Origin of the sequence: Bowmanella yangjiangensis (genome assembly GCF_018531185.1) — a bacterium.
GTDB classification, from domain to species: domain Bacteria; phylum Pseudomonadota; class Gammaproteobacteria; order Enterobacterales; family Alteromonadaceae; genus Bowmanella; species Bowmanella yangjiangensis.
Genome location: NZ_JAHDJU010000001.1, coordinates 1495727 through 1553397, shown reverse-complemented (window position 1 = coordinate 1553397; position 57671 = coordinate 1495727). Strand labels below are relative to the sequence as shown.

Here is a 57671-nt window from a genome sequence, read left to right as displayed (position 1 = left end):
TTCGGTTCTGGCTAAAGCTCGGGTCAGCATCTTTGTCGTTTCAACCTTCGAAACTGATTACTTTTTGGTAAAACAGCCGGATCTCGAGCGGGCGATTCAGGCGTTACAACAAGATGGCTATAAGGTCGACTAAGATGTGGAATCCCTGCAACTTAGTTAGCTCCAGCGCCCCCGAGAGTTCGCGCTTGCAATTGCCTGTATTGGCTCCCGTTAGCGGCAAAGTCGGCTTGCTCGACGATGTGCCAAGCCCAGCCTATGCCAATGGGCTTTTTGGTGTTGGGGTCGCCATAGATATGGCCGGCCATCGCCTGCAAGCCCCTTTCGACGGTATTTTGCAAGACCATACCGCCAGCGGCGAACAATTGCGCCTGCGTAGCCGCCAGGGACTAGAGATGCTCATCCAATTAGGGATAGACAGCCACAAGCTTATGGGCGAAGGATTCAGGGCTAAGCTGCGCAGTGGTCAGGCTTTTACGCAGGGTCAGGCACTGATGGACTTTGATCTGAATTTACTCAAGCGACGCTTTGGTATCGCTCATTGTCTGGTGCTGATTTCACAAACCAGCAAACTCATCGGCATCCAGGCTCACTGCCACAGTATGTTGGCGGGGCAAGAGCCTTGCATGACACTGCATTTTCGCTAGCGCTGGCGGGCGTTAAGGCTAATTCCAAATCGCATGGATTTGACAGTATTTGGTATAGCCAGACAGGGGCAGAAGGTTCAATCGCGCATCACTTTAGGCTAAGCTTGCAGCCCCTTAGTTTCGAACAAGACTCATCCCATGACCACCATGTACGGCATTAAAAACTGCGACACTATCAAAAAAGCCAGAACCTGGCTGGAGCAGCACAACATCCCTTATGAATTTCACGATTACCGCGTTCAGGGGCTGGATGGCGAATGGCTGCGCAAGGTGGCCGAAGTTGTGGGATGGCAAACCTTGCTCAACACTCGTGGCACCACCTACCGTCAACTCAATGAAACTCAGAAGGCCGATATGGACGCAGACAAAGCCATTGCGCTGATGTGTGAGTACCCAGCCATGATCAAACGGCCATTACTGCAACACAACCAAGACTACCAAGTCGGTTTTAAAGCCGATGATTACGCGAGCCTGTTCAATGCAAAATGATGTACTGGCGCTAACCAAAGCGCTGATAGAAAAAGACTCCATTACCCCGGAAGACGCCGGTTGCCAAACATTAATGGCGGAGTTTCTGCGTCCGTTGGGTTTTGATATCGAAATGATGCATTTCGAAGACACCCTGAATATGTGGGCACGCAAGGGTAAACAAGGCCCGCTGTTTTGTTTTGCCGGTCATACCGATGTGGTACCACCCGGGCCATTGGATAAGTGGCAGTTCCCGCCTTTTAAACCGACGGAGAAGGACGGTTACTTGTACGGCCGAGGTGCCGCCGATATGAAAGGCAGCCTGGCAGCCATGTTAGTTGCCACCAGACGCTTTGTGGAAAAACACCCTGAACATCTGGGCAGCATCGCTTTTTTAATTACTAGCGATGAGGAAGGTCCATTTATTAACGGTACCACAAGGGTCATTGACACGCTCGAAGCCCGCAATGAGAAGATTACCTGGTGCCTTGTGGGTGAGCCCTCCAGCACACACCAGGTAGGCGATATCGTCAAAAACGGCCGCCGTGGATCGTTAACCGGTCACCTGCAGGTAAAAGGCATTCAAGGACATGTGGCCTACCCACATCTGGCACGTAACCCAGTGCATCAAGCGGCACCGGCGCTGGCCGAATTGGCTGGCATCGAATGGGACAAGGGCAATGCGTCGTTCCCCCCCACCAGTTTCCAGATATCCAATATTCAGGCCGGCACTGGCGCAGGTAACGTGATCCCCGGCGAACTCGCTGTTCAGTTTAACTTCCGTTTCAGCACCGAAGTAACCGATCAGCAGTTGATTGAACGTACTCGTGCGATTTTGGACAAACATGCACTGGAGTACGATCTGGAATGGACCTTTAACGGCCAACCCTTTCTAACTGACAGCGGCAAGCTGGTAGACGCTACCCGGGAGGCAATTCGCAAAGGTTGCGGACTGGAAACCGAGTTATCCACCGCTGGCGGTACCTCGGACGGACGTTTTATCGCCCCGACCGGCGCGCAGGTCATCGAACTTGGACCGGTCAACGCCACCATTCATAAGGTCAATGAGTGCGTGAAAATTGAGGATCTGTATAAACTGGCTGACACATACGAAGCGTTACTAGAAGGCTTGCTATGCTAAGCGCCTTGCAGCTAACCGGTCGGGATCGCAGCCACCTGATTGAGTGGCGCCCCGGCCATTGGCTGCAACCGCAAGTTGCCGAGGCCATGGAACATATGACTCAGGCTGCTAATAATGAGGGTATCGACTTACAGCCGGTCAGCAGCTTTCGTGATTGTGCCCGCCAGTTGGCTATTTGGAATGCCAAATGGCTAGGGCAACGACCGATTCTGGATATTCACAGCAGGCCGATGGATATCAATCAGCTCTCAGATCAACAAAAACTCTTTGCTATTTTGACCTGGTCGGCCCTGCCTGGGGCCAGCCGTCATCATTGGGGCACGGATTTAGATGTGTATGATGCGGATGCGGTAAATAACTGGCCTGGAAAATTTCAGTTAATCCCGCAAGAATATGCCCAAGGCGGCCCTTGCCATAAGTTAGCCTGCTGGCTGGATAAAAACGCCCAGCGTTTGGGATTTTTCCAACCATATCAGCAATACACCGGTGGCATCGCCACCGAACCTTGGCATTTGAGCCATCGTCGTTGTGCCGACCAGATGCAGTCTCAGCTATGCCTGACGACATTACAGCAATGCATTGAAGAATTGGATATTCTGGGCAAAGAAGTCATTTTGGCTAATCTGCCAGACATCTACTACCGCTTCATCCAATTAAACACAGAGGCAAATTAACCATGAGTTGGACAGTCGCTCTGATTATCCTGTTGGTACTTGGTGTTATCGTCAGTAACTTACTGCTGCTCAAGCAAAGTGCCAATCACAAACTTCCCAGCCTCAAGGATAAACAACCGCAAGACAAAACGGAAAACCAAAAGGGATCAGCCTGGGATGAGGATGACGACTAAGTCATCCTGTCGCGCTAACCTCGATAGCGAACAGCAGTGCCGCTGATACTGACCATAAGCATACTGCCTTTGCTGCCCACCACCTGGTAGTCTAAATCTACCGCCAGGACGGCATTTGCACCTAGTGATCGGGCTTCTGCTTCCAACTCAGCAAAAGCAATTTTGCGGGCCTTGGTGAGCTCATCTTCATATGAACCACTGCGCCCACCAACAATATCGCGAATTGAGGCAAATAGATCAGAGAACAAGTTGGCCCCCATCACGGCTTCGCCGACAACAACACCTAGATAGGCCTCAACTTCCTTTCCCTCTAAATGGTGCGTGGTCGTAATTATCATGCTTTAAGCTCCTCTAACAATTGACTAATCGCTTGGCATTCCTCGGCTGCCTGTTCTGGCTTATAAGGTATAGCAGGATGCCTCCCCCACACGGGAGCAGGCCAGGCAATATCATGACGAAATCGGGCAATATGATGCACATGCAGTTGCTCGACCACATTTCCCAGTGCAGCCAGATTCATTTTATCGGGCTGATACCGTTTCTGCATGGCCCGGGTCAGACAGGCTGACTCAACCCAAAATTGTTGTTGCTGAGCAATAGACAGATCCAGAATTTCCCTTGCCCCTTGGATTTTGGGAACCAGTATCGCCCAGGGATATTGGCTATCGTTCATCAACAAAACCAGACTTAAGGGGAGCTCGGTAACCAGCAGGCAATCCTGCTGCAGGCGGTGATCAAGTTGAAACATGCTAATTAAATGAGTAGCCTTAAACAGAATGCCTTCAAAGATACCCAATTGTGCTGCACCTGACCAACTCAATTTACACCGCTTGCCAACGACCAGGATTTCTTCTGCTGCTTGCCTTGTTACTCTCCTTCGACGCACAGGCCAGCAGTTTGAGAGTGGTTACCGAGATATCGCCTCCAGCACAAACCTGGGAAGAAGATCGGGTAGGCGGCATAGTGACCGAACGGGTACGTAAGGTGGTAAATGGTGCAGGATTCCAGGCCGAGATTCAGGCCTACCCTTGGGCCAGAGCCTATGAACAGGCATTGGCAGGACCATCCACATTAATTTATGCGATGGCGAAAACGCCCGAACGGGAAGCTCAGTTTAAATGGATAGGCCCAGTCGGCCGTTATCGTCTTGGCTTTCTTAAGCTCAAACGCAACCAAGATATCACCATCACACAGTTAGAACAGGGGCGGCGCTACATCACCGCGGTACAGCGTCAGGATGTGGCGGTAGATGTGCTGATGCAAAGCGGCTTCGAACAAGGCAAGCAACTATTTCTCACCGCCGACATCCAGCAATCCTGGGAGTTGCTGCGTAAAGGCAAAGTCGATCTGATTATTGAAGACCCGGATGTTATCGACGAGATGCTGCACAATCTAAATCTAACCCAACAAGACGTGGAGTTCGTTTACATGATCCCTGAGTTGGATCAGCTTACCTATCTGGCTGCCAGTTTGGATACAAATGACAGCCTGGTAGAGAAGCTCAGACTGTCACTTTATCGACAGGATTTTTCCCTCAACGACTTGTAAGTCAGATGCTGGTTGGCACCACAGTTAACAGCGCACGTTGCCCCAAGGCCACCTTAGCATTGGGAAAAACTATGGCCTCCCCTTCCTGCTCGGCAAAATACTGAGCACCGGTTTCTTCCGCTAACAAATAACCTTTGGGAAAATCAGTAAAGTTGGGCGCATCATCGGCAAAATTCAACCGGAAGTCTTCCTGTGTGCGATTAATAATCTGATTGATTTTATATACCAGCACTGCATCAGGATTATACTCGGGCAGTGACAACGCCTCCTGGCTTATCAATGCCAGCAAGGTATCTCTGGCCTGTTGAAAACGCTGCATGTCATTTTGCCCAAATGGCGCCACTTTACCCAATTCTACGGTAAAGGCATCAGCACCAAACTCGTTGGAGGAAAAATAACTAAAGGTGGTGGTCGGGCTATTGGATAACAAGAACGTATTTACCCCGCAGGCAAACAAGAACTGTAATTGCGATTTCTTCCAAGGCTGACCATGACGAAAGGGATAAACGGCAAATTTTTCATTCTTCGAACCGCGGATAGCGGTATGTAAATCGTAATGGCAGCGGTAGGTCTGGCCCAATTTCTCACCTTGTCGATAGAAATGCCCAACAGCCAATTCCAGTGCTTTAGCTCGCACACGTTCCTGATTAACAAGGCCAGGCCCTGACGAGTGAGCGCCGCTGAACAAGCGGTTCATGTTCTCTTCGACAAAACGCTCACCTAAGTCCATTGCAGGTAGGTTACCGAACAAAAACAACACCCGGTGAGAAGCGGTCAGTGTTTCCGTTAGCAAAGCTTGAACCAGCTCGTCACATATCTCAATGGGCGCCGTTTCATTGCCGTGCACGCCGCTGGACAACACGATGTCTTTGCCTTTGGGAGATACGGGCGTAAAGCTAATAATACCTGGCGCACTGATTTCCACTTGGGTGCCATTGTCTAAAGTGAATGCAAAAGGCGCAGTAAAAAGCGCGGGAGATTGGCGGCTAAGAGAGAGAAATTGACCGTGCGAACGCAACAACTCGATAGACATAGGGTTCCTGGCTAATGAATTTGGTCGCTTATAGTACCAGAATCACTTAGTCGGGTGCAGAGGATCAGCTAACCCTGTCACGATAAGCCAGCGAGTCTCCGACTATCAAATCACTGTGAATAAATTCCACCAGGCGCTCAAAAGGTACCGCTTTGGAAAATAAAAAGCCCTGTCCTTTGCTAATCCCAATTTCGCGCAATGCGTGCAGTTGTTCAACCGATTCGATCCCTTCGGCGATGACCTGGCAGCCGAGGGCCCCGGCAATAAGCTGAGAAGCCTGAATAATGGCTTTATTCACCGGATTTCGGTCCAGTCCCATCACAAAGGTCTTATCAATTTTAATGGTATCCAGCTCGATATCTCGGATATAGGCCAGATTTGAGTAGCCTTTGCCAAAATCATCCACAGCGATGGACAATCCCAGGGCTTTTATCTGTGATAACTGTCGCTTCACCAATAACGAATTGGATAGTGCCACATCTTCGGTTAATTCCAGCTCAAGACGAGACAGATCGACTGCGTACTTATCGGCCAGACGTTTTACCTTACTGACAAACTGAGAGTCATATAACTGTGTGGGAGATATATTTACTGAGACTTGGATATTAAGACCAAGGCTCTCTAAACAAAGCGCTGTTTCAAACGCCTTCTCCAGCACCCAGTAGCCTACTTCATTCATCATGTTGTAAGACTCGGCGGCTTCAATAAAACTGCCAGGCACTATAATGCCATCTAGTGGGTGATTCCAACGCAGCAAACATTCCGCTCCCACCACCTTGAAGGTACCCAGATCCACCTTGGGCTGGAAATACAGCTCCAGCTCTTCATTAGCAAAGGCCCGTTTAAGATCGGCTTTCAGTGCCAGGGAACGCCCCGTTTCAGGTTTCTCCTGCAAACGGGTGATCTGGAAGTTATCGTACTTGTTTTGCTTAGCTTGCTTTAGCGCCATTTCAGCGCCGGAAAACAGCCGGGAAGCATCCTCATTACCTGGCAAATTCGCCACGGCACCGACATTAAAATCAGCCACAAAGGCATTATCGTCAAATACGATAGGCGCTTTGAAGTGCTCAATTAAATGGCTGTAAAAGCCCCTCAACTGCGCATCGCTGTGGGTACCTGGGATCATCAGGCCGAAAATATCACCGCTAACCCTGCCCAGTAAGCAACGAGGACCAAACAAGGCATTAATACGCCGCGCCAACTCCTCAAGAATTAAATCGCCGACTTTATAGCCAAAACTACTGCTGACATCGGAGAAACGCACCACATCAATAAATAACAGAGACAACTGAGCATCGGCCTCAACAGCCTGTTCAATGCGATGAAAAAACGCATAGCGATTGGGAATAGTTGCCAGGGACTGGTATGAAACACTCATTGAGTACTGCTTCACCTCTGAATTACCGACAGCCGTTATCCACAAGACACCGGCCTGGTGCAGTACGCACCACCATTTTCATGCCGCCTCATGCAGCCAAAAACGTCAGGAAGCGAGGCAATCTGCCAGACGCTTCCTTAGTCAACCTTACGCAGCACAAGCACTCATCCAGTGTAGAGCTTACCCTGCTGGTTGTTCGGGCTAGTCTACCTTGCAGGAAGACAAGCGCCAAATTTTTTCCACATAGTCTCTAATAGAGCGATCTGAGGTAAATTTACCCATTCTGGCAGTATTCAATATTGCCATGCGTGCCCAGCGAATTTTGTCCCTATAGGCCCCATCTGCTCTCTTTTGTGCATCAGAATAAGCTTCAAAATCGGCCAGAACCATATATGGATCACCACCGTCCAATAGGCTCTGTTTAACACTGACTAGCTCGCCGGGTTTACCTGGAGTGAAATAATCGGTTTCCAGCCAATCCAATACGGCTTTAATTTCCCGGTTGGTATCGTAGTAGTCATAGGGGCTGTACCCCGCCTTTTGCATCTTGTGTACCTGCTCAACTGTCAGGCCAAAAATAAAGATATTGTCTTCACCAACTTCCTCGGCAATCTCAATATTGGCACCATCAAGCGTTCCGACCGTCACTGCACCGTTTAACGCCAATTTCATATTGCCGGTACCGGAAGCCTCTTTGCCTGCGGTTGAAATCTGCTCGGAAATATCCGCAGCCGGAATCATCTTCTCCGCTAAGCTGACTCGGTAATTAGGCAAAAATACCACCTTCAGTTTGTGGTTTACCCGCTTATCGTTATTGATTTTGTCTGCCACTTTGTTGATGGCATAAATGATGTCTTTGGCCAACTTATAGCCCGGAGCGGCCTTAGCCCCAAATAAAAATGCGCGTGGATGCATATCATAGTCGGGGTTTTCAAGCAGACGCCGGTACAAGGCCAAAATATGCAGCAGGTTAAGATGCTGGCGCTTGTATTCATGCAGACGTTTAATTTGCACATCAAAGATCATATTGGCATCCAACTCAACCCCCGTCAGACGCTTTACCTCCTCGGCAAGCAGCAGTTTGTTTGCATGCTTAATCTGCATAAACTGCTGCTGAAAGGCTTTATCATCAGCAAAACTTGCCAAACCTTGCAATTGATCAAGCTTAAGTGGCCATTCGTCACCCAGTTTACTGCTGATCAACTCAGACAATTTGGGGTTACAGGCTTTTAGCCATCGTCTCGGCGTAATTCCGTTGGTTACGTTGGTTAGCTTACCAGGCCAAAGCTGGTCAAACTCGGGGAATAATTGCTCCTTGACCAACTTAGAATGAATGGCCGCGACACCGTTTACCGCGAATGAACCTATCACCGACAAGTTGCCCATGCGGATCATCTTTTCGCTGCCTTCTTCGATGATGGACAGCTTACGCTTGACCACATCGTTACCCGGCCAGGTCTTATCCACCAGCGCCATAAATCTATGGTTGATCTCGTAGATAATCTCCAGATGACGTGGCAGAATTTTTTCCAGCATACGGGCTGGCCAACGCTCTAACGCTTCAGGTAACAAGGTATGGTTAGTGTATGCAAAGGAATGGGTACAAATTTCCCAGGCTTTATCCCAGTTCATTTGCGCCCTATCCACCAGGATTCGCATCAGCTCGGCAATGGCTATTGCCGGATGGGTGTCGTTTAACTGAATAACCACCTGCTCGGCGAAACGACTCCAGTCATCACCATGGGCCCGCTTGTAACGGCGGATGATGTCTTTCAGTGAACAGGCACAGAAAAAGTACTGCTGAATTAAACGCAGCTCTTTGCCAGCTTCAGTTTCATCATTGGGGTACAAGACCTTGGAGATAGTTTCGGCCTGCACGTTTTCGCGCTGTGCATCCAGATAACCACCGGCATTAAACACATCCCAGTTAAAGTAGCCGGATGCCCGGCTTTCCCATAACCTCAGAACGTTAACGGTTTTACCGCCATAGCCAACCACTGGAATATCCCAGGGAACACCACGAACAATAGAGCCAGGGTGCCACTCTTTGTGGATCTGGCCGTTGTCACCGTATTTGGTTTCCACATAACCATACAAGGAAACCTCCTGAATTGACTCAGGGCGACATATTTCCCAGGGATTACCGTAATCACGCCAGCTATCTGGCCGTTCAATTTGCGCGCCGGATTGAATCTCCTGACGAAACAAGCCATGCTCATAGTGCAGACCATAGCCAATAGCCGGCAGTTGTAAGGTGGCCAGCGAATCAATAAAACAAGCAGCCAATCGTCCCAGGCCGCCATTGCCCAGGGCCATGTCCGGCTCTTCTTCCATCACATCGTTAATATCTACACCTAACTCAACCAAGGCCTGACGGGTTGCATCAAACAATCCGAGATTTTGCAGATTGTTAGACATTAAGCGGCCCATTAAAAACTCGGCTGAGAAATAGTGCACCGCACGAGTGTCGTTCATATAGTGGGTTTTTTGCGTGATGCGCAAACGCTCCATCACCTGTTCCTGGACAGCAGCACAGGTAGCCTTCCACCAAGCGTGATTATTCGCTTTGTTCTCATCGGTTCCCAGGGAACAATGCAAATGACGGATAATGGCTTGCTTAATGTCGTTCTTATCCAATTCCGTTATTGCTTTTGCCTGCTGTGGATGTAATGCCGAGTTGCCCGTCGTGTTCATTGCTATCCCCTTTGGAATACACCACCTGCCAAGGCGAAAAGGCAGGTCTGTTTAGCTATTCTTATTGGTCAAATACCGAGTGCTCATTCCCGGCTACCAGGCTGCACATGGATATCAAGCAGAAACATTAGTCTAGCCAATGCAGCCGGATTGTTTTGTAATTTAATTACAAATACGCTTTGAGTGTAATGTTTTTGAACGGAATTGAAATGGCAATTTTGTTGCGACCAGGTTAACAAAAAAAGCAATGCCCGGATAAACCGGGCATCACATACATTACGTTAACATTCAACCAGGAATGCTGGATCAATTTTTTAACTTTCCGCGTCAAACACCTGATTTACCAGAGTTTGGGCTTCTTCAATCAGCAACTGCAAATGTGAATCGCCTTTAAAACTCTCCGCATATATCTTATAAACCGATTCAGTGCCGGACGGACGGGCTGCAAACCAGCCGTTTTGGGTCGCCACTTTCAGTCCACCAATGGCCGCATCATTGCCTGGCGCTCGGGTCAGGATCTGCTCTATGGTTTCACCTGCGAGTTGCTTTGACGTCACAACCTCAGGTGTCATGCTGGACAGACGTTTTTTCTGCGTGGCATTGGCCGCTACGTCAATACGCTTATAGCTAGGCGCACCAAACTTATCAGTCAGCCCTTGATAGCCCTGGCCTGGATCTTTTCCGGTCACAGCCAGAATCTCTGCCGCCAGTAAGCACAAGATGATACCGTCTTTATCGGTGGCCCAGCTGGTACCGTCCCGACGTAGGAAAATCCCGCCTGCGCTTTCTTCACCAGCGAAGCCCATGCTGCCATCCAGCATATAAGGCACAAACCACTTAAAGCCCACCGGCATCTCAGCCAAAGGACGATTCAAGGCCCCGGCCACCCTGTCAATCATGCTGGATGACACTAAGGTCTTGCCTATTTTGAGCTTATCACTCCACTGCGGACGATGGCGATACAGGTAATCAATCGCTACCGCCAGGTAGTGATTAGGATTCATCAGGCCGGAGGATTTACACACGATACCGTGACGGTCGAAGTCTGCATCGTTACCAAAGGCCAAATCGAACTGGTCTTTCATACTGATAAGACCGGCCATGGCATAAGGAGAGGAACAATCCATACGGATCTTGCCATCCTTATCCAAATGCATAAACGAAAAGGCGGGGTCGACTCGGCGGTTAACCACCTGAATATCCAGCTTATAACGCTCGGCAATGCGATCCCAATAGGCCAAACCTGCTCCACCAAGGGGATCCGTGCCTAACTTTAGGCCCGCCGAAGCTATTGCTTGCATATCCACAACCTGATCAAGCTGCAGAACGTAATCCTCGGCAAAATCACGTTCATGCACATAGCCACTGCGTAGCGCCTGATTGAAATCCAGGCGTTTTACCCCCTGCAGATCTTTAGCGATGAGATCGTTTGCACGAGTTTGAATCTGATCAGTAACCTGATTATCTGCCGGACCACCATGGGGCGGGTTGTATTTGAAGCCCCCATCCTGAGGCGGGTTATGTGACGGCGTGATAACAATACCGTCAGCAAAACCGCTGGTTCGGCCACGGTTGTAATTCAAAATGGCGAGAGAAACCGCTGGTGTTGGGGTATAGCCACGGCCAGCTTCTACCACTAACTGTACCTGGTTAGCGCTGAGCACTTCCACCGCAGTAATAAAAGCTGGCTCAGATAGCGCGTGGGTATCCATGCCCACAAACAGTGGCCCATCAATATTATTCGCCAAACGGTATTCAGCCAGTGCCTGACAGATAGCCGCTATATGCGCATCGTTAAAGGTGCAATTCAACGAACTGCCACGATGCCCGGAGGTGCCGAACATGACAGCATGTTCCGGAGCAGATTTGTCGGGCCTGTTAGTGTAATAAGCCGCAACCAACCGGGGAATGTTATCCAGTTGTTCTTCAGTGGCGGGGTGTCCTGCCAGAGGGTGGAGTGCCATCGGTTTTCCTTACTTCAGCGCTTTAAAATTACAGTTTACTCTGCGTCACCTTGAAACTCAGGGTCAAGGAAACGCGCGAGTCGATTTGCGTCCTGCGTGCTATATCCCAGTAACTTAGCCACTTCCAAAATCATCGTCAGCTTTTTACGGGTATTGTTGTTAGTCACCACCCAATAGCAGCTACCTGGCAACATTTTGGGGTTGGTACTGCTGCCTGCGGCCAACAATTCTTCTTTGCTGATGGCAAAATATGTGCGGTTGCGGCCTTTAAGTTCCAGCACCTTAGCAAATTCTTTGCCCTGAAAACGTGCCAGTGCCGCCAATACTTCAATAAAGCGCTCAACTACACTGCCCATCTCAGCGACACCAGACTGTTCAAGAAAATCAAACAGTGCCCCTTCCTGAACCGGCAACGCCGACTTTGCAACAGGTGCCACCTTAACAGGTGCAATAACCGCAGGTTCCTCTTTGACGGCAGCTACCTGGGCTGTGGAAGGCTTTACAGCGCCGTCACTAAACAACAAGCGGCGCAGGATTTGCGAGGCACTTTCACCAATATGCTGGGTTTGTGCGGCAATATAACGATACAGCTCTTCATCAATTTCTATATTTTTCATTTTTTCTACTGCTGATTATTCACCTGGCGCTCATTATACTTGGCCTGGCTTTCGGGTACAGTCTCGCGCTACATAGTCTGTTTATGTTATAACGGCGCGCTTTATATTTTCGTGCAATCCAATCCCATGACCTTGAACTATCAAATCAGTGGCCAGGGCAGCCCGGTAGTATTGCTACACGGTTTGTTTGGCAGCCTGGAAAATCTGGGCGGAATCAAACGTGAGCTGGAAAACCAGTTTCAAATCATTGCCATCGACTTACCTGATCATGGGCGCTCTCCACATAGCCAAGCATTCAGCTATGCGCATTACAGCGAGCAAGTATTGCAGCTGTTAAATAGTCTGGATTTAACCAATGTCACCCTGCTTGGACATTCCATGGGCGGCAAGGTCGCAATGAGCCTGGCAATGCATGCACCTAAACAGGTTGCCCAACTGATAGTCGCAGATATTGCCCCGGTTGCCTATCATGACAGACACAGCGGTATTTTTGCCGGGCTGAATCAGGTAGATTTGCCCACCCTGCAAGACAGACGGCAGGCAGATGCACAAATGGCCGTGCATATAAAAGAGCCCGGGGTCAGACAGTTTTTGCTGAAAAGTCTGGCTCAGGAGCAAGGAAAATGGCATTGGCGCTTTAATCTAGACTTACTACAGCGGGATTACAGCAAGATTACCGATTGGCCATTTAGTGGTCTTCGCTACGACGGACCAACGCTTTTTATTAAAGGTGGTCAATCAGACTATCTCCAGGCTGCGTATAAGGATACAATCGCCGCGCAGTTTCCGCGTAGTCAGGGGCGCATTATTGCCGATGCTGGTCATTGGTTACATGCAGAAAAGCCCGCCGCTTTTTGCAAGATTGTTCGCGATTTCATTCGCGTAAATGAGACTAATTAGCATATAGAACGGTGTTGTGCTATAGTCCGCGCCGTTTTCATGAGGTATCAAAGCCATGTTGAGCCAGTATTATGAGCAGATTGAAACCATTGTCCTCAACCTGACCTTGGTTGCCCTGTTCCTGCTGATGGGCTTTGCAGTGCACGATGTGCTGAAAAAAAACGACGTACCTATGGTAGGTCGGGCCGTGGTTTATCTGGTGCTGTTTCTTGGCGCCGCAGGCTTCCTGGCAAAGGGGCTGATTCAAGTATTTTGGCAATCATCCGGCGTGGGCGGCTAACCACGTCAAACAGAGGTATCAAGACATATGGCAAGTGTTGGACTATTTTTCGGTAGCGACACAGGCAACACCGAACATGTTGCCAAGATGATTCAAAAAGAGCTGGGCAAGAACTTAATCGAAGTCCACGATATCGCCAAAAGCAGCAAAGAGGATATTGCTAACTTTGATCTGCTAATGTTCGGTATCCCGACTTGGTACTACGGTGAGGCCCAATGTGATTGGGATGACTTCTTCCCTGAATTGGAAGAAATTGATTTCACCGACAAGCTGGTGGCCATTTTTGGCTGTGGCGATCAGGAAGACTATGCCGAGTATTTCCTGGATGCCATGGGCATGATCCGCGATATCGTTGAAGCTCGCGGTGCCATCATCATCGGACATTGGCCTACCGAAGGCTATCATTTTGAAGCCAGCAAAGGCATGGCCGATGACACCCATTTTGTGGGTCTGGGTATTGACGAAGATCGTCAACCAGAACTGACCGAGCAGCGGGTGAAAGCCTGGTGCAAACAGATCCATGAAGAAATGTGCCTGGCTGAACTTGAGTAAGCCAAACAAGAAAGGAGCCTGAGGCTCCTTTTTTTGTCGCCATAAATCTGTAACAAAGCACCGCTAAGCTGCGCATCCCAAGGCATTCCCCGCACCACCTCTGGTGCCAGTTTCATGGCTTGCAGGATGAACAAGGCAGAATCATTCCCCACATTTCCTTCAGTGAAGGTCACGACTTTCAGTGCCGATAATCCCAAACTTCGTCAGAGGCGTTTGGTAGAAAAACTTTATCATCAGTACTGGTCAGAACTATGCGCAAGATTGCGCCATTTGTATGGTGAAGGCCCCCCGGATCCACAGGATATTGCTCAAGAGGCGTTCACCCGATTATCGCAAATGGACAGTCTCAACCATGTACTTAATCCCAGGGCATTTTTATATAAAGTGGCGTTCAATATTGGCCATAAGTCTGTTGGTCATATCATCAAAACCCGCGAATTCCTTGCCGAACAACTGGAAGATGACAACGTATTGCTAAACGACTTATGTCCGGAACAATTGCTTGCACAGGCGCAACAAATGGATGCATTGCAACGGGCCGTAGCAGAGCTAAATGACAAACAACGAGAAATCTTGCTGCGCTGTCGAATCAAGGGCCAAACCTACGCACAAATTGCTGAACAAACCGGCTGGAGCCTGGCGGATATCAGCCGTCAATTGACCAGCGCTCTCGCCCAGTTAGCCGCCAGTCAACCACAGGATAGAGATTGATGACAGCACATGACAATCAGGTGGCCATTGAGGCTGAGGCGCGGGCCTGGCTGATAAAACTCTTTAATGACAGCCCTGACGAGCAATTAAAAGCCGAATTCAGCCACTGGCTGAATCGTTCTGACAAACACCGACAGGCATTTATCAGAAGTGAAAAGCTATGGCGTCAGTTGGGCCTGCTGGACAACCTGGCCGAACTTAGCGACATGCTGCCGCCGCAGCCGATGAAGCGCAGCAAACCCAGAACCAATGTATCGGCTTGGTTGGGTATGGCTGCTGCCGCTATCTTGCTGGTCACAGGAATAAACTGGCAGCATAAAACGCTGCCGGTCAGTCAGCAGGTCGTTCAGCAGTTCCAGACTCCTGAACATACCAATACCGCAATCACCCTGCCCGACGGCAGCCGCCTGGTGTCTGCGGGTCAGGCTCGCTTTAGCTTTGAACGTAAAGACAATGAACGATATTTGGCTATGCAATCGGGCACGCTGTACTTCGATATTGCTCATGACGTGGCGCATCCTTTTGTCATCAGCAGCGCAGGCTCCCGCATACAAGTTGTGGGTACCGAATTTGAAATCAGCCTACAGGAAGACCAAATGCGACTGTCTGTGCATGAAGGGCTAGTCCAGTTAAGCGCCCTCGACACCAGCCGTGCTGACCAAGTGGTCATGCTGGCAGCGGGGCAACAGCAACTGGCCAATACCGAAGGGCGCTTGCTGGGTGAGGTGCGCCAATTTGACAGTAAGAGTACTTTGGCCTGGTTACAAGGTCGGCTGAGTTATGACGGTACACCGCTCGCGCAGGTAATGGCACAGATAAATCGCTACCGTGCTACTCCCATTGAGATTGAAGATCCTGAACTGGCTGCCTTGCAGATCACCACCTCCTGCCGCCTGGACCAAATTGAGCAGATGTTATCTGGTTTACTCTTGGCTCACGACCTCAAGCTGGTTCAGCAATCTGGCCGCACACTAATCCAGCAGTCTGAATAAATCCTGTCCAGTTATATGAAGATTCCATGACATTTAGCCTTTTCCTGGAAAATATCCGCCGCGCCGGACTCCTTTGAGTGACATCAGACGTCACACAAACTAACCACTGGAGTATTTGCACATGAAAGCCATACCGGCGCCTGTTAAACATTCTCTTTGCCACCTGGCCGTTGTTTCCGCCCTGACTTTGGGTGTTGCCAGTGTCAGTTATGCACAAAGCGAAGCGACAACGCTCACCGGCCTGCCTTTAGGGCAAGCGCTCAACTCGCTGTCACAGCAATTGGGCTTAGTGATCATTGCGCCAACTCGGCTGGTACGGGACAAAACCGCCGCAACGGCCGACAGCACCCTGCCACCATTGGAGCAAGTGCGCCAAATGCTTAAAGGCAGTGGCCTGCAGGTACAACAAGACCATAACGGCACCTTAGTGATCAAAGCCGGTCAAACCAATGCTCAGGTGACTAATGAGCAACAGGTATCTTCCACTAAGAGCATGGATGAAATCGTGGTTACCGCCATGAAACGCGAAAGCACTCTGCAAGACGTGCCGGTAGCACTGTCGGTATTGGGTCAGCAGGCGATTCGTGACAAGGGTATCAGTGATTTCACCGATCTGGTGGACAGCCTGGCAGGCGTATCTATCAACTCGGCCTTTGGCGGCCCGGAAAACAGCTTTATCACCATTCGCGGTATCGGTGGCGCCGATGATTACAAACCCAACGGTAACCCTTCAGTGGCCTTGCATGTGGATGGCATCTACCAAACCTCCAATGCCTACCTGAGCATGCCATTATTTGATTTAGAGCGTATTGAGGTGGTTAAAGGCCCACAAGGCACCTTGTATGGCCGTAACACCACAGCAGGTGCCATCAACGCCATTACCCGCGGTGCCACAGATAGCCTCGAAGGATATGCTGAACTGGAGTACGGCTCATATGATCATATTTCAGGCACCTTTGCAGTAGGCGGTCCACTTTCCGATAAGCTGGGTGCCCGTGTAGCGGTAACCATGCGTCAGGGTGGCGGTTTTATGGACGGTGAAGGGGCTGGAAGCTTTGCCGGATATGTACCTGAAGGCTTTGAAGGCATCATCCCGCCAGTCAGCGATCCGGGCAAACGTGAAGGCTTTGGAGATGCCGACCTGTTTGCCATGCGTGGTACAGTGCAATATGCATTCAGCCCGCTCACTGAACTAACTTTGCGTTATTTTATGAGCGCCAATAACGGTGATACCCGCCAGTATGACCGTATCGCCTTCAGTGACGACAAACCGGCCCTGAACGCTGGTGAAGACAGCGATCCTTATCGTTTCTACGCGTCCGAGTATTACTCGCATCAAATCGATGTCAGCGGCTTTAACGGCGAGTTTTCTCACCAACTCCCCAATCAAATGAGCCTGGATGTGCTGGCTGGCTATCAAAAAAGCGAACGTAACGTGTCCGGTAATGGTGACGGTACGCCTTTCCCTAAGTTCCGCTACGACTTTGATGAAGAGCTGGAACAAAGCTCACTGGAAGTACGACTGTCCGATGTTAGCGGCGGTGAAGTGGATTGGTTGGTCGGCGCCTTTATTGTTAGCGACAGCGTCGATTTTATCAGCGACTGGACCAGCTATGCGGTGATGTCACAGTACAGCTCGCCCTATAACCAGCGCCGCAACAGCTCTGCCCTGTTTGGAAATCTGGACTGGTATCTGACCGATGACTTGAGCATTAATGCCGGTCTTCGCTACACCAGTGACCAAGTGAAGTTTCGAGGCAGTAACATCGACCACAATCCTTGGGGCGTGTCGGTGTATGAAGACTACTTCAAATCCCCGTCAAACTTCTCCTGGGACAGAGAGTTCACCGACAACAACCTGTCAGGCAAGCTCTCGGCCACTTACTATGTATCTGACCGTCTGAACGTTTTTGCCTCCGTGGGTACAGCCTATCGTGGCGGCGGTTTTGACGGTACGTCTATCTTTACTCTGGAAGAGACAGAACCTTTTGATTCAGAGGAAGTTCTGGCCTATGAAGCTGGTCTGCGCTACGTTCATGAAGAAGGCCTGAACCTGAGTCTGGACCTGTTCTCCTATGAGTTTGAAGAGCTGCAAGCCACGGCGCGCCTGGCTAACGACACCAACGGCCGCACCAACGTCGGTAAAGCTGAAGTCAAAGGAGGCGAAGCCGCCCTGTCTTTGCCGGTTTGGCAAGGAGACAATCAGTCATTCAGCCTGGATGCAGCGGTAACCTACCTGGACTCAGAGATCACCGAGTTCCACTCCAACCGGGTCAATGATGTGCAAAATACCCTGGGCGATCCCCTGCCCGGCTCTCCACGCTGGAGTGGCAATGCCGCTTTTGAGTATCTGCACTTGTTGTCAGACTCACAACTGCGTGCCCGCCTGGAGTACAGCTTCCATGATGAAGAGTCAAACCGCCTAAACGCTGGTGAAGGAAACCTGACCCCTGCGTATTCCCTACTGGGCTTGCGTCTGGAACTGGCCATGAATAGCGGCATGACCTTATATGCCTATGGCCGTAATATTCTGGATAAAGAGTATTTTCTGGAGCTGAATGCGGGTGCCAGATTAGTGGGAGAACCCGCTACTTATGGCGCCGGGATAAACTACAGCTTCTAACTTGGCCAGTTGAACTTTAGCCCTACTTGGGCTGAGAGAGACAACAAAGGGGCCCAAAGGCCCCTTTTTTACAACTTGAAGCGCGCGACGGCTTGGTTTAGCTGATGCATCAACTCGCCCACTTCGGCAATAGCGTCACTAGACTGGCGGGTAGATTGTCCACTTTGCTCGGTCAGCTCCACAATCTGTTGCAAGCTACTTGTCACCGCATCTAACAGTTCATCCTGATTTTCCGTGTCACTGACTATCTCGACATTCACCTTCGCCAGCTCTTCAATAATCTCTCGAATGACGCCTATTTCATCATTAACCTTTTCAATCAAACCGACACTTTCCTGAGCCTGGCTCTGCCCTGTTTCGATGGCCGCCACTGCTTGCCCCGCATCAGATTGTAAGCTTAGGATCATCTTTTCAATTTCTTCGGTGGATTGATGGGTACGATTGGCTAAGGTTCTAACCTCATCGGCCACCACCGCAAAGCCTCTTCCCTGCTCTCCAGCCCGGGCGGCTTCAATAGCTGCATTTAACGCCAGTAAATTGGTCTGGGCCGCGATGGTTTTAATCACATCCAAAATGCCGCCTATATTACGACTGTTGTTATCCAGCCGATCAATGATCTGTCCCGAATGCACGGCTTGTTCGGCCTGAGCCTGAATTTGCTGATGCGAGGCGCCAACCAATTCACTGGCTCTGGCCGTTTGCTCCAGCACCCGGTTCAGGCGCTCTTGGCTTTCCTGAATCTGGCCAAGATTGCTCTTGCTGGTTGCCCTAACCTGCTCAGTGTGGGTAGCAGTTTGTCTGATCTGGCGGGTTTGCTGCTCAACTTGCTGAAGGGTCTTTTGCGATAAGGTCTGGCTGCTGCGCGTCGCTTCATTCAACAGCCCCTCTTGACGAGTAATACGCTCTACCACCTGGTGCAGACTGGCGCTAAGCTGATTGACATCCCGCGCTAAGGCCGCAAACTCATCGTTGCCCGTAGTGTCGGCTTTGTGGGTTAAATCGCCCTGACTGATAATGCTCAGGCTAGCACGGATTTTTTCCAGCGGACGAGAGATACTGCGCGCCGCCATGGTACCTATAATCACCACCAACACCAGCGCTAAACCCAGAATCACCAGGGTTTTGACAATATTGCTCTGTACCACATCCAGTATGGCATTTTGCCCGTCCAGCGTGTCGCCATTGACCTTAGCGAATAACGTCGCCAGGTGCTGTCTGGCAAGTTGCACACTTTCATCGGCCTGGGTCATTTGCTGCTCCGCCTGCACTATCAGTTGGATGCGATGACGCTGCTGCGAGATTAATCCCTCTTCACCGTTAAACTGATTGACGAAGATCTGATACTGTTCATTAAACGCAGCCATCAGGCCGTCTGTATCCACGCCCTCGGCCAATCTGTTTATGTAATCAACGTTGTTATTCAGATCCCCAAGGGTCAGCACCAGATTTTCTTCAATATTGGTACTCAGTTCTGCATCGGTGGCGACCAGATACTCTTTCGAGGCATTCAGCAAGGTAATGATGATATTGTCTATGCGTCCGCCAGCCCCGACCACGGAAGCCAAACGTCCCTCTTCGGCACCATCCAGCTCTGCCATATCCAGCAAGTTCGCCCCGGCATCTCCACCGCTGAACTGTAGCTCTTTATAGTATTCACTGATTTGTTGTTTAGCCTGCAGTGCCTGACGGCGTAATTCATACATAGCAGTGGATGCCGTTAGGTATTGCGATGACGCCTCTACGGCCTGTTGCAGACTTTGCTTTTCATCATCAGCCAAAGGCAAGGTGTCAAGTTGCGTCAACAAGTCCCGAAACTGTGAGGACAGACGACTGAATTCATCAAAATTGGCGTTCAGCCTGTCAGGCTGATTAAGAAAGTAACCTTGCAAGGAGACTTTATCCAGAGTCAGGATCTGAGTTTGCGCAGCCAACATTTTCGCCTGAACCGGCATTTTTTCTTTAGCCACCAATTGGGCCGAATCACGGATACTGGATAACCCCCAGTAAGACAGGATACTGGTGCACAATAACAGCAGGCCAAACAGTACAAAGCCGGTAATGATTTTACCAACAACGGTTATTCGCATGGATAACTACCTGATTATTTGAGAGTTCACACCCTCTTTGATTATTTTATATAGTCCATGGATAGCTAAATGACGACCTCAAACACCGAGAACGTCAGGCATTTCCCTGCGCCACCTGGTCTGACCAGGATGTTAACAGCAGCTTAACAACTTGCCAATGGTTGATTCCTCTACGCCAACAGATGGGTAAAACACATGCAGTCGTCGTTGAGCGGTTAGACAATTGCCATGGAATGGCTTTTCATCTTGCCCGACTTCCCTATAATGAGACCACCTAGAACAATGTTGGCACCTGTTGCATGGATCAGAACCAAGAGTTGAAAAAAGCTGGCCTGAAGGTCACCTTACCCCGTATCAAAATCCTCGAGATACTGCAGGATCCTAAAAACCAGCACATCAGTGCTGAAGACGTATACAAGATCCTATTGGAACAAGGTGAAGAGATTGGCCTGGCCACGGTTTACCGGGTGCTAAACCAGTTTGACGATGCCGGTCTATTGGATCGACACCATTTCGAAGGCGGCAAATCCGTATTTGAGATCGGTCATAAGAAACATCATGACCATTTGGTTTGTCTCAGATGTGGTAAAGTGGTGGAGTTCGAAGACGAAATCATCGAGCAACGTCAGGCTGAGGTTGCCAAAGCAAATAACATCAGACTCACCCATCACAGCTTGTACCTATACGGATACTGTGATCCCGTGTGCAACGACGGCGAGTGATATTCGCTATCCGTAAAAAAAGCTGCCTAGGCAGCTTTTTTTATATCACTAGATCAGTACTCGTATTTATGTGCGGAAAATAGTGTTTGGGCCTGCTCCCACACTGGGCCGGGCTGACCACTGCCGACAGGTTCACCATTTAGGCTGACGATTGGTGCTACTTCTTTGCTTGAACTGGTTAACCATAGTTCATCAGCGTTTAACACTTCATCCAAACTGATGGGACGCTCTTCCACCTTAAAACTGCCATCTTTACGCAAAATGGCCAGCAACAGGTGGCGGGTGATACCTGGCAGTATCTGATGATCCAGCTCAGGAGTAGCAATCACACCGTCCTTAACCATAAATACGTTACAAGACGCCGCTTCGGTTAACTGTTGGTCTTCATTAAACAGCAGCACTTCATCTGCACCGCGCTGCTGCCCTTGATGGTAGTGCATAATATTGCCGAGCAGCGCAGTGGATTTTATATGGCAACGTCGCCAGCGTCTGTCTTGTTCAGTCACTGCCCGAAAGGTCTTCACTTGTGCCGGATTTGACGATGGCGAATCACCTATCTCAAAGGCAAAGCCAAAAACCGTAGGCGTAATCTCTGACGGATAGGCATGACTGCGTTTTGGCTGCATTCCGCGGCTCACGTGCAAATAAACGCCCAGGTTGCCTTTGCCATTGGCATCCAGTAGCTGCTCGACAATCTCTCGCCATTCAGCCAGCGTGGTAGACAGCTTGATACCCAGTTCTGCCAAACCGTCCTGCATGCGTTGCATATGCAACGCAAAACCTACAGGTTTGGCATTAAAACAAGGGATCACTTCATAAATTCCGTCGCCAAACAGAAAACCCCTGTCCAGCGGAGAAATGCTGGCCTGTTCCATGGGCATATACTGCCCGTTCAAATATACAATGCTCATTAAGGCTCCATCTGCATATCAAGCTGGCGCATCATAGCTGAAATTCCAAGTGGCACCTATTAGCCGACATTCCAATTTATCTGAGCGGACCAATATAAAGGCATGGTTGTTTTAGCGCGTCTTTTACACAAGCTAAGCGCAATGCCGAATCAACATAATGCAATGTATAGTGCAGAAAGTACTCTGCCGTCATGCCTCATGTCGTTAGTTAGCTTCGCAGGTTCGCCTCGATAGGGACTTATGGGTGGATTAGCGAGCCAATCTTAAGGCCGGGAAAGCAAGTCAGACAAACTGCGCCCATGCTTGCCGAAATTCTGATAGCCATGGCAGAGAAACAACTCTGCGGTAGCCAGCGCATCTTCCAGCGCATTATGGGCGGGATGCGCGTCCAGGCCATAACGCTGGCGGCATTTATCCAGCGTGAGCCCCTCAAACTGGGGCTCTTTGCCACGGCGCATTAACAACCGCTGCTCCAGCCTGAAGGTATCCACTATACGTGGTGTCTCAAAAGGTAAACCACAGTCCTCAAAGGCTTTACGTAAGAACGCCACATCAAGTCCAGCATGATGTAACAACCACAAGTTGTCACTGTCCTGGGATGTGGCCTCCAATAGTTGCCCCAATGCGTCTTTTAGCGAAATGCCACTGTTCAATTGCCTGCGGGTTAGACCATGGATAACCGGACTTTGGCCCAAATCCCCTGGATCTTTAATCAACAACTCTACCCCTTGTTGCTGATAAATGGTCGGTGGTTTAACTGCCACCCAACCAATGGACAATATCTCGCCTTGGTTCGGATCCAAGCTGGAGAGTTCTAAATCCAGTGCCAAATAACGATATTCCCGCCAATCGGCCAATTTAGGTTTGGCCGCAAACCACTGCTTGATATGTCTGGCCAGATTACTCAAAAAGCCCCCCGGGAATACTTCAATGCCAATCCTTCCTGTGCATCCTTTATCAGTCTGAATGCACTTTTCAACTGACGACGAGCTAGGGAGTCGAGCCCATCCGGGGCAATAAAATTATCCGGCTCAGCCTGCCCCAATTGATGCTGCAAGCGCAGTTGCACCAGGAATCGCCAAGCTGCTAACAGATCCTGACAATCCTTGCGGTTCATACTTTTGTTTTCACCCAGCACCAGTAAACGTTCCGGGGTACTGCACTGGCGAATTCCTGCATTTAAGGCATGGATACGGACAATATCGTTAATAATGGCAATGGCGCTTTTCTTGATATCCAGTACTTCGCGATGTTTACCAATCTGCCGGGTTCGGAAGCGATTAAACAAGCCGATGGGCACCGCCAAATCCGCCGCATTGGCAGCCAAATTGGCCAAAAAGATCTGATTTTGCGCAAAACCGGCGATTTGCTTATCAAATTGCTCAAACAGCCATTTGTCACCATACAGCATACGCCGGTCAAAAAAGATGTTGCTGTGCAGCAGTGCTTTTTGGTCCGGCTCCTGCGTCCAGCCCCTGAACTTTTCCAGCCAGGCCGCCAAGGGCTGACGCAAGTCAGGGTTGCTGGCCATGATGTTGCCTTTGCATAAGGTCAGCCCGCAGCGTGCCAGGCCTTGGCAGACAAATTCAGCCAGCTCGGCAAACCAGGCCCTGGCTTGCTCATCGGCAGCATCATCAAGCAGCAGACCGTTATCCTGATCTGAACTCATGGACTGATCGCGACGGGCCTGAGAGCCAAAGGTCAGCCACACAAAAGCGCAAGGGGCCGGCCCATGCTCACGCAAATACAAACGAATCAATTGCACATTAAAAGCATCGGTGAAGGTAGCCAGCATATCGCCTACCAAACGCACATCCACGACCCGGTTGGCAAACTGATTCAGGTGCTCAGGCACCTGTTCGGCAATGGCCTCAAGCTGGTCAACATTCTCTGCTTTACGAATACGGTTAATTAAAAATAATGGTTCGCTGCGCTGCTGGCGCATCAGGTCGGTGGCGGTGATCACCCCAACCGGCTGATTGTCATTTACCACCGCCACATGATGTACATTGTGACTGGTCATCAGTTGCATGGCATCAAACAGAGGCGCTTCGCTTTCAATGCTGATGACAGGTGAGGTCATAAATTGCCTGACGGGTAAATCAAAGGATTGTCTGGCAGCAACTACACGGCTGCGGATATCCCGGTCAGTAACAATACCCACCAGTTCTTCTTGTTCACAAATCAACAAACAGGACACTTTTTGCTCGGTCATCAGCGCGGCTGCCTCCGCCATGCTTTGATGACCGTCTAAGCGAATAACCGGCCTTTCAATGATGTCGGCAATAGGTAATTGAGTCCAGTCAGTGCTGATATCCCGGCGCGTTTCGGTGAGCAAACGGTCGCCCAGTGCGCGGGCAAAATAATCGGCAAACTCTTTGTTGTGCTGGCACAGGTAATCAAAATGCGCCTGACCTAAGGCAAACAGAAAACCTTCTTCTAACACCTTAACGGTATTGGTAATTGCGCGTTTGGTCATCAATGACGGATAACCAAACAGATCCCCCGGCTCTAGTCGCTCGATAAGTTGACGGTTGCTGCCAATCAAGTCAAAAGTACCCTGTTTGATCAGATATAACTGGGGTTTATCCCTGGGTACGACTTCCAGCACATTATCCTGACACAGGTAATGTAAGGTCAGATGGCGCTGACAATACTGAAGCAAAACGTCGGGAAGGCGATCAAAAGGGGCACAGCGATGTAAAAATGCCAGGGTGGATTCATTCATAGTCTACTCTCTACATAGCAGCGCAAGCAGAGGGTCATCGGATGCCAGTTTTACCCAGTCCCGGTTAAGGCCCTGTCCTGCGTCGGGAGCCGACAGTTTGTCGGAAAAGGGCGCCATAGCTTTAGCCTGACAACTGAGCACCTGGGTTACCCTTTTGGCTGCCATGCGACGCTCAAACAGATAGAGATCAATCATTAGCCAATCGGCGTGATTGTCATTAGTCGCCACATTCTTGGTATCCACCGCCATAAAGCGCACGGTTTGCGGCCACACAAAGCTCCATGGACGATACCAGGCTTGCTCATCGACACTGCGTACCACTTTAACACCATCCGGTAATAAGCTTGTCTGATGTGCGTACCAGTTATATTCGGCTTGTACCTGAAAGCCCAGTATTCCCAGTCCGGCAAACACAGGAATCAACCACTTGGGTGTCTTGTTTTTGCTCAGCTTACGAATCATCAGCGCGATACCCGCTGCGCCGATACCTGCTACCAGGGTTGCAACAAACTCCCACAACATAGGTACTTCCTTCTTTGAACATCTTTAATTATGAAAGCGGGCTGTCACCAGCCCGCCTAACTACTTTATGTCGAATATCCGTTTCGAGGAAACCTTAGTGGTCTACCGCAGTACCCGCTCCTCTTGGGTAGCGTACGCTTTCAACCAGTTCCTGGATACTTTCTGGTGGCTCTTCTGTGACCGCAGACACTGCGAAGGCGACCGCAAAGTTAATTACCGCACCTATTGCACCGAAGGACAAGGGTGAGATACCCAGAATCCAGTTATCCGGAGTATTCGGCATGGAGTTGGTGCCAGGAATGAAGAACCAGCCCAAGTACAAGAAGATGTACACCAGGGTAGAAATCAAACCTGCCAGCATGCCACAAATCACACCTTTGTTATTGATGCGCTTGGAGAAGATACCCATCATCAAAGCAGGGAAGATTGACGCCGCCGCGATACCGAAGGCCAGCGCCACCACCTGCGCAGCAAAGCCGGGCGGATTCATTCCCAGATAGGTTGCCACAACAATCGCCACCGCCATGGAAATACGGGCTGCTAGCAACTCGTTCTTTTCACTGATTTGCGGGTTAATTGAGCCTTTTATCAGGTCATGACTAACCGCCGAGGATATCGCCAGTAGCAAACCTGCAGCCGTAGACAACGCCGCAGCCAAACCACCTGCAGCAATCAGACCCACAACCCAGCCAGGCAGATTAGCAATCTCAGGATTCGCCAGTACCAGGATGTCGTTGTTGACTGTCAGCTCATTACCTTTCCAACCGCGGGACTCAGCCGTTGCAGCAAAAGCAGGAGACTCTTTATACATCTGGATGCGACCGTCACCGTTTTTGTCTTCAAACTTGATCAGGCCAGTTTGCTCCCAGGTTTGGATCCAGTTTGGACGCTCATCATATTGAATTGCATCAGCCGTTGGTCCAGCTGGATAAATAGTGTTTAGCAAGTTCAGACGCGCCATAGAAGCAACAGCAGGTGCAGTCAGATACAGCAAAGCGATAAACACCAACGCCCATCCCGCAGACCAACGTGCATCAGCAACCTTAGGTACGGTGAAGAAACGAATAATAACGTGTGGCAGACCTGCAGTACCGATCATCAGCGACAGAGTGAACAGCACCATATTCAGTTTGTTAGACACATCGGCGGTGTAATCGGTAAAGCCCAAGTCACGCACAACCATGTCCAGCTTAGCCAGCAAAGGCATGCCGGATTCAGTATGTTCTGAGAACAGGCCCAGAGCCGGGATTGGATTGCCGGTTAACTGCAAAGAGATAAATACCGCAGGAATAGTGTAGGCAATAATCAGCACCACATACTGTGCAACCTGAGTGTAAGTGATACCTTTCATACCGCCCAATACGGCGTATAAGAACACCACCACCGCAGCAATCATCAGACCTGTGCTGCTATCTACTTCCAGGAAGCGGCTAAACGCTACACCAGCACCTGTCATCTGACCGATAACATAAGTAACCGAGGCAATGATCAAGCAGGCTACCGCCACCAAACGGGCACCCGAGCTGTAAAAACGATCGCCGATGAAATCCGGTACCGTAAATTTACCGAATTTTCTCAGGTAAGGTGCAAGCAACATGGCCAACAATACATAACCACCTGTCCATCCCATCAGGAAGGTAGAGTTTGCATAGCCACCAGCAGCGATAAGACCCGCCATAGAAATGAACGATGCCGCAGACATCCAGTCAGCGGCCGTTGCCATTCCGTTCATTACAGGGTGTACGCCACCACCAGCTACGTAGAAATCTCGCGTCGATCCGGCCCTGGCCCAAATGGCGATGCCAATATAGAGGGCAAAGGACGCACCAACAAAGATAAGGTTAATTGCAAACTGACTCATTTGCCCTACTCCTCGTGTACGCCGTATTTATTATCCAGCTGATTCATTCTCCAGGCATAGAAAAAGATCAACGCAATGAAAGTCAGGATTGACCCTTGCTGGGCAAACCAGAAACCGAGATCCGTGCCGCCGACACTAATGCCTGACAGCATAGGGCGCAGCAAAATTCCGAATCCATAGGACGCCAGTGCCCATACAACCAGGCAGCCGGCGATCAAACGTAAGTTAGCTTGCCAATAGGCTTCAGCCATCTTCTTGTCTTCCGCCATTTGTTTACTCCTATCGTTCTTGTTGTAAAACAGTTGTTAATTTAGCAGTGTCACCTGCCCCTGGTAGCCCGACTTTAGTCGAACCCCTTGTATTAATACGGTTCAGCTTGTACGGCTATGAGATCGGATACTGACCTCTGGAAATAGCCAGCTATCCCTAGCCAGAAGCGGTAAACATGGCGATGGACTGGCTTTTAGGGAAGATGCGAGCGGCAGGTTTAGCCGTTCAACAAGGTAAAGATTCTGTTAAAAAACATCGAAAAAACTTAGACCATGGTCGTAGCCCATATTTAATGCCGGGTTAGCACAATCGACCTTGGTCGAATATGCCGGAAAAAAAACGGCGGTCCGTGCTAGAGTAGGCGCAAGGAAATGGACGACGATGTAACCTGCCCATGACAATTTTTTGGATCCTTGCTGCACTGGCCTATGTTGGGCTGCTGTTCTGGCTGGCTCAAAAAGGTGACAAGTCCGGCTCCAAAGCCAATAGCCTGGCACGCCAACCTGTAATTTACAGCCTGGCGTTGGGTATCTATTGCACGTCATGGACCTACTATGGTGCAGTTGGTCAGGCGGCCAAATCCCAGTGGCAGTATCTGCCCATCTTGCTCGGACCCATCCTGCTGTTTTTGTTCGGCTATCCCATGCTGCAAAAGATGCTGTTGGTGAGCAAAAAACAAAATATCACCTCGGTGTCTGACTTTATCTCCTCCCGCTATGGCAAAAAGCGCAGCATTGCTGTGCTGGTCACCTTGTTAATGACGCTAGCCACTATTCCTTATATTGCCCTGCAACTTAAGGCGGTAGACGCCAGTTTCAGTGTGTTCGCGGGATTTAATGCGCAATCCGGGGGGGATTACAAAGCCTTGGTTGCCACGCTAATCATGGCAGTATTTGCGGTTATTTTCGGCACCCGTCACTCAGATATTACCCAATACCGTTCTGGTTTGATGCTGGCCATTGGTGCCGAATCCCTGGTCAAGTTGTTTGGCCTTTGTTGCGCCGCCCTGTTTGCCTTCGGTTTACTAACTAGCCCTGAAATATCCACCCAGGCAGTACAAAAACAGCTAGAAGGCTGGCACGACTGGCAAGGGTCGGCCTTCGACTTTTTGGTGCAAGCCGCCATGGCTGCTGCGGCCATATTCTGTATGCCCCGTCAGTTCCACGTCATGATCGTCGACAACCACAAGATGTCGCATATGGCCATGGCCCGCTGGCTGTTCCCGCTCTATTTGTTGTTAACCGCAGTGGCCATTGTGCCAGTGGCGCTGGCCGGTAATCTGCTGTTTGCCGGCAGTGGCGTGGATCAAGACACCTTTTTGATGCAGTTGCCGCTATCGCAAGACCAGCATCTGCTCAGCCTGCTTATCTTTTTGGGCGGCATCTCTGCCGCTACTGCCATGATAGTGGTATCCAGCCTGGCCCTTTCCACTATGCTGACCAACGATGTGATAGTGCCACTGTTGCTGCGTAATCAACCCCAGCGCTGGCTGAAAGATAAAACCTACAAACAGAAATTACTGAACATTCGTCGTTTAGTGATTTTCCTGATTCTGCTGATGGCCTATGTGTACTTCAGCAGTTGGGCCGACCAAAGCGCGCTGGCCAGTATGGGCTTATTAGCCTTTTCTTTGGTGGTGCAGTTGATGCCAGCCATCTTAGGCGGCCTGTATTGGCGCCAGGGCCATGCCAGTGGTGTGCTGGCCGGATTGGCCTTGGGCATAGGCTGCTGGGTGCTGTTTGTGATGTTCCCGCTGGCCGAGCAACATGGTGATAACAGCGTCAGTATTATCACTCAGGGCGTTGTTATTAGTTGGATGGCAAATCTGGCTGGCTACCTGCTGTTTTCATTAAGTGCAGGACACAGTTTACTCGAGCGTATGCAGGCCAGTGCCTTTGTCACACCCAATGCCCTGACACCGGCAACCCGCAGGGTTACCGCACAAAGCAAAATCCGGGTAGCGGATTTACAGGAACTGCTCAATACTTTTATCGGACACAACAGAACGGCACAACTGATGGAACGCTACGCCAGGGAGCATCAGGAGCCTCTCGACGGGGGCAGTCTGCCCAGTGACGACTTTATTCAGTTCTGTGAACGCTCCTTATCCGGGGTATTGGGCGGCAGTTCCGCGCGTACCTTGATTAAAGTGCTGGTATCCGGTCAGCAAATGGATGTAGAAGAGGTTTTCAACTTCTTTGAAGATACCACCGAAGCCCTTAAAACTAACCAAGCCATCCTCTTTTCCAGTATTGAGAACATTAGCCAGGGGATCAGTGTGGTGGACCGCGATCTTAAACTGGTTGCCTGGAACAAAGCCTATTTAGATCTGTTTAACTACCCTCCGGGTATGGTGGAAATTGGTCAGCCCATTGAAAATCTGGTGCGCTTTAATGCCGTTAATGGTGAATGTGGACCGGGGGATGTTGAAGAGCTAGTGTGCAAGCGTATTGACCATATGCAACAAGGCTCGCCGCACCGCTTTATTCGACGCCGTTCCGATGGACGGGTGATTGAGATGAATGGTAACCCATTACCTAATGGTGGCTTTGTTACCAGTTTCAACGATATTACCGAGCACGTTGAAATCCAAAAGGCGTTGGAAGATGCCAATATCGACCTGGAAAAACGCATTGACCACCGTACTCGTCAGATCCGCGAAATCAACGCCGAGCTAACCCAGGCCAAACAAGTAGCTGAACAGGCTAATCAGTCTAAAACCCGTTTTTTGGCCTTGGCCAGTCACGATATTCTGCAACCGCTAAATGCGGCACGATTGTATTTGTCTTCTTTGGATGAAGAACAGCTTTCTGATCACAATCAGCAAATAGTGCATAAGCTCAGTACCTCACTTACCTCCAGTGAACAGCTTATCTCGACGCTACTGGAGATAGCCAAGCTGGAACAAGGTGCACTCACGCCTACACTATCGCATATCAGCATGATGGATTTAATCCGGCCACTGGAGCAGGAATTCCGGATGCAAGCCGAGCTGAATCAGGTGGCCCTGACTATTCGGGCTTGTCCTATGGTGGTATATAGCGACCCGACCTACCTGCGGCGCATTCTGCAGAATCTGATATCCAATGCCATCAAATACAGCCCCAACGGCCAAGTATTGGTAGGCTGTCGTAAGCGCGGTGAAAATCTGCTTATCCAGGTGTGGGACACCGGCTTTGGCATTAACGAGACCGAACAGGCCGATGTATTCTCTGATTTCTATCGGGCGCACCGCGGCGAAGTCAAAGGAGTTGGGTTAGGTTTAAGTGTGGTGAAGAAAATGAGCGAGCAGCTTAACCACCCGATTCAACTTCGCTCGGAACCTGGCAAAGGCAGCTGTTTCAGTGTGACCGTGCCGCTTGGCAACAGCATGATGCTGAAAAATCAAAGCCCGGTCGATACCAGCAAGCAGCAATTTACCGGCACCATGGCACTGTGTGTAGATGACAACCCAACCAATCTGGATGCCCTGCAAACCTTGTTAGGTAAATGGGGATGCCAGGGTGAATACCTACAATCCGTTAACGACGCACTGGATCATGCGCACAGCCACCAGGCGCCAGATGTGCTGATTATCGATTACCAACTTGATGATGACAGGACAGATGGCTTGGCCTTGATAGAGAAACTTCGCCATCGTTGGCAAAGCCCCCTGCCCGCCTTGTTGGTTACCGCAGCTAAAGATGAGAGTTTGAAGATAAGAGCGCAGAACATGGGCGTAAGCTTCTTGGCCAAACCCATTAAGCCTGCCGCTTTAAAAGCCTGGCTGGAACATCATAAGCATTAGACAGCGAGTTGCTGCATCCGGCCTTGACTGCGTTTGGCCTCAATCCGATGCCATACTTTCTCATGGAAATAAAAGGCCAGGGTGTTGACTGCTGGCTCTACCAATGCCACCAAACCACCTACCAACACATCTCCGGTCAGCAGGTAAGTGATAGTAAAGGCTATCCCGAAATGAAGGACGGCAAATGTAACGGTTTTACGCATTGGTTGTTCCCATAATCCGATTCAGGGTTTAAGCTTACCCGGCTTTTTAAGAAGCAAAAATCAATTAAATAAAAACAACTTAATCTAATAAAAAGATTGGGACTTTATAAACAGCTCGGGTTTCTAAGATAAACCTGACTAGTAAAGGACGTTTCATGCCGATCCTGTGCAATGACATTGCGCTACGGCATTTTTAGGCTAAGAAATAATAAGCGGCATTTTTAAATGCCTACAGACGCACACTAACGAGTACACACAATGAAAACCATGAACAAAGCCTTGGTTGGCCTGGCTGTACAGGCTGCCCTGCTCTCCGCACCTTTGATGGCCCAGGAAGAAAGCGCCAAAAAAGAAACCAATACACTGGAAAAAATTGAAGTCACCGCCCAAAAGCGTACCCAGAGCATTCAGGAAGTTCCTATCTCCATTGCAGCGCTAAGTGGCGAAAGATTACAGGCAATATTCTCCGCCGGTGACGACGTGCAGGCACTGGCTAACCGCATCCCCGGTTTGTACGCGGAGTCCTCTAATGGTCGTGTAGCGCCACGCTTCTATATTCGCGGCCTGGGCAACTCCGATTTCGACCTGGCCGCCTCCCAGCCAGTTTCGATTATCATGGACGACGTGGTAATGGAAAACGTGATCCTGAAAAGCTTCCCACTGTTTGACGTACAACGAGTAGAAGTGATCCGTGGCCCGCAAGGCAGCTTGTTCGGGCGCAACACCACCGCCGGAATCGTAAAGTTTGATACGGCTAAACCCGGTCAGAGCTTCGATGCCTTTGTCAAAGCCGCCGGTGGTACCTACGGTACACTGAACTTCGAAGGTGCCGTGGGCAATGCCATTAACGATGAGTGGTCATTCCGTCTGTCTGGTCTCTCGCAAAACCGCAATGACTGGATAGCCAATGATTTTACCGGTGAAGAAGATGCCATGGGTGGTTTTCATGAGAATGCCGGGCGCCTGCAACTGCTGTATGAAAACAATGACTTTAGTGCCCTACTAAACCTGCATACCCGCGACTTAGACGGTACCGCCTCTATATTCCGCGCCAATGCGGTCAGCACCGGCAGTAACGATCTGAACAGCAGCTACGACAGAGACCGCGTGTCCTACGATAAAGGCGATAATAACTTCCAGAAGTATCGCAGTCATGGCGCCTCGTTAAAAATGGAAAAGGGCTTCGACGGCTTCAGCCTAACCTCTATTACCGCCTACGAAACCGCAGATGGCAAAGGTAAAGGCGATATTGATGGTGGTGTCGCGGGTGTTGGCCCCGGCTTTATCCCTTTTGACGCGGTCACCGAAGACCAACTTGATGATCTTAAGCAATTTACCCAAGAGCTACGTATCGCCAGCGAGGGAACCCGAGGTTACGATTGGCAGTTTGGTGCCTTCTTCTTTGACTCCTCCTTTGGCGTTACCAGTATCGACGGTCTTTTTGGCGCCACCACTGTCTACCACGACAACTACACTTGGGCAGTATTTGGCCAGGGCTCCTATGACCTTTCAGAGCAGCTAAGCCTGACCGGTGGCTTACGTTATACCTACGATGAGAAGGACTTTAGTGTAGGTGCCCAAAATGTGGGTGGAGCCTGTTTGTTCCTGGATTTCAATGGAGACGGCATCACAGAGTGTCAAATTCAAAACTATCAAGACATTAACGTTGATGACGGTCAGCTGAGTTGGGAGCTGGCACTTAACTATAATCTGACTGACAGCACCAGCCTGTTCAGCAGACTAGCCAGTGGCTTCAGGGCACAAACTATTCAAGGCCGTAACGTTGCTTTTGAAGGCGCACCTACCACAGCGGACGCTGAGACCATCACTTCCTTCGAAGTGGGTATGAAATCGGATTTACTGGATAACACCCTGCGTTTAAATGTGGCGCTGTTCTACTATGAAATTGATGATATTCAAATATCTGCTATAGGTGGTGAAGCTCAGGGCAACAGCCTGCTGAATGCCGACAGTGGCGAAGGCAAAGGCTTTGAAATTGACCTGGAATATTTGGCCACCGACAATCTGACCCTGACCGCTGGCTATGGCTACAGCGATACCGAATTGCAGGATGATGATCAAACCGTCGCTCCTTGCGGTTCGGGCCAATGTACCGTGCTGGATCCTATGGTAAATGGCCAGGCACTGATTGACGGTAACCCTTTCCCGCAATCACCTAAGCAGATTGTTAACTTTACCGCTCGCTATGCTGTACCAATGGGTGACGACGGTGAGTTTTTTGTCTTCACTGACTGGGCATTCCAGGGTAAGACCAATCTGTTCCTTTATGATGCGGTGGAATTCCGTACCAAAGATAACTTCGAAGGTGGCTTGCGTATTGGCTATGAGAATTTCAGTCATGATTTTACTGTGGCGCTGTTCGGACGCAATATTACCGATGAAGACAATATCAAAGGTGCTGTCGACTTTAACAACAACACGGTATTTGTGAACGAACCCCGTATAGTCGGTGTTGAGTTTAAAATGAACTTCTATTGATATACGGCAATTAACTTGCCTGAACTAAAAAGCCATTCAGCACATTGAATGGCTTTTTTACTTCCACCGATAAAGCGAACAAGCTTACTGACTGTAAAAAGCCATCCGTACTAATGGGCATTTGTTAAAAGTACAAACGAAACCACCACTGATGGGACTAACTATCAACGATTGAGTTTACTGTCTGCCGTATCGCCAAATTCTCACGTACAGAAAAGCTAGCAGCATCTCCGTTGTGATCGCCAGCCAAATACCTGTACCAGCAAAACCACGAAGGAATTCAGCTGAGCCAAGCAAAGCCAATGCGAGCATTGATATTGCCAGACTCAAACAGATAGCTTGCCTGGCTTCAGAGTGAGGCGCATTTCTCCCCCAAAAGGTCAGCAATGCAATGCCCAGCAGCAGTATCGCCGTTCTTCGGCCGACAAAATACGTCGAACTATGCGGTTCAATTCCAAACAGGATGAAAATCAAATTGGGAGAAATGAAAAGTACAATACATAAAATAAACGTGATCGCTGACGTAATGAGACTGACCAGTTTGAAATTAAGCACAATAAAATTCTCTTATATGCTAGAGACGATATCCATTCATTGAATCTAGGAAATTTAAGCGCGCGAAACATTTACATTTAAAATAAAAAACAAAAATTAAAAAGGATTTCTCACAAGAAATTTAATTTCTTTATATCCCTCTGTAAAACAGCATACCTTTTGCTTATTCTTGGTTATCTCATGAAAGGCCCAATTGGTTAACAGAAAAAAGTTTCTGGCCTATCACAACTAATGGCTGACATCAGCCAAAGGTCAATTCAATGAAATTGCAGCAGGTTGAAAATGGTCACGGTTTTTCAACAATGACCAAACACTAGATTTTCAAAAGACAGCGTTCAATTTACTAAAAAGAGTAATTCAAACCTAATGTAGTGCTTTTCCAGCCTACAGAATAATTTGAGGCAGGCTCAAAGTCTGGAAGTACCTGATAATCTAAGAAGACATCAAATTTTGAATTAATACGATAGGATAAACCCACCCCATAGCTCAAGCCATTCTCGGTATAAGTAGTTTTATACTGAAAATCGCCCGTGATAATTCCGTCACCATAGTTATATTACCCCAAACCATTAACTTCAATTTTTGTATTAGTATATCCGACCAAAGCATATATTTCGAAATTATCAAGAATGGGGTAACTGCCTTTAGCTAAAAGGGCAACTTGCGAGTCAATATCCTCCTTATAACGCCTATTAGATGTTTCTAGCGCATCATAAGAGGTAGAGTATCCTGACGTACCTTTAGAGAATCGACTCTCTACAGAGAAATAATTGTTAAATTGGTACCCGGCAGTTATACCAAAAGCATTAAAGTCACGACCGTCAGTAGATATATCTTGTGCATTATATAGTGCACCAAGATACCAAGCATCATCGGAATTGGCAGTAGCAACGTAGCTTGATGCAAGAAGTGTTAATGTTAGAGGTAGCATCTTATTCATCTCAAGTCCTTTTATATTATTCTGTGACACCATCTAAACCCTGATTAAATTTAACGAGCAACATGAACATCTATTATTTCAGGGTTTCTCGATGCATATTTTCCAGCATCAGGCGCAAGACTGTCCATGTCCTATTTTAACTATGGCATTGACATCAATAAAGCCAAGTCAAACAGCAGTATCCCCTGAGAAAAACAATGATGCAAGCCTATAAGATTTGAAGTTATTTTTTCTGCCAAGCTTAACTTGTGAACAAGCTATTTACTGTAAGCATTGAATTTAAGATGAACGACTATTGCGAGGTCACACGGTACCTTTTGCAAACCTCATAAAACGCAAACGGATCTCTGGCCTGAAGCAGGAAAGCTCTCATTTTTTCTCCGTAAACTCAGAGGTTGTTCTGATTATTCATCAAGGTATTTCAGCAACGCTTTAGCACCGTAGGACCTCACCTATCCATCCAGATGGGAGTAAATAACCCTTAGTGTCATCATCAATGAACGTTTTACGTTGGGCCAGAAGATAGAGATGCTATCCAGATGCCCCAGCTTTGCGGCCGCTTCCAAGCGACTGGTCAGGTCCATCAGCGGCTCTGAATTAATCTGCTCTGCTAACTTCACCAATTGTCGAGTGGCTTGCAGCATCGACCGGGTATCTTCCTCATTAATAGCCGCATCGGCCTGGTTTGTCGCGTTCTCCAATGCCTGCATTAACTGATTCAGCGCCCCGGCCAGAGAGCCGGTATGGGGATTTTTCTGTAAGTAAGGCAGCAAATCAAACCACACCTTGGGACTATCCGGCATTGGCTGTTCGGCAAAAGCGGGTTTGGCCTTTTGCGGTTGTTCGGCCTGCTCTGCTCTGGCCTGCTGCAGCTCCTGCTGATGTGCTTCAACCAGTGCCTGTTCCTGCTCTGCGATTTTCTGCTGACTGCTGTGCAGGGCTTTTTGCGCATCCTGCAGAGCGGACTCTTTGTCATCCAACTGCGCCCGGCTTTGCTCAAGCTCTTGTTCCAACGCCTGCATGCGGCTGCTCAGATCGGACTGGCTACTGCTCTGATCATTCAACTGGCGACGGCTCTGCTCGTACTCTTTTTGCACGGACTGCAACTGCGAGGTTAACGCACTTTGCGCATCCTCCAACTTTTGAATATTGCTCTCGCTGTCTTTGAGAATCTGTTGCTGGGCCTGCAATTGCTGTTGCAAGCTGGCTTCCTGTGCTTCCTGCTGCTGGAGCTTTTTCTTCAGGGCCTCGGCATCCCGTCTGGATTGATTTAGCTCTTCAAGCAGCTTCTGCTCACCAGACTGCGTTTTCTGCACCTGACTCTCGGCTTGCTGCAATTCAGACAACTTGCCTTTTAATTGGCTTTCCATTTCCTGGTTTTGCTTACGCGCCTGTTCCAGCGCCTGCTGTAATTGCTGCTTCTGCTCATCCATTTCAGCCTGATGCTGACGCCATTGCTCGTCACTACCTTCCATCAATTCTTTTTGACGGCTGGCACGGCTTTCCACATCCTGTAATTCCACTTTAAGCTGGTCCAGCTTCATTTGCTGTTCCTGGCGCTGCTGCTTCTCATCGTCCGCCTGGCGCTGATACTCGTTCAGACGTTCCTGGGTCTGCTGCAATTGCTGCTGCTTGGCAACCAGTTCATCCTGCATAGCCTGTTGCTTGGCCTGCCACTGCTCATCACTTTGTGACATCTGCGATTGCTGCTCCACGGCGCGCAGTTCCACCTCAGCAAGCTCACTCTTCAATTTGTCGTAGATTTCCTGTTGACGCGCTTTCTCGGCTTTTTCTGCTTCAGTTTGCTGTTTAGCATCTTGCAGTATCTGCTCAGTTTGCTGTAACTGGCGCTGTTTATCGGCCAGTTCCTGCTGTAGGGCTGCTTGTTTATTCAGCCACTCCTGTTCAACCGACTCCACCTGTTGCTGCTGCTCGGCGGCACGCTGTTCCATTTCACTCAGTTCTTGCTGCAACTTGGTCAGGTGTTCCTGTTGCTGCTGCTTTTCGGCTTTTTCTTGTTCAGACTGGCGGCGGGTTTCATCCAGTGCCTTCTGAGTGTCCTGCAATTGCTGATGCTTGGCCTGCAATTCCTGCTGCAATAACTTGTGCTGCTCTTCAAGATCATCCCGCTGCTGCGAAGACATCTCCTCAACTTTCTGCATCTCGTATTGCAAGTGTTCAATCTGTCTGGCTTTGTTGGTCAGCTCAGATTGTGCCAAACGGCAACGTTGCTCAACCTCTCGATGCAGTTGCTGCGCCTCTTCGCTGGCTTTACGCTGGTTAGCCAATTGGGTGCGTAGGGATTCACTGGCTTCTGCAGAGCTGAGCAGTTGCGATTGCAGCGTATTAATTTGCCCGCTAACATCTTCGATTTGCTTGTCTTTGCTCTGAATAGAACTCTTAAGACTATTATTTTGCTCAACAAGTTGTTGCATCTTTTGTGCTTGAGCATCCTGCTCATCACGCAGTTTCTGGCCCGCCTCTTCACTTTCCTGCAACTGCTGCTGCGTGCGACGGTACTGACGTTCACTGTGTTGCAAGGCATCCGCAATCTGATTACGTTGTTTTTCCAACGCACCGACTTTTGTACTAAATTGCTGTAATTGGGTTTCCAGTTCCGCATTATTCTGCTGGCTGTCTGCCAACTGTTTACAGCTGTCACTGTATTCCTGCTGCAGTTCCTGCAAGTGAGCCGTAACGTCCTGGTGAGCCTGTTCCAGATCTTCAATTTTGTTCTGCTGTTCGGACAGGCTCTCCTCAGCGCGCTGTAACTTGCTTTCTGCATCCACCAGACTTTTGGCTTTGCTGGCTAATTGATCCTGACTGTTTTGCAGTAATTGCTGCTGCTCAGCCATTTGCCGCTCGGCGGCCTGGCGCAGATTAATGGCTTCCAGACGCTCGGCGGCTGCCTGATTAATGGCTCGCATATCCATCCAGATACAGAGTACGGATTCCAATACGCCGCCTTTAAACATCGGCACATAAGTAGCCTGGCAGGGTAGCGCTTCGTTGCCATGTTGGTGCTGCCACACAAGCGATAAGGCTTTGCCGTCTGTGCGCAGTTGCTGGAACTTCTGTTTTAGCTTTTCTGCTGAGTCAGTATCCGGGTTCAGCCCTTCTGAATAAGGGAAGAAGCCAAACAGTTTTTGTTCATCCTCAATACCGAAAAACTCGCAGGCCGCTGGATTCAGGCGGGTAAAGCCACTGTCAGAGAGCACCGCCATGGCCAGACTGCTATGCGACAACAAGCTGTCGAACTTATCTTGCTGAAAGGCCTTCTCACTCATGTCGGCAATCCAGCACAAGTACTGCCCCTCACCTATGGCATGCACATGTAATTCACTGGGGTGAATTTTGCCATGCTTGTCTTTGAGGCTGACATGCAAGGCGCTAAGTTTACCCTGTTGTAACTGTTTGGCCGCTCTGGCGGCCTGGCCTGGCTCAGCGAACAACTGATAAAGCGACATTTTATTCAGCTCAAGTTCGCTATAACCAAAACGCTCCAGCATAGGTTGATTGGCCTGACGCAGATGTTCCTCGGCGTCCATCAGCACAATGCCAAGGGGGGAGGCATTCATAAAGCGGTCAAACTGTTGTTGCTTATCTCTGAGATCCGCCTGTATGCCTCTCAGTTCAGACATATCCTCAATCTGCCCTAAGGTGCCACGTCGGTTGCCATCACCATCTTTCAGTGGCTGCAAACGAAAACGCAGAGGGCGTAAACTGCCGTCCTTAAATGCCAGGTTGAACTCACGGCCCTGTCCGGCCAAAGAAGACATTGCCAGGTCGCCGGATTGATGCAAGCTACAAATAGCATCATCAAAGAGTCCGACCAGCTCCACCGTTTTGCCCTGCAATTGCATCATGCTGACGCCAAACAGGCGCTGAAATGCCAGGTTGCAGTCAACAAACTCGCCCTGGGCATTTAACAAATACAAAGGTTGGCTACTGGCAGTTAACAGCGACTTAAACTGACTTTGTGATGCATCCAGATTACGCTTGGCTTGGCTAATATCGGTGAGGTCTTGTAACTGACACTGCACCAATTGCGGCTTGTTGCCGTCATCACGTTGGACTATGCGGCCCAACATTCTGACAGGCTTTGGCCCCTGCGGGGTTTCCAGACTGCCGGTTAACTCCAGCTCGTTGTTATCAATACTGTGCTCAATGGCCAGCATCCAGTTAGCCCAGTCACTGCTGAGCACCTTATTTTTAAACCCATCCAGGCTGCACTCTGCCTGTGTCAGGCCAAGCCAGCTTTGCAGTAGTGGATCCGAAATGGCCTGCTTGTCTTTGAGATTTAAACTTAGCTGCGCCAAACCGGCCTGACCTCGCAGACCATCAAAACACGCCACCTCATCCTGTAATTCGGTGATCTGCTGCTGATAATTGCTGATGTCCTGCAAAGTGACGAGCATGGCGAGCTCATCTTTGGGTTTGCTAAGAGGGTGGGCACTCAACAAAATGTGTCGCTCAGCCTTAGGGCTATACCACTGCACTTTGCAATCAACCAAACTGGAAAGTGCACCAATTAATCGCTCCCCCGCTTCACCCTGTACCCAACGACTGAGGGCGGTGCCAGTTAGCGAATCAGCCTTGCCACCTAACCAATAGGCGGCGATACGGTTTACATACAGCACATTGCCTTGGCTATCCAGATGTAACATGCCAAGGTTAAAACCATCCAACAACGCCTGTTTGTTCTGGATTTGCGCGGTTTGTTCAGCGATCTCGGTTTGTTGCTGCGTTACCCGGCGGCGGGCCATAAACCAGGCACCGGCCATGGTCAGTGCAACAACCAACACAACAATAAGAAGAATCTGGGTGATCTGAGGATCCAACATGGTCGCCGACTCCGATGTGGCGTAAGAAAATGGGCTGAACAAGGCAAGCCATAGCATATTACGAACTGATGTTAAGTACATAAATCGTCCAGGCATGCCGGACCGTCCTCGTCTGAATGAGAGCGCTACAGCTTACAATGTAGCAAAACTGTGACAAAGGACTGTAACGGCGTTTTGTATATGTTCATTTATACCTATTATTCATACACATGCAATAAAGCGCTGCTTGCGTATAAAAAAGCCCCGATTATCGGGGCTTTTTTATTTATCGAGGATAGCGAGCGGATTGCTGGCCCGGTAATGCCGAGCGGATAAACTCTCGCAAGTCCTGATTAGAGGCTTTTAAGTCTTCACGGCGCAGGTACATCATATGACCACTGCGATAGCCCTTGAAGCTCAATCGTTCCTTCATCTTACCGCTGGGATCCAGATGCCACATATTGTACTTGGCATCAAAATAATTGGTGGCACCATCGTAATAGCCGGATTGGATCATCACTTTCAGATAAGGGTTCTGTGCCATGGCCAAACGCAGGTTCTCACCGGTCTTGTTATCACTGCGATCCCAAGGATGCACCGGACCGAACATATTGTATTTAATGTCGGTTTTATAGTTCAGCTCTTCACGCAGGTAATAATTGATGGCCGGAGTAAAGGAATGCAACCAGGACGTCAGCTCTGCCCAGTAATCCGGCTTATCACCCACTTCCTTTTCATCAATGCCCAGATAGCGGCTGTCCAAACGTCCCACTGTCTTGCCCTCGTCGCGCAGCAGCTCTTTCCAGTAAAATGCCGTACTGACATCCAGGTTGCTTTGCGCTATGACCTGGGGACTTAAGCCCGAATAACGCGCCATCTGAGCAATAACGGCCTGTTTCTCTGCCGCATCAATAAAGCTGCCTTTGCTAAGCGCAGGGATCAGCTTATTCAAGGTAAATTCTTCCACTTGCGGTAGCAGCGCATCCAAATCCAGTGCCTGCAGTTCTTTATCCAGTTTGCCATGATGCCAGGCGGTCGCAGCAAAATAGGGTAAACGGTTCGCCGCTTTCACCGGGCCGTCACGTTCAATACCAATATCCGTAGGCGACACCAAAATCACCCCATTTAAATACATCCACTGGTTATTTTGCAGAGCCAGCGCCAGGCCAGACACGCGAGTGGTGCCATAGCTCTCGCCAATCAGGAATTTGGGCGATAACCAGCGGTTGTTACGGGTAACAAAGGTATTCACCCACTCAGCCAGGTATTTGATGTCGGCATTAACCCCAAAAAACTGCTCTTTTTGCTTATCTTTGGCGGGCATTTTGCCATCAGTGTCTTTCAGTACGCGGCTGTAACCGGTGTTCACTGGATTCACAAACACAATATCCGCCACATCCAGGATCGAATACGGGTTTGTATCTATGCCATAAGGCTGTACCGGGTAGCCTTCGTCATCAATTTTCAAAATACGCGGACCGGTGTAGGCAATATGCATCCATACCGACGCTGAGCCAGGGCCACCATTAAAGGAAATCACTAAAGGCCGGGATGCCTGGTCTTTAACATCGGTGCGTTGATAGTAGGTGTAAAACAAGGTGGCAATAGCTTTGCCTTCGTCATCCCACACAGGCTGAGTGCCGGTTGTGGCGGAGTAAGCCACCCGTTGACCTTCAATCTGGGTTTTATGTTCGGTGACCACTTTGTGGTCAACTTCAATTTCACGGTTATTGGCTTGTACCAACTGACTGAAGATCAGGGTGCAGAGCAGTATGGCCGGTGTTGCTAGTTTTCTTGTTGCTAACATAGTTTTTTCTTATTGCTATTTAGTAAGGGCAACTTGCCCCGGTTGACGCAGGTGAAAATGCCGCACACCTGCCGGATAAGCTCATCCTAACAAGCAATACGGCATATGTCGGTGGAATTGGCCGCAATACCAATGCGACCTGTCTTAGTCTGACTTAGAAATCTTCCATTGCCGGCATTTGCATCTCCTGATAGCCATCAGGTATAGCAAACACCCCATTCGGTGCCGACTTTTGTGCAAAGCTTAGCGTGCTAATCTCGGTTTCGCCGTCTTCGTAATCTTTGATCTGCACCGGCAACAACTTTTTGTCCAATAAGTGTTGGTTCAGCATCATCTCGTCGTTATCGCCCATTTGGCTGGCAAATTCGCGCATTTTATTTAAAAAGCCAATTAAGGTAGCGAAGTCATCGTCGGCGATATCTACATCCTTAACACTCACCACACAGGCCTCGCTGACCAACTCGTCGCCCCGGTTCAGGGTAATCCATTTACAGCTTTGACCATTAATTTTGTCTGACTTGCCGGTTTCGTTGAGGCGCACTTCTTCGTTAGATTTGGCACCGGGCATAAACCCGCCCATCATCTCACGCATCTGCGCCTTTTCTTCTTCGCTCATGCCTTGCATCTGCTGTTCCATCATGCTTTGCATTTGCTGCTGCATCTGGCCTATGCCTTCGGCCATCTTTTGCATTTGCTCAGAATTCACATGCACATATTGCTGCTCTTCATGATTTAACGCGATAGCCAGGTTCTTCTTAGTATCAAATATAAAATCTGCCTGTCCCTGCGCATTTACCGCCACAGTCTTACCATCTGCCACATAGATTTTGGTGGTTTCAGTGCCATCCATGTCCTGGCTAACGACAGTGATCATGCTATCGGCGTTGGCGCCCAGACTGACAACGCCCATTACCGCCAGAGCAAGTAGAGATTTGGTTTTCATCGTTTCTTCCTTTTTGATGCGAATGCAGCGCTCAGTTTGCTGCCTGTGATTGATGTTCCAACGTGGCAACCTGCTGTTCACTCAACACCACTTTGGGTTTGCGTAAATCAACAACCAACGTTTCTGATATTTTATCCTGAATTGCCTGACGATTGGCATCCCAATATATCTGTAAAAAACCCAGCAAACCTGTTGCTACACCGGCACCGTAGCCGCCATAGCGACCAAAACTTTCCCACAGATTCAAGCCCTTACCATCAAGTTTGATAACCTGAATACCTAGCAGTTTTTTGGCTGGCGTCTGGCCTTGCCACCAGGCGGTAAACACCGAAAAATAAAACGCTGCCCAACCAAAACCCAGGCCAAGATCTTCAGCCAGTCCTTTCGCCCACTTAATCACACTGTAGTCTTCGTCGGATTTCTGATTAATCACCGCGTCGGCACACTCATTGGGGTTCCCCTCTGCCTTTACAGCGATATCCGCTGTTTGAGTTTCAACCTCAGCGGATTGAAACTTTTCTGTATAACGGGCCAATAAATCGGCCTCCAATTGCTTTCGCTCAGGCTTGTCCAGGCTGTCAGAGGTCGCACGAACAAACTCTTTAATCAGCTCCTTAGCGCTACTTTTAGGTAGCTCAGCGTCAGCTAAATCATCGGCTAACGCCTGACCGGCCGTTGTCCAGCAGTTCAGCGCAGGCTGACAAGCACCGCCAGCTATATCATCTTTCAAACTGGCAATACCTGTCAGATGTTTAGTGGTTAACGCCACCACCGCCAGCCCCTGGGCTGCGCTCATTACCGTTGTACTGCCGTCGTTGTATTCATCTTCAGGTGCCAGCGCCTCAAACAGCCCAAACGCAAAAATAAACAGCATAAACAGTGAGGCAATTCTCAATGCCAGATTGCTACGGCGTTTCTCCGGGCTGCGGGCATGTAAACGACTGCTGGCATGCCAAAACATCCAACAGAACAGCGCCGCCAGGATCAAACTGTTTACTGTTGCCAGCATGGCAACCAGCAATAAGTCCAACAAGAGTGCAATACCCCGCCGGGTGGGGCTGGCGAGCGGGGTACCAAGCAGATCGTCGGCCACCTTAAAGGCATAAGGGGTAATAATTTCGCGGGTTTCTTGCTGTGTCATTACTTGTGACGGCATTATTGTTTTTCCTGCAATTTTTTTATAGCCTGCGTGACGCCTTCCAGCGTCATAGGGTAAAAACGCTCCCCCATTAATTGCCGCATCACATTAATAGACGCATAGTAATGCCAATACCCCTGCGGCTGCGGGCATAGCCACACATTATGCTTAAAGTGCCCCAGCAATCGCTGCATCCAAGTCGCGCCAGGCTCCTCATTCCAGTGCTCGACACTGCCGCCGGGATAGGTAATTTCGTACGGGCCCATGGTGGCATCGCCGACAAAAATTACCTTATAGTCCGCTGCATACTTATGGATGATATCCCACACTGGCAAACGTTCGTGACGGCGCACATTATCCTGCCACACCCCTTCGTAGATACAATTATGAAAATAAAAGTATTCCAGGTGCTTAAACTCACTTCTGACCGCCGAAAAGAGCTGCTCACATAATTGAATGTATTCATCCATTGAACCGCCCACATCAAAAAACATCAAGAGTTTCACACTGTTGTGTCGAAGCGGTTGCATATGCAAGTCGAGCATCCCGGCATTTCTGGCCGTACCCTGGATGGTCTGAGGCATATCCAGTTCTTCACTGGCACCGGTGCGGGCAAACTGGCGAAGCTTACGAAGTGCCACTTTGAGGTTACGGGTGCCCAGTTCCACATCGTTGGCCAGATTGCGAAACTCGCGTTTATTCCACACCTTAGCGGCGCTAAACTGACGATTGCCGTCCTGGCCAATACGCACCCCTTCAGGATTATAGCCATAGGCGCCAAAGGGAGAAGTACCGCCAGTACCAATCCATTTATTGCCACCCTGATGACGCTTTTGCTGCTCTTGTAAGCGTTCACGCAAGGTCTCCATCAGCTTTTCCAGCCCCCCAAGGGCCTGAATACGGCGTTTTTCCTCTTCGCTAAAGTGCCGGTCTAACTCCCTACGCAACCAGTCTTCAGGAACCTCGGCAAATAAATCCAGGTTTTGTACGCCATCGAAGTAATCGGCAAAGGCCTGATCAAACTTATCGTACTGGCTTTCGTCTTTGACCAATATAGTGCGGGCCAGGTAATAAAATCCCTGCATATCGGCAAACACCAAACCGGCTTTTAACGCCCCCAGTAAGTCCAGTAACTCCCGCAGGCTTACTGCCAGACCATAGGCACGCAAACGAAAGAAAAAGGTAATCAGCATTAGCGTTTGGCCATAAACGCCAGTTTTTCAAACAGGTGAATGTCCTGTTCATTCTTCAGCAGCGCGCCGTACAGCGGCGGAATACTCTGCTTGGCGTCTTTACGTTGTAGCGCTTCGGGTGGAATATCTTCGGCCACCAATAATTTCAGCCAGTCAATCAATTCAGAGGTAGACGGCTTTTTCTTCAGCCCCGGCATATCACGCAAGTTAAAAAAAGACTCCAGCGCCTGATTCAGCAGTTCCTGTTTTAATTTAGGAAAATGCACCTCAACGATGCGGCGCATTTCTTCATGCTCAGGAAAACGAATGTAGTGGAAAAAACAGCGGCGCAAGAAGGCGTCGGGCAGCTCCTTTTCATTGTTAGAGGTAATAATCACCACCGGGCGCTGCCGGGCTTTAATGGTCTGGCGGGTTTCGTAAACATGAAACTCCATGCGATCTAACTCAAGCAGCAGGTCGTTGGGAAATTCAATATCCGCCTTGTCGATTTCATCGATCAGCAATACTGGTCTTTTCGGGGCTTCAAAGGCCTGCCATAGCTTACCTTTAACGATGTAATTGCTGATGTCCTGCACTTTAGCATCACCAAGCTGAGAGTCACGCAGCCGTGACACTGCGTCATACTCGTACAAGCCTTGCTGGGCTTTGGTGGTGGACTTGATGTGCCAGGCAAACAGCTCAGTATCCAGGCTTTTAGCCACCTCTTCGGCCAGCAGGGTTTTTCCTGTGCCCGGTTCTCCTTTTATCAACAACGGACGCTGTAAACAAATGGCGGCATTAACGGCCAACTGCAATTCCTGGCTGGCTATATAGTTATCGGTACCGGTAAAGGACATAGACTACTCTGAGTGATTGTGATTATTCACAATATCATATAGCGAAAAAGCAGTTTGTTTTTAGTCTCAGAGCCTTAATCTATTACACATTCCCCTAAACAGGGGGCAAAATTTTAGTCCGGCGCCTGGCAAATTGACCTGAGCGACGGCCGTTACGCAAGGAATCACCATGCAAGTATTTAAAGATAATTCTGAGTCCATAGGTAATACCCCGCTGGTTAAACTGAACCGCGTTACCGGCGGTAACGTGTACGCCAAAATCGAAGCCCGTAACCCGAGCTTCAGCGTAAAGTGCCGTATCGGCGCCAACATGGTATGGGATGCCGAAAAACGCGGCGTGCTGACCGAAGGTAAAGAGTTGGTAGAACCGACCAGCGGCAATACCGGCATTGCCCTGGCCTTTGTGGCGGCCTCGCGCGGTTACAAACTGACCCTGACCATGCCAAGCACCATGAGCCTGGAACGTCGCAAACTGTTAAAAGCCCTGGGCGCCAATCTGGTACTGACCGAAGGCCCTAAAGGCATGAAAGGCGCTATCGCCAAGGCCCAGGAAATTGTTGACTCCGATCCGTCCAAGTACGTGATGCTGCAGCAATTTGATAACCCGGCTAACCCTGAAATCCATGAAAAAACCACCGGGCCAGAAATCTGGAATGCCACTGACGGCAAAGTCGATATCTTCGTCGCGGGCGTAGGTACTGGCGGTACTATTACTGGTGTCAGCCGTTACCTGAAAAACACCCAGGGTAAAGCAATATTGTCTGTGGCCGTAGAGCCTACCGATTCACCTGTTATCACCCAGGCCAAAGCCGGTCAGGAATTAACCCCTGGCCCTCATAAAATTCAAGGGATTGGTGCCGGTTTTATTCCAGGTAACCTGGATCTGGACTTAGTGGACGTAGTTGAACAGGTCGGTAACGACGAAGCCATGGAAATGGCCCATCGCCTGATGCGTGAAGAAGGTATTCTGGCCGGTATTTCCTCTGGCGCCGCGGTGGTAGCCGCCAAGCGCCTGGCCGAAAAGCCGGAAAATGCTGACAAGACCATTGTGGTTATTTTGCCAAGCTCGGCTGAACGTTACCTGTCCAGCCCGCTGTTTGCCGGTACTTTTACTGACGCTGAACTGGAACAGTAATCCTCATCAGGCTCTAAGAAAAAGCGCTCAACTGAGCGCTTTTTTTATTTGGGTATCAGGCAGCAGTCTAAGGTTAGCGCACGCAAACTTTACTTTTTGCAGGCAAGCTTGCAGACTCACAATTCCAATTACTGTCATGCACGGGAAGAAGATGTTGAGAACCCTGTTAACCAGTGTTTTGCTGGCCGGTTTAGTATTATTAAGCGGTTGCAGCGATGGGAAGAAATCTGACGGCGTGGGCCGTTACGGTATGCTCGCCAAGGGTACACCCGAGTATGCGGCTATTGAGTTTTTCGATCATCTCTACCACGACGAAAATATGCAGGAAGTGCTTAAGCTCAGTTCGCCAAAAATGGCGCGCCTGCTGAAAAACTATAAAACCAGTCGTAACTTCCAACGCCATGTTATGAACCTGACCTACCAGGAAGTGGAAATGATGGTGGACTCTGGCAACAACAAAATGCGTTCAGAGTTCTCAGATAAGGCCTCAGTGGTGATTTTCTTCACGGGTACCGATCACGGCGAAAAGAAAGAGGATTTGCGTACCGTCAACCTGCTTAAAATCGGCGGTGATTGGAAAATTGACGAAATCGAAGTCGACAAATTTATGTAAGGGGCCATAAGGCCCCTTTTTACGACATTAAGCCAACTTATCGCGGAACATAAAAAACACTGCCCCCATCAGACACAGGCCTGCCCACAGGTAGTCCAACTTTAGCGGCTCCTTTAAATAAAACACCGCAAAGGGCACAAACAGGCTTAAGGTAATCACCTCCTGAATAATCTTAAGCTGCCCCACCGACATTACCGTATAGCCAATACGATTGGCCGGCACCTGCAACAGGTATTCAAATAAAGCGATGCCCCAACTTACCAGTGCGGCAATCAGCCAGGGCTTGCTGCTCATACCTTTAAGATGACCATACCAGGCGAAGGTCATAAACAGATTGCTGCACATCAGCAGCAATACACAAATAACAACCGGGTTTTGCATAGACAAGGTAGGTAAATAAAAAGGAGCCTATTCTGCGCCCGCCCTTAGCTTTAGCCAATCACCCTAGGGCGGTATTTTTTCTTTGAAAGCAGAACGCCGTATCACCGCAATACTGCTATCTATAACCACTCTACTACCGCTTAACATTCCAAGGCAGTTCAGGCCACTAATAAACGGGAGAAAACGTTATTGAGAGCAAGTTGAATGAAACACACGACTGGAACGTTATTGGGGATCCTCCAGGCTAGTTTCCTTTGCGTCTCGTTTCTTGGCATTAGAGACAATCTGGTCTGGCACCGGAGTGAACCTCTTTAGCTGCTCTGCAAGGCAACAGACAGAAGTTCTGTTGTAAATGGGACTGACGCACCATTAATGATGCGCCAAATAAAACAGGGCCGTTAAAAAGCTAATAAGAGATCTGACCCGCCAGCGGCGGGTCAATTAAACATTAAAGCCACTACAAACCGACAGCGACCCCTTCCCTTCTGGGATCGGCGCCGCCAATTAGCTTGCCGTCTTTAATCATAATGCCGTGCAGACCGCTATTGAGCTCTTGCACTTTGACCTGATGGCCCAGCTTTTCAAACTCAGGGACTAAAGTTTCCAGAGCACTGTCTTTTTCCAGCGCGGTATAGTCATTACGGTTGGTAATACGCGGCAGATTGATGGCCTGTTGAATATCCAGTTTCCAGTCCAGCACCCCTACCAGGGTTTGTGCCACATAGTCGATAATACGGCTGCCACCGGGGGAGCCGACCACCAAATAGAGCGCACCTTGTTTATCAAATACCATAGTCGGACTCATGGCACTGCGCGGGCGCTTGCCAGGCTCAACGCGATTGGCCACCAGGGAGCGGTTAACCTCAGGCACAAAGGAAAAATCCGTCATCTGGTTATTTAACAAAAAGCCTTCCACCATCAGTCCTGAGCCAAAGGCCATTTCAATACTGGTGGTCATAGACAGGGCATTGCCCTGTGCATCAACTATGGAAATATGGCTGGTATTAGGCAATTCATAGGCATTGTCAGCGGCCAAACGCTGATGCGGGAATGGATTACCGGCAAACGCACGCCCCATATCCTGGGCTTTATTGATTAACTCTGCGCGCTCTTTGATATAAGAGCCGCTGATCATCGCCGCCACGGGATGGGGGAAAAAGTCCGGGTCAGCCGAGAAGGTTTCGCGGTCGGCGAAGGCCAGCCTTGAGGCCTGGGTAAACAAATGCAGCCCCTCAATCTGGTTTGGCGCAAAACTGGCCATATCAAAACCTTCCAGCAAACGCAGGATTTGCAAGGTGGCTACCCCGCCAGAGCTGGGCGGGGCCATACCGCAGACCCTGTACTGGCGATATCCACCACATACCGGGGTGCGTTTTTTGGCTTGATACTCAGCCAGATCCTGGGTCGCCATAGTACCTGGGTTAATACTGGCTTTTTGTACGGCTGCCACTATTTTTTCGGCCAGATCCCCCGTATAGAAGGCATCTGCCCCCTTTTCCGCGATAGTATTAAAAGTGCGGGCCAGCGGCAGATTCTTGCGCAGAAAACCGGCCTTAATGGGCTTACCATCAGGATAAAAATAGGCTTTGCTGGCAATAAACTGTTTTAGACCGGGATGCAGTTCCAATTCGACCAATTTGGCCAAACGAGGTGAGACTTTAAACCCTTCTTCGGCGGCAATAGTGGCGTCACGAAACAAGCTTATCCAGGGTAATTTGCCATGTTCTTTGTGGGCAGTTTCCAGCGCTCGCAGTACGCCGGGCACCCCCACGGCGCGGCCTCCCACAATGGCTTCGCGCCAGGGAATAGGCTTGCCGTCTTTGATAAAGTGCGCAGCATTAGTGTCTCGCGGCGCGGTTTCGCGCCCGTCATAGCTGTAAAGAACTTGTTTTTTGTTATCCCAGTACAGCATAAAGGCACCGCCACCAATGCCGGACGATTGCGGCTCAACCAAGGTCAGCATGGCTTGTACGGCAATAGCGGCGTCAATGGCCGTACCGCCTTGCATCAGTACCTTTTTTCCGGCCCAGGCGGCATAAGGATTGGCCGCACTGACCATAAACCTCTCACCACTGACGGCCGTTTTATTGGCAAATCCGGTGGCAGCTTCAGGCTCTCGGTCTTCCCTTACTTTGTCCTGTGCCACTGCGGGCCAGGCCAACAAACACCATCCTAATAATAACGCCGCTTTATACAAATCAATTCCCCTCAATGCGCAAATCACGCTAATTATGCCAGCAGGCTACTGGGCCTGACAAAGCCGCTCGTCTTCTTGTGTGGCTAGTTAAAAATGGCCGGGTCAGGCTTACGTTTTTCCAAAAATGCCGCAAAAGCTTCCTTGGCCGCTGGTGAATCCAGTTGCTGAATAAAACAGGCCAGCTCCTTACCCATTTGCCGACGGGTCTCGTCGATGTCCCCTCTCATCAATTGCTTGGTCAACGCCAGCGCCTGACGGGGTTTAGCTACCAGCTTGGCCAGCACCTTATTGACTTCCTCAGCCAATAGCGGCGTGTCCACAATCTGATTTACCAAGCCATGACGTTTGGCATCTTCGGCGCCAAAGGCGTCCCCCAGCATCAGCCATTCGGCCGCTTTGGCGTAACCGACCCGCTTAGGTAACAAATAGCTGGAGGCGTACTCTGGTACTAAGCCCAGGTTGATAAAGGGTAAGGCAAAGCGGCTGTCAGGAGAGCAATAAACTAAATCACAGTGCAGCAATAAGGTGGTACCTATCCCTACCGCCATACCTTGCACTTGTGCCACCACAGGTAATGGGCACTCCAGTAAAGCATGCATAAAACGCTCGGTGTCTTTTAGCATGTCGCGACCGGAGAAATCGGCAAAATCGGCCAGGTCATTACCTGCAGTAAAGTCACTGCCGGCCGCACTCAGCAGCACAGCTCTAACCGCCGGGTTTTCTTTCACGTCTTCAAGCGCCTGCGCCAATTGCCCATACATCTGCGTTGACAGGGCATTTTTCTTATCAGCACGATTTAGCTGAATCTTCAGCACATGCTGTTCGTACAACACTTCGATAAAAGACATGACTTTCTCCAGACGTTTTCGCCACTTTACCAGTCACAGCGCCTCCCGGGCCAGTTTCTGGCTGATTTTCTTATCGCAATCCGGGCACTTGTACAAATTGCGGCCAGCGCCAATTAGCATACCTCTTCGCTCCCCGGCACGGTATCATAGCCGTAACACGGAGGATGTAAGACCTTATGCCAAGATTACCGCTGCACTTCCAGCACTATGCCGGGCCGCTGCTTATCCTGCTGCTGGCTGCCTTGCTATATGGCCTTGAGCCTTGGAGCCAGGAATATCTGCAGTATGACCGACTACTGATTCAAGATGGACAGTGGTGGCGTTTGCTCACCGGCCATCTGCTGCACACCAATTTCAATCACCTGCTGCTAAATAGCGCCGGAGTCCTGTTACTCTGGGCGCTGCATGGCCAGTATTATCAGTACCGCAGCTACCTGATGTTTATGCTGATTTGCGGCCTGGGCTGCAGTCTGGGCTTGTATCTGTTTTCAGTGCAGTTAATCTGGTACGTGGGATTATCCGGCGTGCTGCATGGGCTGTTTGCCTGGGGAGCCGCCATGGATATCCGCCATGGTATAAAATCAGGTTGGCTGCTCCTCCTCGGTTTATGGGTCAAAGTACTTTATGAGCAATGGGTCGGCCCCAGCGCTGAGGTGGCTGAGCTGATCGGCGCGAATGTCGCTATTGATGCCCATTTATTAGGTGCCGCAACAGGGACTGTACTGGCCTTCCCTGCGCTGTTTCGGCATTTTTCACCTAAGGAAAAATGAAATGAAAATTCATGCAGACGGCCGCTGCCTTTGCGGCGCAGTGACACTAAGTGGCGAAGTAGAAAATAAGGTGGGTGTATGCCATTGCAGTATGTGCAGGCAATGGGTGGGCGGCCCGTTTTTGGCCGTTGATGGCGGCACGGATCTGACAATCAGCGGCGAGCAATTTGTCGAGCGCTTTGATTCGTCTGATTGGGGGGAACGCGCCTTTTGCAAAAAGTGTGGCAGTGCGCTTTTTTACCGGCTAAAGCAAAACAATCAGCATATCGTCTCGGCGGGTTTGTTTGGCGACTTGGAGGGGCTAATCCTGGATCATCAAATCTTTATTGATGAAAAACCGCATTACTATAGCTTTGCCAACCAGACACACAATATGACGGGTGCAGAAGTCTTTGCTCAGTTTGCTACGCAAGACTGAGCAAGTTAACCTTCAGGCGCCCAGACGACGGCAGATTTCTTCGCACAGCAAATGGCTGTTGAGATTCCGGGCAATACTGGCATCGTCCAGCTTGCCCTGCTCTACCACAGACAACCAGTGCGCCAGCATGGCGTAAAAGCCCTTGCTGTGTAACATGGGGGTCCAATCTGCCAGATTGAATTGCGATGCGCGGTTGTTTGACAAAGTTCTCCCCGAGGTAAAGCTGTCAAATTCCAGCGTATGGTTGTCCTGACACAGCTGAATACGCTCGCAGGTCATGCCAAAGCGCCTGTCCATGCTGGCTTCAAAATCACGTTCGCCAACTCGCCACTGACAACGTAAACGGCTCAGTTGCAGGCCCTGAAACTGACTTTGCAGTTGAATATCATCTGGATTAACGTTGCCGTATAGGTTTACCCCATCCAGCGCGTGAATATAATCATCAAACACAAAGGTGCGCGTATCACCGGGCAGATTATGCCTGTGCTTTTCCCAGCGCAGAGACTGCAAGTTTTGCAGCTCAGTCAGTGGGCTGCCGGCTTCCTGCTCCACTATGGGTAAATAGCGGCGGTTAAAGCCAACAAACAACGGTGTGCCCTGCTTTGCGGCCAATTCATGCAGACTTTCGCAATCTGCATAATTGTCACACAGTGGTTTATCCACAAATACCGCCACTTTGCGGGCCAGAAAGTAGCGGGCAATATCAAAATGGCTAGATGTGGCACTGTGGATCATTACCGCATCCACCGCCGGTAACTGGCGGTAGTCCATACACGCCTCGGCAACCCCGTACTGCCTGGTCAGACGCTTTAACACCTCAGGGTTGCGACTGCACAGCAGCCAGTTCACTTCGGGCCATTCCTGCAACAGCGGCAAATAGGCTTTTTGGGCGATATCCCCTAACCCAATCAAGGCGATTTTCATATTCTGGCTCCTTTGCCGCACAAACAACGGCAGCTAACTTACTGTAGCGAAAGCCAAAAGAAAAGCCCCGACCAGCGGGGCTTTAATTTAAGTAACACAACTGTTAGTTGAGGTTGTCCTCAAACAACTTGTAAATACGACGATACTCATCCAGCCAGGAGCTGGGCTGGCGGAAACCGTGCGACTCAACCGGGTAGATAGCGGTTTCAAAATCGGTTTTCTCCAGTTCAATCAAACGCTGCACCAGGCGCACCACATCAACAAAGAACACGTTGTTATCCACCATAGGCGCGTTAATTAGCAGTGGCTTATTCAAGCCTTCTGCATAATAGATTGGCGAGCTGCGCTTATAGGCCAGATCGTCTACTTGCGGGGTGTTCAGAATATTGGCGGTGTAAGGCGTGTTGTAATAAGCCCAATCAGTCACTGGCCGCAGCGCCGCACCACATTGGAACAGCTCAGGGTTGGTAAACAGCGCCATAAAGGTCATAAAGCCGCCATAAGAGCCGCCATAGGTACAGATACGCTTGGTATCTACGTTGGCATTGGCACCTAACCAGTTAACCCCGTCTTGAAGATCCTGAATTTCCGGGGTCCCCATCTGACGGTAAATGGCGGTGCGCCAGTCACGGCCGTAGCCCGCGGAAGCACGATAGTCCATATCCATGACCACATAGCCTTGCTGCACCAGCATGCTATGGAACATAAATTCGCGGAAATAACCTGACCAACCCAAATGGGAGTTTTGCAGATAACCGGCGCCATGATTAAAGATTACCGCTTTGCGTTTCTGACCCTGCTGGTAATCCTCGGGTAAGTATACCTTGGCATACACCGGCAATTGAGAATGGCTGGACGGTACCGGCACCACTTTAGGGGCAACCCAGGGCATCGCTTTAAAGGCTGCGCTGACAGTATCGGTCAGTTTAACCGGCTTGGCCGCGATTTGCGCCTCCTGCACATATAACTCAGGCGGACGAGTCACCTGGCTGTGGGTTAGCAGCAGTTTTTGCTCATCCGGGCTAAGCACATATTCATTATCACCGCCCATATCGGTCAGGGCTTCAATATCGCCGCTTTGCAGATTCACCCGGTAAATTTCGTAAATACCAGGATGCTTGATGTTGGCTCTGAAGTAGATGAACTTGTCATCACGGGTCAGCGTCAGCTTGTCGACTTCATAGTCGCCATAGGTCAGGGCCAACTCTTTGCCGCCCAACTCCTGACGATACAACTGCGCATAGCCCGACTGCTCAGACAGAAAATACAAAGTTTCACTGTGGTTCAGCCAACCAAAGCTGTTGAAACGGTAGTTTACCCAGGCCTTGTCGTGCAGACGATGCTGATTCACCAGTTTACCTTTGGCCAAATCCACAGTGGCAATCCAGCGGTCTTTATTGTCCCAGGCTTTGAGCATCACGGCCACTTGGTTACCACTGCTGTGCCACTTGATAGCGCTTTCGCTCCAGTACCAGTCGGTAATCAGACCAATATCCCGCGGCAGGCGGTTTGTTTCGTATTTCTCGCCCTTCGCCTTGGCATTTTCGGCTTTCACCTCGGCCAGTACATCGTCATTGTAGCCAGGTAGGGTTTGATAGCTCAGGGCCACCTGGGTACCTTTGTTTAAATCCAGTAGCCACAGTTCCTGGGTGCGAGGCTTGGCATCCACCACCATACGCCGCACGGTTTCAGATTTAATCCGGCCGTCTTCGCCAATGTAGTTGGGCATAATGTCGTTATCATCACGACCCGGCTCATCTTTTTCTATGGCCAGTACTAAGCCTTTGCCATCTGGCGACAGGCTAGCTTCCACCGTGCGATAGTTAGCTGGCAGGTAGAATGGCTCAGGGGTTAAGCTGGCATTTTCAGCCATCAGCGCTTGTTTGTGGTCAAACTTGGCCTGACGGTCAGCACGTTCTTTATTTACGTACTGGATCAATTCCAACTGCTTTTTAGCCAGATAGTCTTTCGGCGCTTCAACAGCTTTAGGCTTGTCGGCAAACTTCCAACTGGCCAGTTGGCGGGTTAAACCACTGCTAAGATCAATTGCCAGCAAGGCATTGCCTGCTTGATAGGCCAGGCTGCCGTTATTCATAAACATCGGGCGGCTGACGCGCTCACTGGAGCGAGTAAGCTGTGTCACCTTGCCACTGGATAGGTCTTTAACGAATAAGTTTCCTTCAAATAACCAAGCCGCCTTACTGGCATCAGCATTAAAAATGCGCTTACCATTGTCTGTCAGGTGACGCTCACCCAGCGGCAGTACAGCACCGTTGCCACCTTGCTGCGCAGAGGTTTGCCACAAGTCCATCACTGGGCTGCCTTCACGCTTACGCGCATAGCGTATGCTCTGACTATCCAGCCCCCAGAACGGGTCCTGCGGGAAGCGTCCCATCCAGTCTGGATCTGCCATGATTTGTTCGAGGCTGATTTTGTCACCCTGGGCAGCCAGCGCCGCTTCGGCCTGAACCGGCTGCGGCAGCGGTTTGTTCTGTACTGCAGGACCTGAAGATGTTTGTGAGGTGGTACTGCATGCGCTTAAGCCTGCGCACATAAGCAGCACCAGATAACGTTTTGTCGTCTTGTGCATTGTTATAGTGTTCCCGTTTTGCCTGGGGTAATAAACCGATTATTAAATCCTAAAGTGCCGTTTATCGCTACGATAAATGATCTGACTGAAAGACGATGGCGTATTATCAGTTCTTGTTATACAACAGATTTTAATATCTCATTTCGATAAGGATCACCATGAAAACGCGTTTGATTGCTTTGTTATTCAGTTTGGTAGCCGGCAGTGCCATGGCCGACCAATGCCCTGATTTGCTCAAATTTGTTAAGCGCAAACTGAACTCTCAGGAAGAGGTCAACTTGTGTCAGGCCTACCAGGGTAAAACCTTACTGATTGTGAATACCGCCAGTTATTGTGGTTTCACCCCGCAGTTTGAAGGCCTGGAAAAGCTGTATGCCGATTACAAAGACAAGGGCCTGGTGGTGATGGGGTTCCCTTCTCATGATTTTAATCAGGAAGACAATGATGAAGCGAAAACCGCCGAGCTTTGCGAATTAACCTACGGGGTTAAATTCCCTATGTTTGAACCGATTGCGGTACGTGGCGATGATGCCGATCCTTTGTATCGCATGCTGGCGAAAAAATCCGGCACTACGCCAAAATGGAATTTTTATAAGTACTTAGTCAACAGCAAAGGGGACGTCGTAGAGTCTTACGGTTCAAGAACCAAACCTCAGGACAAAGATTTTATTCAGACCCTGGAAAAAACCCTGGCTGGTGAATAACAGCCATTCCCCGGTCAGAATCTGACCGGGGAAGCCTTTCGCTACATCCGGTATTCCAAACCCAGATAATAGTAGGCACCATTGAAACCAAATGGCGCCGAACGACGCGAGTATTTAAAAATACCGGGGCTGGATACCACCACATTGCCCTGCCCGTCCACAATAGTGCCACCGCGGGAGTTACCGATTTGGTTTTCATCCGGGGTAACATCGAACAGGTTGTTCGCACCCAAACTGATACTAAAATCGTCACTCAGGTGATAACGCAACCGCACATCGGTTAACACTTCTGCACCATAGGTTTGGGTGCCGCCGTCCGTCACTGTGTATTCACCATAGCGGTTAAATGCCAGGGTCATATCCCAGTTATCCTGGCGGTATAAACCACTGAGACTGATCCGGCTATCAGGTTGCCACTCCTCAATAATAGAAATGTCCTGCTCAGAAAACACCTGTTCCACAGACACGGTTTCCAGCCCACTGCCTTGTGGGGTAAACAGCCGAACGACATCGGTATCTGTAAAGTTAGCCGCCAGAGTTAAATCCAAATCACCACCGGCCAGATCGGTATTCCAGGTACTGACAATATCCAGCCCGCGGGTTTCGGTATCTGCGCCATTTAAAAAGAACTGGCCGGCACCGGCGCCCGATGCATCCAAAGCCGCATCCAGAGTAGACGACAGCCCTTTGCCTAAGCGGTTACTGATGACTATGCGGTCATCAATATCAATGGCGTAGTAATCCAGCGTTACGCTGATCTCATCAAACAGCTTAACAATGGCCCCAACACTCCAGTTCTGGGACTTCTCCTCGGTCAATTCTGGAATCCCGATGGCTTGCGCCAGATTACTGTCGTTTCTGAATGTGCCCACTT

Annotated in this window: 50 protein-coding genes (2 of these 50 running past the window's edge); 21 read left to right on the top strand and 29 right to left on the bottom strand. The window is 49.8% G+C overall.

Annotated elements, in window-relative coordinates; translation table 11 throughout:
* The 6 genes from KJY73_RS06965 to KJY73_RS06940 form a co-directional block, all read left to right on the top strand.
* Window positions 1-133 carry the 3' portion of an ACT domain-containing protein gene (locus tag KJY73_RS06965; protein ID WP_214341921.1) on the top strand. 248 nt of this gene lie to the left of the window's left edge, so the window shows 133 of its 381 coding nt (coding positions 249-381); its start codon lies beyond the left edge, outside the window; it ends in the stop codon at window positions 131-133.
* Between the two features lies 1 nt (window position 134).
* Complete coding sequence (locus KJY73_RS06960) at window positions 135-644, top strand: PTS sugar transporter subunit IIA (protein ID WP_214341917.1); 510 nt, start codon at window positions 135-137, stop codon at window positions 642-644.
* Window positions 645-782: 138 nt separating this feature from the next.
* Window positions 783-1133, top strand: coding sequence for an ArsC family reductase (locus KJY73_RS06955; protein WP_206593676.1), 351 nt, complete (start codon window positions 783-785; stop codon window positions 1131-1133).
* Window positions 1123-2253, top strand: a complete 1131-nt coding sequence (gene dapE, locus KJY73_RS06950) for a succinyl-diaminopimelate desuccinylase (RefSeq protein WP_214341916.1) — start codon at window positions 1123-1125, stop codon at window positions 2251-2253. The genes KJY73_RS06955 and dapE overlap by 11 nt, the downstream gene beginning before the upstream one ends.
* Complete coding sequence (locus tag KJY73_RS06945; protein ID WP_214341912.1) at window positions 2247-2927, top strand: M15 family metallopeptidase; 681 nt, start codon at window positions 2247-2249, stop codon at window positions 2925-2927. Before dapE ends, KJY73_RS06945 begins: the two co-directional genes overlap by 7 nt.
* Before the next feature lie 2 nt (window positions 2928-2929).
* The gene (locus tag KJY73_RS06940; RefSeq protein ID WP_214341910.1) at window positions 2930-3100 is read left to right on the top strand and encodes a DUF2897 family protein; all 171 of its coding nucleotides are present in this window, start codon (window positions 2930-2932) and stop codon (window positions 3098-3100) included.
* Window positions 3101-3114: 14 nt separating this feature from the next.
* On the opposite strand, the gene KJY73_RS06935 is transcribed toward KJY73_RS06940, so the two are convergent.
* Window positions 3115-3438, bottom strand: coding sequence for a heavy metal-binding domain-containing protein (locus tag KJY73_RS06935; RefSeq protein WP_214341906.1), 324 nt, complete (start codon window positions 3436-3438; stop codon window positions 3115-3117).
* Complete coding sequence (locus KJY73_RS06930; RefSeq protein WP_214341903.1) at window positions 3435-3848, bottom strand: HIT domain-containing protein; 414 nt, start codon at window positions 3846-3848, stop codon at window positions 3435-3437. Before KJY73_RS06930 ends, KJY73_RS06935 begins: the two co-directional genes overlap by 4 nt.
* Before the next feature lie 50 nt (window positions 3849-3898).
* Here KJY73_RS06930 and KJY73_RS06925 point away from each other — a divergent pair, with 50 nt between their 5' ends.
* Entirely contained in the window at window positions 3899-4648 is a 750-nt protein-coding gene (locus KJY73_RS06925; protein ID WP_214341900.1) for a substrate-binding periplasmic protein, read from the top strand.
* 1 nt (window position 4649) lies between these two features.
* Here KJY73_RS06925 and astE read toward each other — a convergent pair whose 3' ends face one another.
* The 5 genes from astE to KJY73_RS06900 all read right to left on the bottom strand — a co-directional run bounded on the left by astE (window position 4650) and on the right by KJY73_RS06900 (window position 12334).
* Window positions 4650-5681, bottom strand: coding sequence for a succinylglutamate desuccinylase (astE, locus tag KJY73_RS06920; RefSeq protein ID WP_214341897.1), 1032 nt, complete (start codon window positions 5679-5681; stop codon window positions 4650-4652).
* Window positions 5682-5745: 64 nt separating this feature from the next.
* Window positions 5746-7059, bottom strand: coding sequence for a putative bifunctional diguanylate cyclase/phosphodiesterase (locus KJY73_RS06915; protein WP_214341894.1), 1314 nt, complete (start codon window positions 7057-7059; stop codon window positions 5746-5748).
* A 201-nt stretch (window positions 7060-7260) separates the two neighbouring features.
* On the bottom strand, window positions 7261-9753 hold the full coding sequence (locus KJY73_RS06910) for a glycogen/starch/alpha-glucan phosphorylase (protein WP_214341872.1): 2493 nt from the start codon (window positions 9751-9753) through the stop codon (window positions 7261-7263).
* Window positions 9754-10067: 314 nt separating this feature from the next.
* Window positions 10068-11717, bottom strand: coding sequence for a phosphoglucomutase (alpha-D-glucose-1,6-bisphosphate-dependent) (gene pgm, locus KJY73_RS06905; protein ID WP_214341870.1), 1650 nt, complete (start codon window positions 11715-11717; stop codon window positions 10068-10070).
* Window positions 11718-11752: 35 nt separating this feature from the next.
* The gene (locus KJY73_RS06900; RefSeq protein WP_214341868.1) at window positions 11753-12334 is read right to left on the bottom strand and encodes a hypothetical protein; all 582 of its coding nucleotides are present in this window, start codon (window positions 12332-12334) and stop codon (window positions 11753-11755) included.
* A 126-nt stretch (window positions 12335-12460) separates the two neighbouring features.
* Between KJY73_RS06900 and KJY73_RS06895 the strand changes: the two genes are divergently transcribed.
* The 6 genes from KJY73_RS06895 to KJY73_RS06870 all read left to right on the top strand — a co-directional run bounded on the left by KJY73_RS06895 (window position 12461) and on the right by KJY73_RS06870 (window position 18392).
* Window positions 12461-13234 (top strand): alpha/beta fold hydrolase, encoded by a 774-nt coding sequence (locus KJY73_RS06895; protein WP_214341865.1) that lies wholly within the window; start codon window positions 12461-12463, stop codon window positions 13232-13234.
* Window positions 13235-13289: 55 nt separating this feature from the next.
* Window positions 13290-13514 carry a DUF2788 domain-containing protein gene (locus KJY73_RS06890; protein WP_206593689.1) on the top strand — a complete coding sequence of 75 codons (225 nt, stop codon included), beginning with the start codon at window positions 13290-13292 and terminating at the stop codon, window positions 13512-13514.
* Window positions 13515-13541: 27 nt separating this feature from the next.
* On the top strand, window positions 13542-14066 hold the full coding sequence (gene fldA / locus KJY73_RS06885; protein WP_214341863.1) for a flavodoxin FldA: 525 nt from the start codon (window positions 13542-13544) through the stop codon (window positions 14064-14066).
* A gap of 126 nt (window positions 14067-14192) precedes the next feature.
* The gene (locus KJY73_RS06880) at window positions 14193-14777 is read left to right on the top strand and encodes an RNA polymerase sigma factor (protein ID WP_214341860.1); all 585 of its coding nucleotides are present in this window, start codon (window positions 14193-14195) and stop codon (window positions 14775-14777) included.
* The gene (locus KJY73_RS06875) at window positions 14777-15769 is read left to right on the top strand and encodes a FecR family protein (protein ID WP_214341857.1); all 993 of its coding nucleotides are present in this window, start codon (window positions 14777-14779) and stop codon (window positions 15767-15769) included. Before KJY73_RS06880 ends, KJY73_RS06875 begins: the two co-directional genes overlap by 1 nt.
* 121 nt (window positions 15770-15890) lie before the next feature.
* Window positions 15891-18392, top strand: a complete 2502-nt coding sequence (locus tag KJY73_RS06870; protein WP_214341854.1) for a TonB-dependent receptor — start codon at window positions 15891-15893, stop codon at window positions 18390-18392.
* A gap of 68 nt (window positions 18393-18460) precedes the next feature.
* On the opposite strand, the gene KJY73_RS06865 is transcribed toward KJY73_RS06870, so the two are convergent.
* Window positions 18461-20479, bottom strand: coding sequence for a methyl-accepting chemotaxis protein (locus KJY73_RS06865; protein WP_214341852.1), 2019 nt, complete (start codon window positions 20477-20479; stop codon window positions 18461-18463).
* Window positions 20480-20778: 299 nt separating this feature from the next.
* Here KJY73_RS06865 and fur point away from each other — a divergent pair, with 299 nt between their 5' ends.
* Window positions 20779-21201 carry a ferric iron uptake transcriptional regulator gene (gene fur / locus KJY73_RS06860; RefSeq protein ID WP_206593695.1) on the top strand — a complete coding sequence of 141 codons (423 nt, stop codon included), beginning with the start codon at window positions 20779-20781 and terminating at the stop codon, window positions 21199-21201.
* Window positions 21202-21254: 53 nt separating this feature from the next.
* Here fur and KJY73_RS06855 read toward each other — a convergent pair whose 3' ends face one another.
* The 6 genes from KJY73_RS06855 to KJY73_RS06830 all read right to left on the bottom strand — a co-directional run bounded on the left by KJY73_RS06855 (window position 21255) and on the right by KJY73_RS06830 (window position 27492).
* On the bottom strand, window positions 21255-22112 hold the full coding sequence (locus KJY73_RS06855) for a D-amino acid aminotransferase (RefSeq protein WP_214341850.1): 858 nt from the start codon (window positions 22110-22112) through the stop codon (window positions 21255-21257).
* Between the two features lie 263 nt (window positions 22113-22375).
* Window positions 22376-23020, bottom strand: coding sequence for a 3'-5' exonuclease (locus KJY73_RS06850; RefSeq protein WP_214341848.1), 645 nt, complete (start codon window positions 23018-23020; stop codon window positions 22376-22378).
* Window positions 23017-24840 (bottom strand): DUF294 nucleotidyltransferase-like domain-containing protein, encoded by a 1824-nt coding sequence (locus tag KJY73_RS06845; protein ID WP_206593698.1) that lies wholly within the window; start codon window positions 24838-24840, stop codon window positions 23017-23019. Before KJY73_RS06845 ends, KJY73_RS06850 begins: the two co-directional genes overlap by 4 nt.
* 3 nt (window positions 24841-24843) lie before the next feature.
* Window positions 24844-25362 carry a hypothetical protein gene (locus tag KJY73_RS06840; RefSeq protein ID WP_214341847.1) on the bottom strand — a complete coding sequence of 173 codons (519 nt, stop codon included), beginning with the start codon at window positions 25360-25362 and terminating at the stop codon, window positions 24844-24846.
* Window positions 25363-25456: 94 nt separating this feature from the next.
* Window positions 25457-27223 (bottom strand): sodium:solute symporter family protein, encoded by a 1767-nt coding sequence (locus tag KJY73_RS06835; protein WP_214341845.1) that lies wholly within the window; start codon window positions 27221-27223, stop codon window positions 25457-25459.
* A 5-nt stretch (window positions 27224-27228) separates the two neighbouring features.
* Window positions 27229-27492, bottom strand: a complete 264-nt coding sequence (locus KJY73_RS06830) for a DUF4212 domain-containing protein (RefSeq protein ID WP_214341843.1) — start codon at window positions 27490-27492, stop codon at window positions 27229-27231.
* Window positions 27493-27887: 395 nt separating this feature from the next.
* On the opposite strand from KJY73_RS06830, the gene KJY73_RS06825 reads away from it, so the two are divergent.
* On the top strand, window positions 27888-31280 hold the full coding sequence (locus KJY73_RS06825) for a hybrid sensor histidine kinase/response regulator (protein ID WP_214341841.1): 3393 nt from the start codon (window positions 27888-27890) through the stop codon (window positions 31278-31280).
* Here KJY73_RS06825 and KJY73_RS06820 read toward each other — a convergent pair.
* A complete protein-coding gene (locus KJY73_RS06820; RefSeq protein ID WP_214341838.1) occupies window positions 31277-31483 on the bottom strand; it encodes a DUF2061 domain-containing protein in 207 nt (68 codons plus the stop codon). The two genes, KJY73_RS06825 and KJY73_RS06820, sit on opposite strands and share 4 nt — an antisense overlap.
* A gap of 258 nt (window positions 31484-31741) precedes the next feature.
* On the opposite strand from KJY73_RS06820, the gene KJY73_RS06815 reads away from it, so the two are divergent.
* On the top strand, window positions 31742-33982 hold the full coding sequence (locus KJY73_RS06815) for a TonB-dependent receptor (RefSeq protein WP_214341836.1): 2241 nt from the start codon (window positions 31742-31744) through the stop codon (window positions 33980-33982).
* A 177-nt stretch (window positions 33983-34159) separates the two neighbouring features.
* Here the strand turns inward: KJY73_RS06815 and KJY73_RS06810 are convergent, their stop codons facing one another.
* From KJY73_RS06810 to KJY73_RS06770, 8 genes are all read right to left on the bottom strand, one after another.
* Window positions 34160-34537, bottom strand: a complete 378-nt coding sequence (locus KJY73_RS06810) for a hypothetical protein (protein WP_214341834.1) — start codon at window positions 34535-34537, stop codon at window positions 34160-34162.
* A 556-nt stretch (window positions 34538-35093) separates the two neighbouring features.
* A complete protein-coding gene (locus KJY73_RS22035; protein WP_214341828.1) occupies window positions 35094-35477 on the bottom strand; it encodes an outer membrane beta-barrel protein in 384 nt (127 codons plus the stop codon).
* A 452-nt stretch (window positions 35478-35929) separates the two neighbouring features.
* The gene (locus tag KJY73_RS06795) at window positions 35930-40402 is read right to left on the bottom strand and encodes a PAS domain S-box protein (RefSeq protein WP_214341826.1); all 4473 of its coding nucleotides are present in this window, start codon (window positions 40400-40402) and stop codon (window positions 35930-35932) included.
* Between the two features lie 184 nt (window positions 40403-40586).
* Window positions 40587-42107: a S10 family peptidase gene (locus KJY73_RS06790; protein WP_214341823.1), complete on the bottom strand. Its 1521-nt coding sequence runs from the start codon at window positions 42105-42107 to the stop codon at window positions 40587-40589.
* Between the two features lie 154 nt (window positions 42108-42261).
* Window positions 42262-43050: a hypothetical protein gene (locus KJY73_RS06785; RefSeq protein ID WP_214341820.1), complete on the bottom strand. Its 789-nt coding sequence runs from the start codon at window positions 43048-43050 to the stop codon at window positions 42262-42264.
* Between the two features lie 31 nt (window positions 43051-43081).
* The gene (locus KJY73_RS21735; RefSeq protein ID WP_232848414.1) at window positions 43082-44206 is read right to left on the bottom strand and encodes an RDD family protein; all 1125 of its coding nucleotides are present in this window, start codon (window positions 44204-44206) and stop codon (window positions 43082-43084) included.
* A complete protein-coding gene (locus tag KJY73_RS06775; protein WP_214341817.1) occupies window positions 44206-45381 on the bottom strand; it encodes a vWA domain-containing protein in 1176 nt (391 codons plus the stop codon). The genes KJY73_RS21735 and KJY73_RS06775 overlap by 1 nt, the downstream gene beginning before the upstream one ends.
* On the bottom strand, window positions 45381-46217 hold the full coding sequence (locus tag KJY73_RS06770) for an AAA family ATPase (protein WP_214341814.1): 837 nt from the start codon (window positions 46215-46217) through the stop codon (window positions 45381-45383). Before KJY73_RS06770 ends, KJY73_RS06775 begins: the two co-directional genes overlap by 1 nt.
* A 169-nt stretch (window positions 46218-46386) precedes the next feature.
* Here KJY73_RS06770 and cysK point away from each other — a divergent pair, with 169 nt between their 5' ends.
* On the top strand, window positions 46387-47352 hold the full coding sequence (gene cysK, locus KJY73_RS06765; RefSeq protein WP_214341811.1) for a cysteine synthase A: 966 nt from the start codon (window positions 46387-46389) through the stop codon (window positions 47350-47352).
* Window positions 47353-47503: 151 nt separating this feature from the next.
* On the top strand, window positions 47504-47965 hold the full coding sequence (locus KJY73_RS06760) for a hypothetical protein (protein ID WP_214341808.1): 462 nt from the start codon (window positions 47504-47506) through the stop codon (window positions 47963-47965).
* 27 nt (window positions 47966-47992) lie between these two features.
* On the opposite strand, the gene KJY73_RS06755 is transcribed toward KJY73_RS06760, so the two are convergent.
* From KJY73_RS06755 to KJY73_RS06745, 3 genes are all read right to left on the bottom strand, one after another.
* Window positions 47993-48346 carry a DMT family protein gene (locus tag KJY73_RS06755; protein ID WP_214341805.1) on the bottom strand — a complete coding sequence of 118 codons (354 nt, stop codon included), beginning with the start codon at window positions 48344-48346 and terminating at the stop codon, window positions 47993-47995.
* A 457-nt stretch (window positions 48347-48803) separates the two neighbouring features.
* Window positions 48804-50510: a gamma-glutamyltransferase gene (gene ggt, locus KJY73_RS06750; protein ID WP_232848413.1), complete on the bottom strand. Its 1707-nt coding sequence runs from the start codon at window positions 50508-50510 to the stop codon at window positions 48804-48806.
* Window positions 50511-50626: 116 nt separating this feature from the next.
* The gene (locus tag KJY73_RS06745; RefSeq protein ID WP_214341802.1) at window positions 50627-51391 is read right to left on the bottom strand and encodes an enoyl-CoA hydratase; all 765 of its coding nucleotides are present in this window, start codon (window positions 51389-51391) and stop codon (window positions 50627-50629) included.
* Window positions 51392-51567: 176 nt separating this feature from the next.
* Between KJY73_RS06745 and rrtA the strand changes: the two genes are divergently transcribed.
* Both rrtA and KJY73_RS06735 read left to right on the top strand, forming a co-directional pair.
* Entirely contained in the window at window positions 51568-52161 is a 594-nt protein-coding gene (gene rrtA / locus KJY73_RS06740; RefSeq protein ID WP_214341799.1) for a rhombosortase, read from the top strand.
* Between the two features lies 1 nt (window position 52162).
* On the top strand, window positions 52163-52579 hold the full coding sequence (locus tag KJY73_RS06735; RefSeq protein ID WP_214341793.1) for a GFA family protein: 417 nt from the start codon (window positions 52163-52165) through the stop codon (window positions 52577-52579).
* Window positions 52580-52591: 12 nt separating this feature from the next.
* Here the strand turns inward: KJY73_RS06735 and KJY73_RS06730 are convergent, their stop codons facing one another.
* Window positions 52592-53503 carry a Gfo/Idh/MocA family protein gene (locus tag KJY73_RS06730; protein ID WP_214341790.1) on the bottom strand — a complete coding sequence of 304 codons (912 nt, stop codon included), beginning with the start codon at window positions 53501-53503 and terminating at the stop codon, window positions 52592-52594.
* Window positions 53504-53606: 103 nt separating this feature from the next.
* Window positions 53607-56093, bottom strand: coding sequence for a S9 family peptidase (locus tag KJY73_RS06725; RefSeq protein WP_214341787.1), 2487 nt, complete (start codon window positions 56091-56093; stop codon window positions 53607-53609).
* A gap of 158 nt (window positions 56094-56251) precedes the next feature.
* Here KJY73_RS06725 and KJY73_RS06720 point away from each other — a divergent pair, with 158 nt between their 5' ends.
* Complete coding sequence (locus KJY73_RS06720) at window positions 56252-56797, top strand: glutathione peroxidase (protein WP_206593728.1); 546 nt, start codon at window positions 56252-56254, stop codon at window positions 56795-56797.
* A gap of 41 nt (window positions 56798-56838) precedes the next feature.
* Here KJY73_RS06720 and KJY73_RS06715 read toward each other — a convergent pair whose 3' ends face one another.
* On the bottom strand, window positions 56839-57671 hold the 3' portion of the coding sequence (locus tag KJY73_RS06715) for a TonB-dependent receptor plug domain-containing protein (RefSeq protein WP_214341785.1). The gene runs 1732 nt beyond the window's last position; 833 of the gene's 2565 nt are visible here — the last part of the coding sequence; its start codon lies beyond the right edge, outside the window; its stop codon occupies window positions 56839-56841.

Excerpts from the sequence above, each read along its gene's own strand:
- KJY73_RS06915 (WP_214341894.1), bottom strand. The coding sequence starts at position 7,059 with ATGAGTGTTTCATACCAGTCCCTGGCAACTATTCCCAATCGCTATGCG.
- KJY73_RS06875 (WP_214341857.1), top strand. The coding sequence starts at position 14,777 with ATGACAGCACATGACAATCAGGTGGCCATTGAGGCTGAGGCGCGGGCC.
- KJY73_RS06955 (WP_206593676.1), top strand. The coding sequence starts at position 783 with ATGACCACCATGTACGGCATTAAAAACTGCGACACTATCAAAAAAGCC.
- dapE (WP_214341916.1), top strand. The coding sequence starts at position 1,123 with ATGCAAAATGATGTACTGGCGCTAACCAAAGCGCTGATAGAAAAAGAC.
- KJY73_RS06930 (WP_214341903.1), bottom strand. The coding sequence starts at position 3,848 with ATGTTTCAACTTGATCACCGCCTGCAGCAGGATTGCCTGCTGGTTACC.
- KJY73_RS06725 (WP_214341787.1), bottom strand. The coding sequence starts at position 56,093 with ATGCACAAGACGACAAAACGTTATCTGGTGCTGCTTATGTGCGCAGGC.
- KJY73_RS06835 (WP_214341845.1), bottom strand. The coding sequence starts at position 27,223 with ATGAGTCAGTTTGCAATTAACCTTATCTTTGTTGGTGCGTCCTTTGCC.
- astE (WP_214341897.1), bottom strand. The coding sequence starts at position 5,681 with ATGTCTATCGAGTTGTTGCGTTCGCACGGTCAATTTCTCTCTCTTAGC.
- KJY73_RS06760 (WP_214341808.1), top strand. The coding sequence starts at position 47,504 with ATGTTGAGAACCCTGTTAACCAGTGTTTTGCTGGCCGGTTTAGTATTA.
- KJY73_RS06815 (WP_214341836.1), top strand. The coding sequence starts at position 31,742 with ATGAAAACCATGAACAAAGCCTTGGTTGGCCTGGCTGTACAGGCTGCC.
- cysK (WP_214341811.1), top strand. The coding sequence starts at position 46,387 with ATGCAAGTATTTAAAGATAATTCTGAGTCCATAGGTAATACCCCGCTG.
- KJY73_RS22035 (WP_214341828.1), bottom strand. The coding sequence starts at position 35,477 with ATGAATAAGATGCTACCTCTAACATTAACACTTCTTGCATCAAGCTAC.
- KJY73_RS06755 (WP_214341805.1), bottom strand. The coding sequence starts at position 48,346 with ATGCAAAACCCGGTTGTTATTTGTGTATTGCTGCTGATGTGCAGCAAT.
- KJY73_RS06825 (WP_214341841.1), top strand. The coding sequence starts at position 27,888 with ATGACAATTTTTTGGATCCTTGCTGCACTGGCCTATGTTGGGCTGCTG.
- KJY73_RS21735 (WP_232848414.1), bottom strand. The coding sequence starts at position 44,206 with ATGCCGTCACAAGTAATGACACAGCAAGAAACCCGCGAAATTATTACC.
- KJY73_RS06745 (WP_214341802.1), bottom strand. The coding sequence starts at position 51,391 with ATGTCTTTTATCGAAGTGTTGTACGAACAGCATGTGCTGAAGATTCAG.
- KJY73_RS06910 (WP_214341872.1), bottom strand. The coding sequence starts at position 9,753 with ATGAACACGACGGGCAACTCGGCATTACATCCACAGCAGGCAAAAGCA.
- KJY73_RS06935 (WP_214341906.1), bottom strand. The coding sequence starts at position 3,438 with ATGATAATTACGACCACGCACCATTTAGAGGGAAAGGAAGTTGAGGCC.
- KJY73_RS06865 (WP_214341852.1), bottom strand. The coding sequence starts at position 20,479 with ATGCGAATAACCGTTGTTGGTAAAATCATTACCGGCTTTGTACTGTTT.
- KJY73_RS06790 (WP_214341823.1), bottom strand. The coding sequence starts at position 42,107 with ATGTTAGCAACAAGAAAACTAGCAACACCGGCCATACTGCTCTGCACC.
- KJY73_RS06855 (WP_214341850.1), bottom strand. The coding sequence starts at position 22,112 with ATGAGCATTGTATATTTGAACGGGCAGTATATGCCCATGGAACAGGCC.
- KJY73_RS06845 (WP_206593698.1), bottom strand. The coding sequence starts at position 24,840 with ATGAATGAATCCACCCTGGCATTTTTACATCGCTGTGCCCCTTTTGAT.
- KJY73_RS06960 (WP_214341917.1), top strand. The coding sequence starts at position 135 with ATGTGGAATCCCTGCAACTTAGTTAGCTCCAGCGCCCCCGAGAGTTCG.
- KJY73_RS06895 (WP_214341865.1), top strand. The coding sequence starts at position 12,461 with ATGACCTTGAACTATCAAATCAGTGGCCAGGGCAGCCCGGTAGTATTG.
- KJY73_RS06870 (WP_214341854.1), top strand. The coding sequence starts at position 15,891 with ATGAAAGCCATACCGGCGCCTGTTAAACATTCTCTTTGCCACCTGGCC.
- pgm (WP_214341870.1), bottom strand. The coding sequence starts at position 11,717 with ATGGCACTCCACCCTCTGGCAGGACACCCCGCCACTGAAGAACAACTG.
- KJY73_RS06795 (WP_214341826.1), bottom strand. The coding sequence starts at position 40,402 with ATGTACTTAACATCAGTTCGTAATATGCTATGGCTTGCCTTGTTCAGC.
- KJY73_RS06945 (WP_214341912.1), top strand. The coding sequence starts at position 2,247 with ATGCTAAGCGCCTTGCAGCTAACCGGTCGGGATCGCAGCCACCTGATT.
- KJY73_RS06840 (WP_214341847.1), bottom strand. The coding sequence starts at position 25,362 with ATGTTGTGGGAGTTTGTTGCAACCCTGGTAGCAGGTATCGGCGCAGCG.
- fldA (WP_214341863.1), top strand. The coding sequence starts at position 13,542 with ATGGCAAGTGTTGGACTATTTTTCGGTAGCGACACAGGCAACACCGAA.
- rrtA (WP_214341799.1), top strand. The coding sequence starts at position 51,568 with ATGCCAAGATTACCGCTGCACTTCCAGCACTATGCCGGGCCGCTGCTT.
- KJY73_RS06940 (WP_214341910.1), top strand. The coding sequence starts at position 2,930 with ATGAGTTGGACAGTCGCTCTGATTATCCTGTTGGTACTTGGTGTTATC.
- KJY73_RS06730 (WP_214341790.1), bottom strand. The coding sequence starts at position 53,503 with ATGAAAATCGCCTTGATTGGGTTAGGGGATATCGCCCAAAAAGCCTAT.
- KJY73_RS06890 (WP_206593689.1), top strand. The coding sequence starts at position 13,290 with ATGTTGAGCCAGTATTATGAGCAGATTGAAACCATTGTCCTCAACCTG.
- KJY73_RS06720 (WP_206593728.1), top strand. The coding sequence starts at position 56,252 with ATGAAAACGCGTTTGATTGCTTTGTTATTCAGTTTGGTAGCCGGCAGT.
- KJY73_RS06785 (WP_214341820.1), bottom strand. The coding sequence starts at position 43,050 with ATGAAAACCAAATCTCTACTTGCTCTGGCGGTAATGGGCGTTGTCAGT.
- KJY73_RS06900 (WP_214341868.1), bottom strand. The coding sequence starts at position 12,334 with ATGAAAAATATAGAAATTGATGAAGAGCTGTATCGTTATATTGCCGCA.
- KJY73_RS06770 (WP_214341814.1), bottom strand. The coding sequence starts at position 46,217 with ATGTCCTTTACCGGTACCGATAACTATATAGCCAGCCAGGAATTGCAG.
- KJY73_RS06735 (WP_214341793.1), top strand. The coding sequence starts at position 52,163 with ATGAAAATTCATGCAGACGGCCGCTGCCTTTGCGGCGCAGTGACACTA.
- KJY73_RS06820 (WP_214341838.1), bottom strand. The coding sequence starts at position 31,483 with ATGCGTAAAACCGTTACATTTGCCGTCCTTCATTTCGGGATAGCCTTT.
- KJY73_RS06880 (WP_214341860.1), top strand. The coding sequence starts at position 14,193 with ATGAACAAGGCAGAATCATTCCCCACATTTCCTTCAGTGAAGGTCACG.
- KJY73_RS06775 (WP_214341817.1), bottom strand. The coding sequence starts at position 45,381 with ATGCTGATTACCTTTTTCTTTCGTTTGCGTGCCTATGGTCTGGCAGTA.
- KJY73_RS06830 (WP_214341843.1), bottom strand. The coding sequence starts at position 27,492 with ATGGCGGAAGACAAGAAGATGGCTGAAGCCTATTGGCAAGCTAACTTA.
- fur (WP_206593695.1), top strand. The coding sequence starts at position 20,779 with ATGGATCAGAACCAAGAGTTGAAAAAAGCTGGCCTGAAGGTCACCTTA.